The sequence below is a fragment of the Planococcus sp. TJ-301 genome (genome assembly GCF_058268475.1).
The window spans coordinates 1-56,855 of record NZ_JBZDOH010000004.1; the positions used below are offsets into that span (position 1 = coordinate 1).

Annotated in this window: 54 protein-coding genes, 17 tRNA genes and 1 rRNA gene (1 of these 72 running past the window's edge); 49 read left to right on the forward strand and 23 right to left on the reverse strand. The window is 48.0% G+C overall.

Annotated elements, in window-relative coordinates:
* The first annotated feature begins 217 nt into the window (after positions 1–217).
* The 21 genes from rrf to AC4EHJ_RS14760 all read left to right on the forward strand — a co-directional run bounded on the left by rrf (position 218) and on the right by AC4EHJ_RS14760 (position 6,704).
* Positions 218–333: ribosomal RNA gene (gene rrf, locus AC4EHJ_RS14660) — 5S ribosomal RNA — on the forward strand.
* Positions 334–346: 13 nt separating this feature from the next.
* Positions 347–421: transfer RNA gene (locus tag AC4EHJ_RS14665), tRNA-Asn, on the forward strand.
* Between the two features lie 7 nt (positions 422–428).
* Positions 429–518: transfer RNA gene (locus AC4EHJ_RS14670), tRNA-Ser, on the forward strand.
* 24 nt (positions 519–542) lie between these two features.
* Positions 543–617: transfer RNA gene (locus AC4EHJ_RS14675), tRNA-Glu, on the forward strand.
* Positions 618–630: 13 nt separating this feature from the next.
* Positions 631–706 (forward strand) — tRNA-Val (locus tag AC4EHJ_RS14680).
* Between the two features lie 110 nt (positions 707–816).
* Positions 817–893, forward strand: a tRNA-Met gene (locus AC4EHJ_RS14685).
* Between the two features lie 3 nt (positions 894–896).
* Positions 897–972: transfer RNA gene (locus tag AC4EHJ_RS14690), tRNA-Asp, on the forward strand.
* 19 nt (positions 973–991) lie between these two features.
* A tRNA-Phe gene (locus AC4EHJ_RS14695) sits at positions 992–1,067 on the forward strand.
* 18 nt (positions 1,068–1,085) lie between these two features.
* Positions 1,086–1,161 (forward strand) — tRNA-Thr (locus AC4EHJ_RS14700).
* A gap of 3 nt (positions 1,162–1,164) precedes the next feature.
* Positions 1,165–1,248, forward strand: a tRNA-Tyr gene (locus AC4EHJ_RS14705).
* 6 nt (positions 1,249–1,254) lie between these two features.
* Positions 1,255–1,328, forward strand: a tRNA-Trp gene (locus AC4EHJ_RS14710).
* A 22-nt stretch (positions 1,329–1,350) separates the two neighbouring features.
* Positions 1,351–1,426, forward strand: a tRNA-His gene (locus tag AC4EHJ_RS14715).
* 41 nt (positions 1,427–1,467) lie between these two features.
* Positions 1,468–1,543: transfer RNA gene (locus AC4EHJ_RS14720), tRNA-His, on the forward strand.
* 9 nt (positions 1,544–1,552) lie between these two features.
* Positions 1,553–1,624: transfer RNA gene (locus AC4EHJ_RS14725), tRNA-Gln, on the forward strand.
* 5 nt (positions 1,625–1,629) lie between these two features.
* A tRNA-Gly gene (locus AC4EHJ_RS14730) sits at positions 1,630–1,704 on the forward strand.
* 6 nt (positions 1,705–1,710) lie between these two features.
* Positions 1,711–1,784: transfer RNA gene (locus AC4EHJ_RS14735), tRNA-Cys, on the forward strand.
* Between the two features lie 10 nt (positions 1,785–1,794).
* A tRNA-Leu gene (locus AC4EHJ_RS14740) sits at positions 1,795–1,878 on the forward strand.
* A 238-nt stretch (positions 1,879–2,116) separates the two neighbouring features.
* Positions 2,117–2,198: transfer RNA gene (locus tag AC4EHJ_RS14745), tRNA-Leu, on the forward strand.
* 143 nt (positions 2,199–2,341) lie between these two features.
* On the forward strand, positions 2,342–2,719 hold the full coding sequence (locus AC4EHJ_RS14750; protein ID WP_490976369.1) for a VOC family protein: 378 nt from the start codon (positions 2,342–2,344) through the stop codon (positions 2,717–2,719).
* Between the two features lie 200 nt (positions 2,720–2,919).
* Positions 2,920–5,577, forward strand: coding sequence for a cation-transporting P-type ATPase (locus AC4EHJ_RS14755; RefSeq protein WP_490976370.1), 2,658 nt, complete (start codon positions 2,920–2,922; stop codon positions 5,575–5,577).
* Positions 5,578–5,648: 71 nt separating this feature from the next.
* Positions 5,649–6,704: a C45 family autoproteolytic acyltransferase/hydrolase gene (locus AC4EHJ_RS14760; RefSeq protein WP_490976371.1), complete on the forward strand. Its 1,056-nt coding sequence runs from the start codon at positions 5,649–5,651 to the stop codon at positions 6,702–6,704.
* A gap of 73 nt (positions 6,705–6,777) precedes the next feature.
* Here AC4EHJ_RS14760 and AC4EHJ_RS14765 read toward each other — a convergent pair whose 3' ends face one another.
* Both AC4EHJ_RS14765 and AC4EHJ_RS14770 read right to left on the reverse strand, forming a co-directional pair.
* A complete protein-coding gene (locus AC4EHJ_RS14765; RefSeq protein ID WP_490976372.1) occupies positions 6,778–7,824 on the reverse strand; it encodes a C45 family autoproteolytic acyltransferase/hydrolase in 1,047 nt (348 codons plus the stop codon).
* A 78-nt stretch (positions 7,825–7,902) separates the two neighbouring features.
* A complete protein-coding gene (locus AC4EHJ_RS14770) occupies positions 7,903–8,565 on the reverse strand; it encodes a B3/B4 domain-containing protein (RefSeq protein WP_490976373.1) in 663 nt (220 codons plus the stop codon).
* 67 nt (positions 8,566–8,632) lie between these two features.
* On the opposite strand from AC4EHJ_RS14770, the gene queG reads away from it, so the two are divergent.
* The 3 genes from queG to AC4EHJ_RS14785 all read left to right on the forward strand — a co-directional run bounded on the left by queG (position 8,633) and on the right by AC4EHJ_RS14785 (position 10,931).
* Complete coding sequence (gene queG / locus AC4EHJ_RS14775; protein WP_490976374.1) at positions 8,633–9,778, forward strand: tRNA epoxyqueuosine(34) reductase QueG; 1,146 nt, start codon at positions 8,633–8,635, stop codon at positions 9,776–9,778.
* A gap of 9 nt (positions 9,779–9,787) precedes the next feature.
* Positions 9,788–10,261 carry a tRNA (uridine(34)/cytosine(34)/5-carboxymethylaminomethyluridine(34)-2'-O)-methyltransferase TrmL gene (gene trmL / locus AC4EHJ_RS14780; protein WP_490976375.1) on the forward strand — a complete coding sequence of 158 codons (474 nt, stop codon included), beginning with the start codon at positions 9,788–9,790 and terminating at the stop codon, positions 10,259–10,261.
* Positions 10,262–10,604: 343 nt separating this feature from the next.
* A complete protein-coding gene (locus tag AC4EHJ_RS14785; RefSeq protein WP_490976376.1) occupies positions 10,605–10,931 on the forward strand; it encodes a hypothetical protein in 327 nt (108 codons plus the stop codon).
* Between the two features lie 74 nt (positions 10,932–11,005).
* Here the strand turns inward: AC4EHJ_RS14785 and AC4EHJ_RS14790 are convergent, their stop codons facing one another.
* Positions 11,006–11,482, reverse strand: a complete 477-nt coding sequence (locus tag AC4EHJ_RS14790) for a putative immunity protein (RefSeq protein WP_490976377.1) — start codon at positions 11,480–11,482, stop codon at positions 11,006–11,008.
* A 100-nt stretch (positions 11,483–11,582) separates the two neighbouring features.
* Entirely contained in the window at positions 11,583–12,884 is a 1,302-nt protein-coding gene (locus tag AC4EHJ_RS14795; protein ID WP_490976378.1) for an NCS2 family permease, read from the reverse strand.
* 149 nt (positions 12,885–13,033) lie between these two features.
* Between AC4EHJ_RS14795 and AC4EHJ_RS14800 the strand changes: the two genes are divergently transcribed.
* The gene (locus AC4EHJ_RS14800; protein ID WP_490976564.1) at positions 13,034–13,867 is read left to right on the forward strand and encodes an aldo/keto reductase; all 834 of its coding nucleotides are present in this window, start codon (positions 13,034–13,036) and stop codon (positions 13,865–13,867) included.
* Between the two features lie 33 nt (positions 13,868–13,900).
* Here AC4EHJ_RS14800 and AC4EHJ_RS14805 read toward each other — a convergent pair whose 3' ends face one another.
* From AC4EHJ_RS14805 to AC4EHJ_RS14815, 3 genes are read right to left on the reverse strand one after another with little or no spacing between them, the layout of a single operon-like run.
* Positions 13,901–14,746, reverse strand: a complete 846-nt coding sequence (locus AC4EHJ_RS14805) for an RluA family pseudouridine synthase (protein ID WP_490976379.1) — start codon at positions 14,744–14,746, stop codon at positions 13,901–13,903.
* 52 nt (positions 14,747–14,798) lie between these two features.
* The gene (locus AC4EHJ_RS14810) at positions 14,799–15,269 is read right to left on the reverse strand and encodes a thioredoxin family protein (RefSeq protein ID WP_490976380.1); all 471 of its coding nucleotides are present in this window, start codon (positions 15,267–15,269) and stop codon (positions 14,799–14,801) included.
* The gene (locus AC4EHJ_RS14815; RefSeq protein ID WP_490976381.1) at positions 15,266–15,697 is read right to left on the reverse strand and encodes a disulfide oxidoreductase; all 432 of its coding nucleotides are present in this window, start codon (positions 15,695–15,697) and stop codon (positions 15,266–15,268) included. The genes AC4EHJ_RS14810 and AC4EHJ_RS14815 overlap by 4 nt, the downstream gene beginning before the upstream one ends.
* Before the next feature lie 130 nt (positions 15,698–15,827).
* On the opposite strand from AC4EHJ_RS14815, the gene AC4EHJ_RS14820 reads away from it, so the two are divergent.
* From AC4EHJ_RS14820 to AC4EHJ_RS14835, 4 genes are all read left to right on the forward strand, one after another.
* On the forward strand, positions 15,828–17,372 hold the full coding sequence (locus AC4EHJ_RS14820) for a GNAT family N-acetyltransferase (protein WP_490976382.1): 1,545 nt from the start codon (positions 15,828–15,830) through the stop codon (positions 17,370–17,372).
* Between the two features lie 77 nt (positions 17,373–17,449).
* Positions 17,450–19,150 carry a phospho-sugar mutase gene (locus AC4EHJ_RS14825; RefSeq protein WP_490976383.1) on the forward strand — a complete coding sequence of 567 codons (1,701 nt, stop codon included), beginning with the start codon at positions 17,450–17,452 and terminating at the stop codon, positions 19,148–19,150.
* Positions 19,151–19,253: 103 nt separating this feature from the next.
* Positions 19,254–20,369, forward strand: coding sequence for a GAF domain-containing sensor histidine kinase (locus AC4EHJ_RS14830; protein ID WP_490976384.1), 1,116 nt, complete (start codon positions 19,254–19,256; stop codon positions 20,367–20,369).
* Between the two features lie 16 nt (positions 20,370–20,385).
* On the forward strand, positions 20,386–21,024 hold the full coding sequence (locus AC4EHJ_RS14835; protein ID WP_490976385.1) for a response regulator: 639 nt from the start codon (positions 20,386–20,388) through the stop codon (positions 21,022–21,024).
* A gap of 41 nt (positions 21,025–21,065) precedes the next feature.
* Here AC4EHJ_RS14835 and rsgA read toward each other — a convergent pair whose 3' ends face one another.
* Positions 21,066–22,121 carry a ribosome small subunit-dependent GTPase A gene (gene rsgA / locus AC4EHJ_RS14840; protein WP_490976386.1) on the reverse strand — a complete coding sequence of 352 codons (1,056 nt, stop codon included), beginning with the start codon at positions 22,119–22,121 and terminating at the stop codon, positions 21,066–21,068.
* 372 nt (positions 22,122–22,493) lie between these two features.
* Between rsgA and AC4EHJ_RS14845 the strand changes: the two genes are divergently transcribed.
* Positions 22,494–23,804: a DUF2254 domain-containing protein gene (locus tag AC4EHJ_RS14845; RefSeq protein ID WP_490976387.1), complete on the forward strand. Its 1,311-nt coding sequence runs from the start codon at positions 22,494–22,496 to the stop codon at positions 23,802–23,804.
* A 67-nt stretch (positions 23,805–23,871) separates the two neighbouring features.
* On the opposite strand, the gene AC4EHJ_RS14850 is transcribed toward AC4EHJ_RS14845, so the two are convergent.
* A complete protein-coding gene (locus AC4EHJ_RS14850; protein WP_490976388.1) occupies positions 23,872–24,756 on the reverse strand; it encodes a cation diffusion facilitator family transporter in 885 nt (294 codons plus the stop codon).
* 325 nt (positions 24,757–25,081) lie between these two features.
* Between AC4EHJ_RS14850 and chrA the strand changes: the two genes are divergently transcribed.
* Genes chrA through kynB form a run of 3 tightly spaced genes read left to right on the forward strand, consistent with a single transcriptional unit; the run spans position 25,082 to position 28,138 of the window.
* Positions 25,082–26,251 carry a chromate efflux transporter gene (chrA, locus tag AC4EHJ_RS14855; RefSeq protein ID WP_490976389.1) on the forward strand — a complete coding sequence of 390 codons (1,170 nt, stop codon included), beginning with the start codon at positions 25,082–25,084 and terminating at the stop codon, positions 26,249–26,251.
* A 12-nt stretch (positions 26,252–26,263) separates the two neighbouring features.
* On the forward strand, positions 26,264–27,517 hold the full coding sequence (kynU, locus tag AC4EHJ_RS14860) for a kynureninase (RefSeq protein WP_490976390.1): 1,254 nt from the start codon (positions 26,264–26,266) through the stop codon (positions 27,515–27,517).
* Positions 27,518–28,138 (forward strand): arylformamidase, encoded by a 621-nt coding sequence (kynB, locus tag AC4EHJ_RS14865; RefSeq protein ID WP_490976391.1) that lies wholly within the window; start codon positions 27,518–27,520, stop codon positions 28,136–28,138.
* A 32-nt stretch (positions 28,139–28,170) separates the two neighbouring features.
* Here kynB and AC4EHJ_RS14870 read toward each other — a convergent pair whose 3' ends face one another.
* Positions 28,171–28,605, reverse strand: a complete 435-nt coding sequence (locus AC4EHJ_RS14870; protein WP_490976392.1) for a phosphatase — start codon at positions 28,603–28,605, stop codon at positions 28,171–28,173.
* Positions 28,606–28,781: 176 nt separating this feature from the next.
* On the reverse strand, positions 28,782–29,318 hold the full coding sequence (locus tag AC4EHJ_RS14875) for a universal stress protein (protein WP_490976393.1): 537 nt from the start codon (positions 29,316–29,318) through the stop codon (positions 28,782–28,784).
* A gap of 581 nt (positions 29,319–29,899) precedes the next feature.
* On the opposite strand from AC4EHJ_RS14875, the gene AC4EHJ_RS14880 reads away from it, so the two are divergent.
* Both AC4EHJ_RS14880 and AC4EHJ_RS14885 read left to right on the forward strand, forming a co-directional pair.
* A complete protein-coding gene (locus AC4EHJ_RS14880; protein WP_490976394.1) occupies positions 29,900–31,636 on the forward strand; it encodes an ABC transporter ATP-binding protein in 1,737 nt (578 codons plus the stop codon).
* Between the two features lie 2 nt (positions 31,637–31,638).
* On the forward strand, positions 31,639–33,396 hold the full coding sequence (locus AC4EHJ_RS14885) for an ABC transporter ATP-binding protein (RefSeq protein ID WP_490976395.1): 1,758 nt from the start codon (positions 31,639–31,641) through the stop codon (positions 33,394–33,396).
* 108 nt (positions 33,397–33,504) lie between these two features.
* Here the strand turns inward: AC4EHJ_RS14885 and AC4EHJ_RS14890 are convergent, their stop codons facing one another.
* A complete protein-coding gene (locus AC4EHJ_RS14890; RefSeq protein ID WP_135500959.1) occupies positions 33,505–33,708 on the reverse strand; it encodes a YheE family protein in 204 nt (67 codons plus the stop codon).
* A gap of 73 nt (positions 33,709–33,781) precedes the next feature.
* Between AC4EHJ_RS14890 and AC4EHJ_RS14895 the strand changes: the two genes are divergently transcribed.
* From AC4EHJ_RS14895 to AC4EHJ_RS14905, 3 genes are all read left to right on the forward strand, one after another.
* A complete protein-coding gene (locus tag AC4EHJ_RS14895) occupies positions 33,782–34,936 on the forward strand; it encodes a DUF445 domain-containing protein (RefSeq protein ID WP_490976565.1) in 1,155 nt (384 codons plus the stop codon).
* A gap of 16 nt (positions 34,937–34,952) precedes the next feature.
* Complete coding sequence (locus AC4EHJ_RS14900) at positions 34,953–35,300, forward strand: YlbF family regulator (RefSeq protein ID WP_490976396.1); 348 nt, start codon at positions 34,953–34,955, stop codon at positions 35,298–35,300.
* Positions 35,301–35,419: 119 nt separating this feature from the next.
* On the forward strand, positions 35,420–36,199 hold the full coding sequence (locus tag AC4EHJ_RS14905) for an enoyl-CoA hydratase (protein WP_490976397.1): 780 nt from the start codon (positions 35,420–35,422) through the stop codon (positions 36,197–36,199).
* 79 nt (positions 36,200–36,278) lie between these two features.
* Here the strand turns inward: AC4EHJ_RS14905 and AC4EHJ_RS14910 are convergent, their stop codons facing one another.
* Complete coding sequence (locus AC4EHJ_RS14910; protein ID WP_490976398.1) at positions 36,279–36,464, reverse strand: YhzD family protein; 186 nt, start codon at positions 36,462–36,464, stop codon at positions 36,279–36,281.
* Positions 36,465–36,587: 123 nt separating this feature from the next.
* Between AC4EHJ_RS14910 and AC4EHJ_RS14915 the strand changes: the two genes are divergently transcribed.
* The 5 genes from AC4EHJ_RS14915 to yhaM all read left to right on the forward strand — a co-directional run bounded on the left by AC4EHJ_RS14915 (position 36,588) and on the right by yhaM (position 43,836).
* Positions 36,588–37,487, forward strand: a complete 900-nt coding sequence (locus tag AC4EHJ_RS14915; protein ID WP_490976399.1) for an ABC transporter ATP-binding protein — start codon at positions 36,588–36,590, stop codon at positions 37,485–37,487.
* Positions 37,480–38,730 (forward strand): ABC transporter permease, encoded by a 1,251-nt coding sequence (locus AC4EHJ_RS14920; RefSeq protein ID WP_490976400.1) that lies wholly within the window; start codon positions 37,480–37,482, stop codon positions 38,728–38,730. Before AC4EHJ_RS14915 ends, AC4EHJ_RS14920 begins: the two co-directional genes overlap by 8 nt.
* Positions 38,731–38,844: 114 nt before the next feature.
* On the forward strand, positions 38,845–40,062 hold the full coding sequence (locus tag AC4EHJ_RS14925) for a metallophosphoesterase family protein (protein WP_490976401.1): 1,218 nt from the start codon (positions 38,845–38,847) through the stop codon (positions 40,060–40,062).
* 4 nt (positions 40,063–40,066) lie between these two features.
* The gene (locus tag AC4EHJ_RS14930) at positions 40,067–42,898 is read left to right on the forward strand and encodes an ATP-binding protein (protein ID WP_490976402.1); all 2,832 of its coding nucleotides are present in this window, start codon (positions 40,067–40,069) and stop codon (positions 42,896–42,898) included.
* Complete coding sequence (yhaM, locus tag AC4EHJ_RS14935; RefSeq protein WP_490976403.1) at positions 42,895–43,836, forward strand: 3'-5' exoribonuclease YhaM; 942 nt, start codon at positions 42,895–42,897, stop codon at positions 43,834–43,836. The genes AC4EHJ_RS14930 and yhaM overlap by 4 nt, the downstream gene beginning before the upstream one ends.
* Positions 43,837–43,930: 94 nt before the next feature.
* Here yhaM and AC4EHJ_RS14940 read toward each other — a convergent pair whose 3' ends face one another.
* The 7 genes from AC4EHJ_RS14940 to AC4EHJ_RS14970 all read right to left on the reverse strand — a co-directional run bounded on the left by AC4EHJ_RS14940 (position 43,931) and on the right by AC4EHJ_RS14970 (position 48,126).
* A complete protein-coding gene (locus tag AC4EHJ_RS14940) occupies positions 43,931–44,824 on the reverse strand; it encodes a peptidylprolyl isomerase (RefSeq protein ID WP_490976404.1) in 894 nt (297 codons plus the stop codon).
* Between the two features lie 113 nt (positions 44,825–44,937).
* Positions 44,938–45,123: a hypothetical protein gene (locus tag AC4EHJ_RS14945; RefSeq protein WP_135500978.1), complete on the reverse strand. Its 186-nt coding sequence runs from the start codon at positions 45,121–45,123 to the stop codon at positions 44,938–44,940.
* A gap of 58 nt (positions 45,124–45,181) precedes the next feature.
* Entirely contained in the window at positions 45,182–45,727 is a 546-nt protein-coding gene (locus tag AC4EHJ_RS14950) for a DUF3267 domain-containing protein (RefSeq protein WP_490976405.1), read from the reverse strand.
* 92 nt (positions 45,728–45,819) lie between these two features.
* A complete protein-coding gene (locus AC4EHJ_RS14955) occupies positions 45,820–46,392 on the reverse strand; it encodes an HTH-type transcriptional regulator Hpr (protein WP_490976406.1) in 573 nt (190 codons plus the stop codon).
* 137 nt (positions 46,393–46,529) lie between these two features.
* Positions 46,530–46,931, reverse strand: coding sequence for a YtxH domain-containing protein (locus AC4EHJ_RS14960; RefSeq protein ID WP_490976407.1), 402 nt, complete (start codon positions 46,929–46,931; stop codon positions 46,530–46,532).
* Positions 46,932–47,057: 126 nt separating this feature from the next.
* A complete protein-coding gene (locus AC4EHJ_RS14965; protein ID WP_490976408.1) occupies positions 47,058–47,588 on the reverse strand; it encodes a tryptophan transporter in 531 nt (176 codons plus the stop codon).
* Positions 47,589–47,709: 121 nt separating this feature from the next.
* Positions 47,710–48,126, reverse strand: coding sequence for an HIT family protein (locus tag AC4EHJ_RS14970; protein WP_490976409.1), 417 nt, complete (start codon positions 48,124–48,126; stop codon positions 47,710–47,712).
* A 180-nt stretch (positions 48,127–48,306) separates the two neighbouring features.
* On the opposite strand from AC4EHJ_RS14970, the gene AC4EHJ_RS14975 reads away from it, so the two are divergent.
* Both AC4EHJ_RS14975 and AC4EHJ_RS14980 read left to right on the forward strand, forming a co-directional pair.
* On the forward strand, positions 48,307–49,056 hold the full coding sequence (locus tag AC4EHJ_RS14975; RefSeq protein WP_490976566.1) for an ABC transporter ATP-binding protein: 750 nt from the start codon (positions 48,307–48,309) through the stop codon (positions 49,054–49,056).
* The gene (locus tag AC4EHJ_RS14980) at positions 49,040–50,242 is read left to right on the forward strand and encodes an ABC transporter permease (RefSeq protein ID WP_490976410.1); all 1,203 of its coding nucleotides are present in this window, start codon (positions 49,040–49,042) and stop codon (positions 50,240–50,242) included. Before AC4EHJ_RS14975 ends, AC4EHJ_RS14980 begins: the two co-directional genes overlap by 17 nt.
* 35 nt (positions 50,243–50,277) lie before the next feature.
* On the opposite strand, the gene AC4EHJ_RS14985 is transcribed toward AC4EHJ_RS14980, so the two are convergent.
* The 3 genes from AC4EHJ_RS14985 to AC4EHJ_RS14995 all read right to left on the reverse strand — a co-directional run bounded on the left by AC4EHJ_RS14985 (position 50,278) and on the right by AC4EHJ_RS14995 (position 53,086).
* Positions 50,278–51,444: a M20 metallopeptidase family protein gene (locus tag AC4EHJ_RS14985; RefSeq protein WP_490976411.1), complete on the reverse strand. Its 1,167-nt coding sequence runs from the start codon at positions 51,442–51,444 to the stop codon at positions 50,278–50,280.
* Between the two features lie 76 nt (positions 51,445–51,520).
* On the reverse strand, positions 51,521–52,513 hold the full coding sequence (locus AC4EHJ_RS14990; RefSeq protein WP_490976412.1) for a sodium:calcium antiporter: 993 nt from the start codon (positions 52,511–52,513) through the stop codon (positions 51,521–51,523).
* 63 nt (positions 52,514–52,576) lie between these two features.
* Entirely contained in the window at positions 52,577–53,086 is a 510-nt protein-coding gene (locus tag AC4EHJ_RS14995) for an antibiotic biosynthesis monooxygenase family protein (RefSeq protein ID WP_490976413.1), read from the reverse strand.
* Positions 53,087–53,291: 205 nt separating this feature from the next.
* Here AC4EHJ_RS14995 and hemE point away from each other — a divergent pair, with 205 nt between their 5' ends.
* The 4 genes in view from hemE to AC4EHJ_RS15015 are tightly spaced (at most 36 nt apart) and all read left to right on the forward strand, a layout consistent with a single transcriptional unit that may run on beyond the window.
* Positions 53,292–54,338: a uroporphyrinogen decarboxylase gene (gene hemE, locus AC4EHJ_RS15000; protein ID WP_490976414.1), complete on the forward strand. Its 1,047-nt coding sequence runs from the start codon at positions 53,292–53,294 to the stop codon at positions 54,336–54,338.
* A 31-nt stretch (positions 54,339–54,369) separates the two neighbouring features.
* Complete coding sequence (hemH, locus tag AC4EHJ_RS15005) at positions 54,370–55,296, forward strand: ferrochelatase (protein ID WP_490976415.1); 927 nt, start codon at positions 54,370–54,372, stop codon at positions 55,294–55,296.
* 36 nt (positions 55,297–55,332) lie between these two features.
* Positions 55,333–56,772, forward strand: a complete 1,440-nt coding sequence (gene hemY, locus AC4EHJ_RS15010; RefSeq protein WP_490976416.1) for a protoporphyrinogen oxidase — start codon at positions 55,333–55,335, stop codon at positions 56,770–56,772.
* Positions 56,769–56,855, forward strand: partial view of a FixH family protein gene (locus AC4EHJ_RS15015; protein ID WP_490976417.1) — the beginning only. Its footprint extends 381 nt past the window's final position; the window shows 87 of its 468 coding nt (coding positions 1–87); the start codon lies at positions 56,769–56,771; the stop codon falls past the right edge of the window. Before hemY ends, AC4EHJ_RS15015 begins: the two co-directional genes overlap by 4 nt.

The window sequence follows — 56,855 nt, forward strand, 5'->3', positions numbered from 1 at the left end:
ACGATGAGGTAGATAGGTTCGGAGTGGAAGCGTGGCGACACGTGCAGCTGACGAATACTAATCGATCGAGGACTTAACCAAAACCGTGGGCACGGATTGCCCGTTTCGTTTCAATGTCGTGTATCCAGTTTTGAAAGAATAAGATAAAAGTTTTTTAAAAAGCTTGTAATACCGTGCAGTATTGGTATAATAAATCTTGTCTTTCAAAATAAATTAGTCTGGTAATGATGGCAAAGAGGCCACACCCGTTCCCATCCCGAACACGGCAGTTAAGCTCTTTTGCGCCAATGGTAGTTGGGGGTTTCCCCCTGTGAGAGTAGGACGTTGCCAGGCTGATTCATATTATTCCGAAGTAGCTCAGTGGTAGAGCACCGCACTGTTAATGCGATGGTCGTAGGTTCGAGTCCTACCTTCGGAGCCATTCTTTTGGAGAGCTGTCCGAGTGGCCGAAGGAGCATGATTGGAAATCATGTAGGCGGGCAACCGTCTCAAGGGTTCGAATCCCTTGCTCTCCGCCAGATATAAATCTCCAAATAAACAATGGCCCCTTGGTCAAGCGGTTAAGACACCGCCCTTTCACGGCGGTAACACGGGTTCGAATCCCGTAGGGGTCACCATTACATTTTCCCTGGAGGATTAGCTCAGCTGGGAGAGCATCTGCCTTACAAGCAGAGGGTCGGCGGTTCGATCCCGTCATCCTCCACCATTTTTCGGAAATACATAAGATAATCGTAAAGTAAGCTATGTTCTTATATAATAGAAGAAACTCGTTTTTCTTTCATTATGAATTTCCAAAAAGTACTACTATATTATTGTCGCGGGGTGGAGCAGTTCGGTAGCTCGTTGGGCTCATAACCCAAAGGTCGCAGGTTCAAATCCTGCCCCCGCAACCAAATGGTCCCGTGGTGTAGCGGTTAACATGCCTGCCTGTCACGCAGGAGATCGCCGGTTCGATCCCGGTCGGGACCGCCATTTTTATCTTAATACATGTGGGTCAGTAGCTCAGTCGGTAGAGCATTAGATTGAAGCTCTAAGTGTCGGCGGTTCGATTCCGTCCTGACCCACCATATTTTTAAAATCTCCATGCCGGAGTAGCTCAGTTGGTAGAGCAACTGACTTGTAATCAGTAGGTCGAGGGTTCGACTCCTTTCTCCGGCACCACTAGGTGGGGTAGCGAAGTGGCTAAACGCGGCGGACTGTAAATCCGCTCCTTCGGGTTCGGCAGTTCGAATCTGCCCCCCACCACCAGTTTTTAGGGGCATAGTTTAACGGTAGAACAGAGGTCTCCAAAACCTCCGATGTGGGTTCGATTCCTACTGCCCCTGCCATTTTTTTTAAAATTATATGATGGCGGTCGTGGCGAAGTGGTTAACGCACCGGATTGTGATTCCGGCACTCGGGGGTTCAATTCCCCTCGTCCGCCCCATGATTTTCTAGCAAAATTCAAATTTAATAAATAAAAGCGTGGCGGTCGTGGCGAAGTGGTTAACGCACCGGATTGTGATTCCGGCACTCGGGGGTTCAATTCCCCTCGTCCGCCCCATTTAGTTATTGGGGTATAGCCAAGCGGTAAGGCAACGGGTTTTGATCCCGTCATGCCCTGGTTCGAATCCAGGTACCCCAGCTTTTGCGGAAGTAGTTCAGTGGTAGAACGCCACCTTGCCAAGGTGGAGGTCGCGAGTTCGAACCTCGTCTTCCGCTCCAATTTTTGGCGGCATAGCCAAGTGGTAAGGCATGGGTCTGCAACACCCTTATCACCGGTTCGAGTCCGGTTGCCGCCTCCATAATTATTTTGCCGGCGTGGCGGAATTGGCAGACGCGCGGGACTCAAAATCCCGTTCCTTCACGGGAGTGTCGGTTCGACCCCGACCGCCGGTATCATGTAAAGGGCCTGCCTGCCCTTTAAAAAAGCTCCAGCTTTGTTTTCAAAGCTGGAGCTTTTTTCTTTTTGTAAATTTTCGCTTTGGTAGCTGCCTGGCCTTAAAGTAAAATCGATCGCGGTGCTTGTTAAAGGGTAGAGGGATTTGACGATAATAAAAGGAAGAAATTATTTTAAAAAAGTAGTGCAGAATTAATTTGAAGATGGTACAATAATAATTGTCCGATTCAAGGTCATGCCAGTGTGGCGGAATTGGCAGACGCGCACGACTCAAAATCGTGTTCCTTCTGGAGTGCCGGTTCGACCCCGGCCACTGGTATACTAAAAATCCCTTTTGTCATCAATCCCTGATGATGAAAGGGATTTTTTTCTATGCCAGCTTTTTTTGAGCAGGTATGGATGAGGTAAGCGGCGTATAGATAAAGAAACCAATTAATTTTGCATAAGGAGCTGACAGCGATCATGATCAATCGTCTCGACCATCTTGTATTGACTGTAAAGAACATTGAAGAAACCTGTGATTTCTATGGACGCGTTTTGGGAATGGACGTTAGGGAGTTTGGAGATGGGCGCAAGGCGCTGCATTTTGGCAGTCAGAAAATCAATTTGCATAAAGCAGGCAGTGAATTCGAGCCCAAGGCGCATTCACCTCTTCCAGGAAGTGCCGACTTGTGCTTTATTTGGGATGAGCCACTCGAAAAGCTGTCTAAGCATTTGAAGCTATGTGGCGTAGTTGTCGAAGAGGGCCCTGTAGCGAGAACCGGTGCATCGGGGCCTATTCAGTCGCTTTATATCAGAGATCCCGATGGCAATTTGATCGAGTTGTCGAATTATAGCTAAGTTACTGTGCCGTTCCGATTAGTGGACAGCGGACTATACGAGCAAAAGTCCATGATCTTCGTGGTCTTTTTTTATGCCCACAAAGCATTCCATTTGATAGCAAAATAACTGTAATTTTGCAACGTTAAAAGTTGTGGTATCTGAATAATCAATTTATTATTAAGGCAACATAAGCTGTGCGTGGGATAGGAGGAAGTCTGGTGAAAAAGCTGGCGTGGCATCATCTAGAGGCTGTGGATGTTTTGGCAGAGCTGGAAACGAACACTGAAGAAGGGCTAACAGATGCGGCAGCGGAAGAACGAAGGAAAGTTGCAGGCGCGAACGAACTGCCTGAACCGAAAAGGGAATCAAGGGTGATGCGGTTTTTAAAGCAATTTCATGATGTGCTGATTTATGTGCTGCTCGTGGCGGCGGCGATCACGACCGCGCTGGGACACACGATTGATACATTGGTCATCCTCATGGTCATCGTAATCAACGCAGCGATTGGCTATATCCAGCAGAGCAAAGCGGAAAAGGCACTCGACAGCATTCGCAAGATGTTATCGTTGAAGGCGACCGCAATCCGTGCATCAAAAAGGAAAGTCATCCCGTCAGCCAATCTGGTGCCAGGAGACATTGCCGTTTTAAAAGCGGGTGATAAGGTGCCGGCGGATATCCGGCTGCTTGAAGCGGCTAACCTGAAGGTCGAAGAATCTTCTTTGACGGGTGAATCTGAGGCTGTTGAAAAAACGGTGGACGCTTTGCCGCTCGAGATCGCTCTTGGAGACCGGATGAATATGGTGTTTGCCGGAACATCGGTGTCAGCTGGTTCAGGCGTTGGTGTTGTAGTAGAAACAGGCAGCAACACGGAGCTGGGGAAAATCAGTTCCTCGATTTCCAATGTCCAGAAGCTGCAGACGCCTTTGTTGAAGCAGACGGCACAATTCGGCAAATTGATATCGGCCATCATTGTCGGGAGCGCGGCGGCTATGTTTGGCATCGGTTATTTTTGGCATGATTATCCGGCCGGCGAATTGCTGCTTGCGGTCATCGGCCTGACGGTCGCAGCGATTCCTGAAGGGCTGCCTGCCGTTTTGTCGATTATTCTGGCGCTTGGTGTTCAGGAAATGGCGGCGAAAAAAGCAATCGTTCGGACCTTGCCTTCAGTTGAAACCTTGGGAGCGGTATCTGTGATATGTTCCGACAAAACCGGGACTTTGACTAAAAATGAAATGACCGTCACGTCGATTTTAGTGCCGGATGGAGAGTTTGAAGTGACAGGCACTGGCTATTCTCCCGAAGGCGAAATCTTGAGCGGAAGCCAAAAAGTGATATTGGCGGATTCTCCTGGGCTCAAGCAATTTTTGACATGCGCCAAAACAATTAACGAGTCCCATTTGTTCTGCAACGAGCATGGACACTGGGAGATCAGCGGGGATGCTACGGAAGGTTGCCTTGTAACAGTTGCCGAGAAAGCGGAAGATTCCATTGCGAAACTCGATTGCATGTCAAAAATTCCGTTCGATTCTTCATACAAGTATATGGCCGGGTTAGTAGAACTAGACGGTACAAGAACAATTTTGGTGAAAGGAGCTCCAGAACAGATTTTTAGAATGTCCGATAATGCCAGTGCGGTCGAGCTGGCCCGTTGGCAAGAAAAAATATTGCTCCATGCACGCCAAGGAGAAAGAATGATCGGCGCTGCTGCGAAAAAAGTGCCAACTAACACATCCAGCATTAACCATAGTGATTTGGAAGAAGGGTTCGAGATTTTAGGATTTGCTGGCATAATTGATCCACCGCGGGAAGAAGTAATCGAATCGATTCAGCAATGCAAAAATGCGGGCATTCAAGTGAAGATGATTACGGGAGACCACAAAGAAACGGCGCTTGCAATCAGTTCACAGATGGGCATCGGCACGGAAGGACTTGTCATTGAAGGGATTGAATTGGACCGGCTGAACGACGATGAACTGCTGGAGGCAGCTGTTAAATATGACGTGTTTGCGCGGACGAGCCCGAACAATAAATTGCAGCTGGTGCAGGCGCTGCAATCCCTTGGGCATATTTGTGCAATGACTGGAGATGGCGTTAATGATGCACCTGCTTTGAAACGGGCGGACATCGGTGTGGCAATGGGCATTAAAGGCACTGAGGTATCTAAAGAAGCTTCTGAAATGATCTTGGTTGATGACAATTTTAATACCATTGTCACAGCTGTCAAAGAAGGGCGGCGCGTTTATGATAATTTGAAGAAGACCATTTTGTTCATCCTGCCAACAAATGTAGCGGAAGGCTCAGTTATTTTCGTGAGCATCCTTCTTGGAACTGCGATGCCTTTAACACCTGTCCAAATCTTATGGATCAATATGATAACGGCTGTGACGATTTCCTTAGCGATTGCATTTGAGAAACTTGAACCGGGTGCCATGGAACGGCCGCCGAGAAATCCAAAGGCAAAGCTATTGAGCGGCTATTATGTTTTTCGCATCGCTTTTGTAGCCTTCATCATCTGCGGCGGCCTTTTGTATATGAATAGGGCATTGGCGGAAGCAGGCTTCGATCCGGCAATAGTGAATACGATGACCTTCCAAGCGTTGGTCATTTCCCAGTTATTTTATTTATTCAATTGCCGCAGTGAGAAAGGTTTTGTTTTCCAGAAAGGCTTTTTTTCGAATAAAGCCGCTTTTATCGTTTCCGGAATCCTGATTGCGGTGCAATTGGGGGTGACTTACTTGCCGGTAATGAACATCCTTCTGGGCACCGTGCCAATTGCTGCGCATCATTGGATGTGGCCAATTGGCATCGGCATCAGCGTTTTCGCTATTGTGGAAACGGAGAAATGGGTATGGCGTAAACTAAGCACCTCCCGGTAGGATAGGGGGACAGGGGTTGGTATAATAAACGCAATAAGCGATAAGGGACAGCTTATTGGAAGGAGAGCGTCATGCAAGAAATCCACAGCGAAATCATTCAATTCAGGGGAAGCCACTACGATTTCGGGCTATATCAAGGCGAGCGTTTGAAAGAATCGATCGTTCTCGACAACCGGCAGAAGCAGTGGAAAGCGAAACGTCCGCGTTTTGAAATCGATGTTGCGGAAGCAGAGCAAGCGCTCAGCCGCTTTGCGCCTGCCATCTGGGACGAGCTCGTTGGCCTGCGGGACAGTTTGGAGTTGCCGATGGAACAAGTGCTGCGCAATTTCGGCGGCTATCGGATCGATGCGCTGCCGTCTGGCTGTTCGATTGTCACAGGCCATGACTTCATGGTCCGCAATTATGATTTCCATCCACAAACCTACGAAGGGCGTTACAGCTTGTTCCAGCCTACGGATCATGGCTATGCATTTATCGGGCCAACGTCTCGCATAACGGGGCGCATGGACGGCATGAACGAGAAAGGCTTGGCGATGGGCTATAACTTCACACACCGTAAAAAGCCGGGAGACGGCTTTGTCTGTTATATGATTGGCCGCATCATCCTGGAGACGTGCGCAACCATCGAAGAAGCTGTTACTTTGGTGAAGGAAATCCCGCACCGGGGTTCTTTCAGCTACGTGGTGACGGACGTCAGTGGCAAGACATCAATTATCGAAGCAAGCCCACGGGGAGTCGATGTCAGAAGCGAAAACGCCTGCACCAACCATTTTGAAATCCAGGCGCATGAAAACCGCAATTATTTGAAGGATTCCTATGGACGTCTGGAAGCGATCCAGACCCAGCCGCATGAGACTGCTCAAGTGGACAATGCATTCCGCCTTTTCAATGGAACCGGCAATGGCGTATTCTCGGAGCTATACAAAAGCTGGGCTGGAACCATCCATACTTCGGCATATTTGCCGCAAAAAATGGAAGCCTGGTTCTCGCTCGGCGGCGACCAGCAGCCAGCTGTGTTTGATTTTAGAGAATGGTTGAAAGGGACATCACTGGAGAGGGATAAGATTCATGGCACCATCGATACAAAAATCGGCTTTGCGCATTTGGAAAAACAATTTGCGGAATGAAAAAGGCTGTCCCGAAAGTCAGGAATAATGACTTTCAGGACAGCCTTTTCTATTTTTAAAGGGATGGAGCAGATTACATCTCAGTCATGTGTGCAAAAGGCAGATGGGTGTCGACACGGCCTTTAACGCGTTTAGCATTCAAGCGTTCTCCTGCGAGCCATTGCTTAAAATCGAGCATTAGCGGCAAACGGTCCTGGCCGAGGGCAAAGCCGACTTTCAAGCTGGCGGGAAAATACGATGCGGTGTGCAACGTACCGGACGCTGTCGTGTATTTTTTTGAAAAAACGCCTTTGTCCGAATCGTTGAGCATGCGGAATGCACTGTATGGTTCGGCCATCGTTTCCTGCTGCGAAAGGATGATTTGTTCCCGGCGGCGCGAATCTTCGATCTGATAGCGGTTCTCTTCTGTAAGCAAGTCAAAATGGTTGGTAGATACAGCTGACTCCCGTGAAACGACCGAGCGTGGGGACGCTTCGACCACAATGGATTTTCCTTTGCGGTCCAGCAGCACATAGCTGAACGAGCGACGATGGGGAAGTTCCTCCAATAAACCGACTGCTTCATCAGCATCCGTACAATTTTCGAGGATTAAGCGGCCGATCATGTTGCAGATAAAGCCGTCACCGGAATTGCGCCGGTTGATGAAGTTATAGCCCATCGCCAAGCCTTTCTCATTGATGCCGTCAGTGCGGCCGGTAATTTGCATCGTCGGCCCGATTGTCGCGTAGCCGCCGTCGGATGGCTGATATAGCGCAAAACGGCCCTCGTAGCCTTGCGGCGAGCTATCATAATTGCGCACCATGAAATCTTCCCGGGTGAAGATAGAGCATCCGCTGCGCGTATATTCCAGGTAATATCCGCCGAATTCACGGATGGCGTCGTGGGCATTCCATTCGAGTGCGTCCGCTAAGCCGTTGATTTCTTCCCAAATGCGGGGGGCGAACGAACGGAGGATGCCAGTTGCTTCCTGTTCATTGATCATGAAGTTTTTATTGGATGGGGGCCATTGCTTGCGGCGGTTGGGCAATAGGAGTGAATCTTTTAATAGCTCGCCTTGATGCCGTCCATAATCGTAATGGCTGCCCCGGAATTGGATAATATCGCTGTGAATTTGTTTCACTTGATGATCCCTCTTTTATTATGAAGTAACCCGATTTTACTGCACAATAGTTCGAATTCAAAGGAATCTGCCTCGGACCTATAAAACGGAAACTTGAGCCTCGCCACCGTTGATGCCAGTGAACATATTCGCAGCGGCGTTCAACAGTTCAAGCGCTTGTCCACGTTCCATCGAGGGACGCAGGTAAAAGATGTGGAGTGCATTTTTGGTGTTTTCTGTGACGGCTGTCCGTGTGGAATCGACGTAGGGGCTGCCGAAAGCACCTGAGGCGTCTTTGGACACCAGGATATTGTCTAATGTGTTGGTACGGTTGTTCAGGCCCTCGAACTGATCCTCTTCAGTGCCGAGTGCGATTTCAACGTCGCCATTGATTTTATCCGCATCGTAGAGGCCGAGCGGAATTTCATATTGCAGCGATAAAAAGCTGTTCATGTCGACTGCTGAATGGATGGAAGACAGGTAATTCTGCTTTTTAATGCGGCGGAAAAGAGCTTCGGCGGAAGGGCGGTAGCGGCTTGGGCTGCTGCCTAACGCTTTCCAAACCAGCTGCCATTCGAGCAGTCCGGGAAAATGGGTGATGTCTTTGTCTTCCAAATCGAAATATAATTGCTCCTGGAAAAGCTGCAGGCGGCCTTTTAACATTTGAGGTGACTCCGAAACGGTGATATTGTTATAATGAATAGTTCCTATTTTAAAGTCGGGAAGGATTTCCTTAATGTGACGCTGGATGGTGATTTCCACAGCAATCTTCCTTTCAGGGGATGTATTAGGGATATCGTATCATAGATATAGAATGAGAGGTTACAGCATGAATCTCGAAGGATTTCAACAAGAGCTTGTTGCCTATGCCTCGGAGATTGGAATCGATAAAATCGGGTTTGCTTCGGCAGAGCCTTTTTATAATTTGCGCCATCAATTGGCTCGCCAGCAGCAATTGAATTACCAATCTGGCTTTGAAGAGCCTGACCTTGATAAACGGACACGTCCGGAGCTTTTATTGAACGAAGCGGTGAGCATCATTTCCATCGCGATCGCCTATCCTTCGAAAATGCAGGATGCGCCGCAAGGGACTCGGGGTGCAAGGCGCGGAATTTTTTCCCGTTCGTCGTGGGGCAAGGATTACCATGCCGCGCTCAGAGAGCGTTTGACATTGTTGGAAGCGTTCATCGCCGCACGTTTCCCTGAAGCCCGCATGCGGTCAATGGTGGATACAGGCGAATTGTCCGACCGCGCGGTTGCTGAACGCGCAGGTATCGGTTGGAGCGCAAAAAATACAGCCATCATCACGCCGGAGTTCGGTTCCTATGTGTATTTGGGCGAAATGATTACCAATATTCCGTTCCGCTCAAATGAACCGATGGAAGACCAATGCGGTGATTGCCGCCTGTGCATCGACGTCTGTCCGACCGGGGCAATAGTTGAGGGCGGCCAATTGAACGCCCAACGATGCATTTCTTTTTTGACGCAGACAAAAGGCTTTTTGCCGGATGAATTCAGAGGCGTCATCGGCAATCGGCTATACGGCTGCGATACGTGCCAAACCGTGTGCCCGAAAAACAAGCGGAAAGCGAATCTCATCCACGCGGAATTTACGCCGGATCCTGAAATCGCCAAACCGCTGCTCGAACCGCTGCTAACGATTTCAAATCGCGAATTCAAAGAGCGTTTCGGCTATGTATCCGGTTCATGGAGAGGCAAAAAGCCGATTCAACGCAACGCGATTCTCGCTTTGGCCCATTTCAAGGAAAAAAGCGCTGCACCGGTATTGATCAAGCTGCTGATGGAAGACGAACGTCCGGTCATCCGCGGCACAGCGGCTTGGGCACTCGGTAAAATCGGAGCGCAAGAAGGTTTCGAAGCGCTGCAAGCGGTGCTGGAGACTGAGCAAGATGAAGAAGTAAAAGATGAAATTCAAAAAGGACTGGCATTTTTTGCCGAAGAGATGAAAGGATAAGTGAAAGTTTTGGCTATACACATCGTTTTATACCAGCCGCTGATTCCAGCAAATACAGGAAACATTGCCCGTTCTTGTGCGGGAACCGGGGTGAAATTACATTTGATCCGTCCACTCGGATTTTCCACGGATGATAAGATGCTGAAGCGGGCAGGGCTCGATTATTGGGAACATGTCGATTTGGCGTATTATGATTCGCTACAGGAATTGTTTGACCGTTATTCCGGCGCTGCGTTTTACTACATTACAAAGTTCGGCACGAAGACTTATTCGTCTTTCGATTATTCGGATACGGAAAAAGACCATTTCTTCGTATTTGGCCAGGAAACAAAAGGCTTGCCGAAAGAACTGATTGAGCAGAATCCGGAAACGTGCCTGCGCATCCCGATGAATGACCATATCCGTTCGCTGAATTTGTCCAACACAGCGGCGATTTTGATGTACGAGGCATTGCGCCAGCAGAATTTCCCAGGACTGGAATAATTAAAAGTACAAAAAAAGCCGGCGCATATGCACCGGCTTTTTATATTATTCTTTTTCAGCAGTTCCTGGTTTGTCATCATAGCCTGCAGTTAAGATAGCGGCCAAAAATGCTACAGTAACACCTAGAATAAGGATTAAGTTCATAAATAACGACCTCCTTGTAATATGCATCTTTGTTTAGTATAGCGTATGTGGCAGGAAAATGAAATATAGGGCTGAATTGAAATGTGGAGAAGTTTTGTCTTTTCCATGCTGGATTTTTAGCTTTTTATTAAAAAATGAAACCTTTGGCTTGGCCAACCGTAGAATAGGAAAGAACAGTTCAGGAAAGGATGAAATAAAAATGAAAATGAAAATTTCCGTTGCGTTATTATGGATTACCGGCTTGGCTGAATTGCTATTGGCAATTCCGTTTATCGGGGGCACTTTTGTCATCAGCACCGGCTATGCGGCGCTTGGCGTAATGTTCCTGCTTCACGCAGTGACGTTATTTTTCTGCTTCCGTGAATACTCGTCGAAATCGGGTTCGATTTTAGGAATCATCACAAGCATTGTTGCTTGGATTCCATTAATCGGATGGGCAATGCATTTGCTGACTGCTGCAGTGTTGCTGGTAGCAGCGGGCATAACAAGCGCTAGAGTGAGACCAACTTCTGAGTACAAAGGATAACCCGGTTTTCAGATAATGGAGTACAAAAGATTATAAAGAAATGCCCAGAGCTGGTTTGAGCTCTGGGCATTTCTTTATAATTTGAATCCTTTTTCTTTCTGGCTCATTGTATGCAATACGAGATCGGCAAGTTCAGGCACCACTTGCTTCAGCTGGCTGATTTGCCATTCTCTTTCTTCGGTCAATGGTTTCCCCGCGAGTTTAAGGGCTTTAAGTGCATATAGCGGAGCCCCTAATGCATGGTCGGCCATATGAGCAGTAGCAACTGCATGGCCAATTGAACGGGCTACAGCTGTCATCACGGGATTGTCTGCTTCTCTAGCCGCTGCATGCGCAGCCACTGAAGCTTTCATAGCAGCACCCGTCGGGACTTTAGTATTTTCCCAATCTTTCGCAGTGTCCAAGGCATGGGCAAGGCGGGGCTCGATTTTTTCGCCAAGAAGAGGCAAAATGTGTTCCGAGCACATTCTGGCCCAGCGGATCAGCCGATGATGATTTTCGGGCGTAAGCGTTCCGCTTCGGTGGACTGCCACAAACCGTTTATCTCTCATATTACGTCTCCCCCGGATCATCAGAATTTGGCCGCTTTCTCCTTCACCCTATTCTAATCAGGATACCAAAAAAGAAGCAACCATTGGCTGCTTCTTTTTTTCAATGAGGTGCAATCAGGATCTGGATAGCGAACAGAACCGCAAAGATGTACAAAATTGGGTGTACGGATTTCCATTTCCCTTTAAAGATTTTCATTAAAGGGTAAGAGATAAAACCGAGTGCAATACCGGTTGCAATACTTGATGTGAGCGGCATTGCCAGTATGATCAAGAATGCCGGGAACGCTTCATCAAATTCTTCCCACTCAATATGTTTAACAGCACCAATCATTAAACTGCCGACGATAATCAGCGCGGGTGCAGTGATGGCAGCAACGCTTGATAAAGAAGAAACAAGCGGACCAAAGAAGGCAGCAATGATAAACAGGATGCCGACAGTCAGCGTCGTCAGTCCTGTTCGTCCGCCAGCAGCAACGCCGGCAGAAGATTCCACATAAGCGGAAGTCGGGCTTGTGCCGAACATAGCACCGGCAGTGGCAGCCACTGAATCTGCAAGCAGTGCTTGGCGCATGCGCGGCATGTCATTGTTTTTCATGAGGCCAGCCTGTTTCGCCACTCCAATCATGGTGCCCGTAGTATCGAATAACGTTACTAGCAGAAAGGAAAAGACGACGCCGTATAATCCGAATTCGATGACCAATTGGACCGCTTCAATTGGATTCCAGACGATGATTCCTTCTGGAAGTGACGGAAGCTGCATCAAACGGCTTTCGAATTTCAATTGGCCCGTAAAGAAAGCAATGATAGCTGTTACGATCATACCGAAGAAAATGCCGCCGTGAATGTTCAACGACATGAAGATGAGAGTAATCATAAGGCCAACCAAGGTCAACAGGACTGGAGCTGAAGTCAAATCACCGAGACCGACTAAATTTGCTTCATTTCCCACGATGATTCCGCTTAGGCGCATGCCGATAAAAGCGATGAAAAGCCCAATGCCGGCAGTAATGGCGTGTTTCAGGTTTTCGGGAATGGCTTGGATCAGAATTTTGCGCATTTTGGTCATCGACAACAGGACGAATATGATGCCTGCAACGAATACGGCCGAAAATGCTGTCACATAATCGATTGTGCCGCCTGAACCGAGCACCATCGAAGTGAAATATGCATTTAATCCCATGCCGGGTGCTATGGCAATTGGGTAATTGGCGAAAAGTGCCATCCATAGGGTTCCAATCGCTGCTGCAATAATGGTTGCCAAGAATACTTGATCAAACGGAACGCCCGCTGCACCCAAAATAACAGGATTGACAATGACGATATAAGCCATTGTTAAGAACGTTGTCATACCGGCAAGAACTTCTGTTTTAACGTCTGTGCCAAACTCTTTCAAATGAAACATTTAAATACTCCTTTCAAAATCCGAACAATTTAAACAACATTTCATATATTATTCGCTTTTATTGAGAAATGCAAGTGGTTTAGCCAAATTCTTTAAAGTCGAGTTTTTAGCCGATTATTTGTACAATGGATAAAGAGAGGATGATGAAAATGGTATTGGCGATCAATTCAACGAAAACCTTACATAATGGAGTAGAAATGCCGCGTTTCGGACTTGGCGTTTTCAAAATGACAGATAAAGAAGCAGCAGTGGAGGCCATACTTGCGGCCCTCAAAGCAGGGTATCCTGCAATTGATACAGCAAGCATCTATGACAACGAACAAGAAGTGGGGGAGGCCATCCGCTCATCGGACATCAAGCGCGAAGACATCTTCGTCACCTCGAAAGTCTGGAATACGGACCAAGGCTACGACAATACATTGCGTGCTTTCGAAGCATCGCTTAAGCGCTTGGACTTCGATTATTTGGACCTGTATTTGACGCATTGGGCCATGCCCGATACGTATGAAGAAACATACCGCGCCATTCAGCGGCTGTATGACGAGAAATTGGTGCGCTCGATCGGCGTTTCAAATCACCAGCAGCACCATTTGGAAAAACTATTGGCAACAGCGAACACGAAGCCGATGGTAAACCAGATCGAGCTTCACCCACAATTAACACAAGAACCGCTTCGCCAGTTCTGTACAGACAATGAAATTGCTGTGACTTCATGGTCGCCGCTGGCTCGCGGCCGCCTGCTCGGAGAACCGCTGCTCGGGAAAATTGGGGAGACCCACGGCAAGTCAATCGCACAAGTCATTATCCGTTGGCATTTGCAGCACGACTTGATCGTCATTCCGAAATCGGTTAAGCCCGAACGCATTCTGGAGAATGCAGACGTCTTCAATTTCGAGTTGTCTCCGGGGCAGATGGAGATGATTGACGGTTTGAACAAGGATTGGCGCACAGGCACCCATCCCGATGAAATCCATTTGCGATAAAAAAAGAAGTTCCCGCTGGGGAACTTCTTTTTTTTATCTGCTGTTGTCTTCAACGACGATTTTTTCGCCGGTGAACGGATGGATGAACGACATGCGGAACGCATGGAGATGGTAAGCGCCATCTTGCGTGGGCGGTCCGTCGTATAACTCGTCGCCGATAATCGGGTGGTTAATATGCGACAGGTGCGCCCGGATCTGATGGGTACGGCCAGTTTCGAGCGTCAGGTGAAGTAAGGTTTTGCCTTCCAAAGGTTTTAATACGCGGTAATGCGTCACAGCACTTTGTCCGGAAGGGGATACGCGCCGGCGCGTCGGATGATGGCGGTCGCGGCCAAGCGGAAAATCGATCGTGCCGGTCCGGTTCACGACTTTGCCTTTGACGACTGCTTCGTAATCGCGCACGAGCTGTTTTTGTTCGAGCATGCGGTCCATTACGTTTTTGGCGACCGGATGCTTCGCGACCATCAATAGGCCGGACGTTCCTTGATCCAAGCGATGGACGTGCTCGCCATAGGACCCGCCATTGCGGATGATATGGCCGAGCATGGCGTTGATGAATGTATCGGTCTGACCGACTTCATTCGGGTGGGTGGCCATTCCTTTTGGTTTTCTGGCAATGATGAAATGGTCATCTTCAAACAAAATCGGCAACTCGATATCGTGTTTCGGTTCATAAGGCGAAGAAGCAGGCGGCAATTCAAAATGCAGGACAGTGCCTTTTTCCAGTGGCTCTTTCCAAACCACTTCCTGATGCTTGGTGTTCGTTACGCTTTTGGCCATGCGCATCTCGTGGACCACTTTCTTGCCGAGTCCCCATTCCGTGCGCAGTAATTCTTCGACAGTCATGCCGTCTTCCTGTATTTCGTAAGTCCATTCCATGTCTTAACCTCCATATAAAAGGGCCATGCGCGCTGCACATGGCTCCTGTGTGTTATTTCAATACGACTTGATTGAAAAAATCTTCGATGATTTCTTTCGGCTGGGATCCGACCCAACGTGCAACTTCTTCACCGTTTTCGTAATGCACTAATGTTGGTGTCGCTTCGACGGCATAATCCTGCCAACCCTGTTCATACTCTAACAGATTGTACTGGAGGACGTCCACGTCCATATCTTCAGCAACAGGCATCAAAACAGGCGTAGTAACCTGGCAATGCTCGCATGTCGGGCTGAAGAAATAAACCGTAGTCGGCTCGCCGCTCTTGATTTTTTCGTCGACTTCGTCTGGAATCGCGATGTTCTGGTAGTTTTCATCAGATAATAAGTCGATGGTCGGCTGCTCCAGATCGTCCGTGTCGTATGGGTTGTCTGCTAGTTTATCGTTGTTCGAAATATTCGTCAGCACGATGATCAAGGCGAATATTGCCGCAACGACCCCGGCGATGATTAACATTTTTTTCATTTTCCTTGTTCCTCCTTCAATGACTTCAGCAAGTACATGCTCAGGGCTGCGATTAAAATGAACGCAGTGAGCGCTAAAAATGGGATGGTGATAAATCCGAGATAATTGATGTACTGGCCGGTACACGGCACTTGGCCACAAGACGGTGCGGCATCAGAAAGGAAATCCAATTTCTGCAAGCCGTAATGGTAAAGTGAAATAAAACCGCCAATGACGGAAAACGCCAGCGTGGTCGCTGCAATCCGAACGTTCTTTTGCGCATAGGCGACGCCGACGACGATAATGAGCGGATACATGAAAATCCGCTGCACCCAGCATAAAGTACAAGGTGCATAGCCGCGTATTTGGGAAAAATACAGCGATCCGGCAGTGGCAATCAGCGCTATGACCCACATGGCGAGCATGATATTTTCTTGGCGCTTGGACATAGAACAGTACCTCTTTTCAAAATTACTTCTATAAAAGTATAATTCTTAAACGCAAGCAAGTAAAATAATATCAACCTGTGCCGCTATCCTATATAATAAACTGTGATACTTTTGTGAAGGAGTGGCTGTAGTGCCCGAAGAATTCGATTTGTCCCATTTTGAGAAGAGCATGATCATACGTGAAATGACGTATGCAGATATAGATGCCATTATGGAAATGCAGCGCCTCAGTTTTCCTGGAATGGATCCATGGAAAGAAGAGCAGCTTCGCAGCCATCTCGGCGTTTTTCCGCAAGGACAGCTTGTCGCAGAACTTGACGGCGTAGTCATCGGTTCTTGCTCGAGTTTATTGATAAATTTTGACGAATACGACGACCGCCACACGTGGGACGACGTCACAGACGGCGGATACATCACGAACCATAATCCGGACGGCTACAATATGTACGGCATTGAAGTGATGGTGCACCCGGAATACCGCCGCATGCAAGTCGGCCAACGTTTATATGAAGCGCGCAAAGAACTGGCGCGGGAATTGAATTTGAAATCGATCATTCTGGGCGGCCGCATCCCGAATTTCCATAAGCACGCAGATGAAATGTCGCCGCGTGAATATGTCGATGCGGTTTCGCGCCATAAAATCTATGATCCTGTTTTGACGTTCCAGTTGATGAACGGTTTCCAGCTGATGCGGATCAATCCGAATTATTTGGAAGACGATCTTGCATCCGGAAAATACGCGACGCTCATGGAATGGAATAATGTCGATTACAAACCGGTATCGAAGCGTCATTTTAAAACAAGTCTTCCGGTCCGTATTTGTGTTGTGCAATATCTGATGCGTGCCATCGAATCGTTCGATGATTTGGCAAACCAAGTGGAATACTTTGTCGATGTCGCATCGGATGCACATTCTGATTTCGTCGTCTTCCCGGAAATTTTCACAACGCAATTGATGTCTTTCCTCAACGAACCGTCGCCAAGCCAGGCAGTTCGCAAATTGACGGAATACACGCCTCAATACATTGAATTGTTCACGGATCTTGCCGTCCGCTACAACATCAATATCATCGGCGGATCGCATTTCGTTAAAGAAGAAAACGACGAGATTTACAACATCGCTTACCTGTTCCGCCGTGATGGATCGATTGACAAACAATACAAAATCCATATCACACCGAACGAACGCAAATGGTGGGGCATTTCGGCCGGCGACTCGGTTCGCGTATTCGATACGGATTGCGGCAAAATCGCGATCCAGATCTGCTACGATATTGAGTTCCCGGAATTGGCGCGCATCGCGACAGACATGGGAGCGAATATCATCTTTTCCCCATTCTGTACAGAAGACCGCCAAGGCTATTTGCGCGTCCGTTATTGTGCACAAGCCCGCGCAGTCGAGAACCAAATCTATACAGTTATTTCCGGCACAGTCGGAAACTTGCCGCAAACGGAGAACATGGACATCCAGTACGCGCAATCGGGCATTTTCGCACCGTCCGATTTCGAATTCGCACGCGACGGCATTGTCGGCGAAACCAACGCGAACTTGGAAATGGTGCTGATCGGCGATGTCGATTTGGAAATTTTGCGCCGCCAACGCCAGAACGGTACAGTCAAGCAATTGAAGGACCGCCGCCACGACGTTTACCGCGTAGAATACAAAAAAGATTAAAGCATGTGCCGCTTCCCAAAAGGAAGCGGCTTTTTTTTTGATTTTTTGGTAAACTAAGTTTATTGGAGGGATGTCTTATGACTTGGCAGGAACGGCTAAAGCGCTGGTTGGATCACGACCAGCATGATGAAGGGACAATACAAGCTTTATCTTTACTGAAAGATGATGAAAAAATGGCAGAAGATGCATTTTACCAGGATCTGGCATTCGGCACAGGAGGGATGCGCGGCGAAATCGGCCCGGGAACCAACCGCATGAATGTCTACACGGTCCGCAAAGCATCGCAAGGAATCGCGGATTATATCAAAGACAGCGGTGAACAAGCAATGGCGTGCGGAATCGTGATCGCGTACGACAGCCGCCGCATGTCGCCGGAGTTCGCGCTCGAAGCAGCAAAAACTTTTGCAGCAAATGGCATCCACACCTATCTATACAGCGAACCGCGCACTACGCCACAATTGTCATTCAGCGTCCGGTACTTGAATGCATTTATGGGAGTGGTCATCACCGCCAGCCACAATCCGCCTGAATACAATGGCTATAAAGTTTACGGCGACGATGGGGCGCAACTTAACCTTGAAGACGCGGACCATGTCATTGATTTTGTCAGCAAGGTCGAAGACGAATTGACCATCGACAATTCAGTGTACGATGAAACATCGCTCGTCCATTTAGGGGAGCGTTTGGACGCGGCGTATATCGAACAAGCGTTGACGGTGCAGGAAGGGTCGGCTAATCCGATTGCTGCAGTATTTACACCGCTCCACGGCGCATCCGGATCAACAGTGAAGAAGTTGTTGGAAACGGCAGGCTACACGGATATCGCCTATGTTGCGGAACAAATGCAGCCGGACGGGGAATTCCCGACGGTCAAGTCACCAAATCCCGAAGAAGCCTCCGCCTTTGAACTGGCGATGCAATACGGCGAGAAGACCGGCGGCGAATTACTGATTGCCATCGATCCGGATGGCGACCGCGTCGGAATCGCAGTCCTTGCGAGCGGACATTACGAATTGCTGAACGGCAACCAGACGGGCGCAATCCTCATTGATTACCTATTGAGCCAGAAACAAGCAAAAGGCACCCTGCCTGAAAACGGCAAAATCTTTAAGACGATTGTGACATCTGAATTCGGCCGCGTGATCGCGGAGTCGTATGGCGTCGAATGTGAAGATGTGCTGACCGGCTTTAAATTTATTGGCGAAAAGCTGAAGCATAACGACGAACATCCGCAATTCGAATTCCTATTCGGCTATGAGGAAAGCTATGGCTATTTAATCCGTGACTTTGCGCGCGACAAAGACGCAGTCCAAACAACCTTATTGCTGGTGGAAGCTGCCGCCTATTACAAGACGTTGGGCAAAACTTTACATGATGTGTTGGTTGAACTTTATAATCGCCATGGCTGGTACCGTGAAGCGCTTGTGTCCGTCACCAAAAAAGGACTCGATGGCGCGCGGGAAATATCTGCGCTTCTCGAAGGGCTGCGTAAAAAGCATTTAAACCAAATCGCGGGCATACCAGTGGTGTCCATTGAGGATTATGAAACCCAGAACCGGATTTTCGTCGATTTGAATACGAATGAAAAAATTGTATTGCCCCAATCGAATGTCCTTAAGTATTTCTTGCAGGACGGCTCATGGGTTTGTGTCCGCCCAAGCGGGACGGAGCCGAAAGTGAAATATTATTTCGGCGTTGCTGCAGCAAGCGAACGTGACAGTGATGAAAAACTGGAACTGATCAAACAGTCTTTCCTAGACGAATTGGACAATAGATAATCGAAAGCTCCCTCTCGCAGGGGGCTTTTTCATTCGAAAGTACGAGGCGCGCTGGGAATGGAAAAGTGTATGGTAGAGAGAGAACAGTGATGAGGTGAAGCGGATGGAAGCTGGCCAGCATTCAAATGTGGCGCTATTGAAAGAAATTGCGGAATTGTTGAATGAAGAAACGGATATGGGACGAATGCTCGAAGGGGCGATTTGGAAGCTGTTGGACGGCTCGGTATTCGAGGCGGCATGGATTTTCTTCATTGATAAAAACGGCAAGCATCAGCTCGCAGCGCAGGCCAATCTGCCGCCGGCGCTGAAAGGGAACGATTGCCGCCACTTGAAAAAAGGTGGCTGCTGGTGCGTTAAACGCTACCACGACGGCAATTTGGAAAAAGCATCGAATATCATCGCTTGCCAGCGGATCGACAACGCTATTTCATCCCTTGCCGGAGACGCCGAAGGAATTACGCACCATGCTACGGTTGCGCTGCGATCGGGTAATGAAAAATTTGGGCTTTTGAATATCGCCGCTCCGGATACGGTGCGGTTTTCCAATGATGAATTGGCGCTGCTGGAATCCGTGGCGTTCCAGATCGGCTCCGCCATCAAACGGATCTTGCTGACAAAACAGGAACAGGAATTGGCATTGGTGCAGGAACGCAATCGGTTGGCGCGCGACTTGCATGATTCGGTCAATCAGCTGCTGTTTTCGGTGACGTTGACGGCCAGGGGCGGCAGTGTCATGTCAGAAGATCCGGAAGTGCAAGAAACGTTCCGCGATATCCAGCACCTGACACAAGAAGCGTTGAATGAAATGCGCGCGCTGATTTGGCAATTGCGGCCAAAAGGCTTGGAGAGCGGATTGCTCGAAGCGGTAAAAGGCTATGCCGAAATGCTCGGGCTGTTGACTGAACTGAAAGTGACAGGCGTCATCCAGCTGCCGTCGCGCACAGAAGAAACGCTGTTCCGCATCGCCCAGGAGGCGCTCAACAACATCCGCAAACATGCGGGCGTCCATAAAGTGCAGCTTTATATATCGGTGACTCCATCGGATGTGCTGCTGGTGATTAAAGATGAAGGCCACGGATTTGTCATTGATGAGCATCTCAACTTGCCATCGATCGGCATCCAGAGCATGCGTGACCGCGCAAAAGCGGAAGGCGGCAGCATCGAATGGTCAAGTGAAATTGGAAGAGGCACGGAAATTCTCATAAGGATTCCGTATTAATCGGGGAGTGGTTGAAGTGGTGAAAGTTTTGATCGCCGATGATCATCATGTGGTGAGGCGCGGATTATTATTTTTCTTGAAAACGCAAAAAGATATTGAAGTGGTCGGGGAAGCGGTCAATGGCCGGGAAGCAGTAGATATGGCAGACAGGTTGCGCCCGGACATCGTGTTGATGGATCTCGTCATGCCGGAGATGGACGGCATCCAGGCAACCCAAAAAATAAAAGAACAGCATCCGGAGATGATCGTCCTGATGCTGACGAGCTTTTCAGACCGTGACCATGTTGTTCCAGCCATGGAAGCAGGGGCTGCCGGATACCAATTGAAAGATATCGAACCGGATGAATTGGTCGAATCGATCCGGAGCTTGATGCGCGGCGAAAACACGCTGCACCCGAAAGCGACTACAGAGTTGTTGAAAGGGCCGACAGAACCGGCGCCGCATACGCTGAACCTCCTGACGCCGCGGGAAAATGAAGTACTGGCGGAGTTGACGAAGGGCAAGAGCAACCGGGAAATCGCATCGGCGTTATTTGTGACGGAAAAGACAGTGAAAACGCATATCTCCAATATTTTCAATAAGCTGGAGGTACAGGACCGGACGCAGGCTGCGCTCTACGCAGTCAAGCACGGGCTCACCGGACCCGGGAATTGAATAGAAAAAAGAAGCAAGCCGAAATGACGGCTTGCTTCTTTTTAGCGTTTTTTGACGGGGCGTTTGCGGCTGTCTTTCGTGATCTGTTTCCATTTGCCGCGCTCCGCTTTCTGGGCGGCCGCGTCGCTTTTGCGTTCGATATGCGCAAGTTCGCGTTTCAGCTTGATGTAGCTGCGGTAGCGGTCATGCTGCAATTCGCCGGTCCGTAATGCTTCCTGCACACGGCATCCGGGTTCATTGCCATGCTGGCAATCGCGGAACCGGCATTCGCCAGCGAGCTGCTCAACATCGGCAAAGCCGCTTTCAACGCCTTCTTCGTAATCGCCCAGTTGAAATTCCCTCATTCCGGGCGTGTCGATCAGCAAGCCGCCAAGCGGCAGCCGCACCAGCTCGCGGTGGGTAGTCGTGTGGCGCCCTTTACTGTCATCTTCACGGATATCCTGGACAGCCATCAATTCACTGCCGGATAGGGCGTTGATGAGCGATGATTTCCCTACGCCGGAAGAACCGAGCAATGCACCAGTATGGTTTGGCGACAGCAATTCCTGCAATTTGCTGATGCCTTCGCCGGTGACGCTCGATACTGCAATCGTAGGAATGCCGAACGCAACTGATTCCAATTCGCGCATATACGGCTCCAAGTCTTTGCATTGGTCTTTTTTAGTCAGTACGACGACCGGGTTCGCACCGGAATCCCACGCGGCGATCAAATAGCGTTCCAAGCGCCGGACGTTAAAATCATGGTTCAATGACATGACGAGAAATACGTAATCGACATTGACCGCGATCAATTGGATATCCGATGTCTCGCCTGCCGCTTTTCTGGAGAACTGGGATGAACGCGGGAGGACATTATGGATGATCCCTTTTTCCTCGCCAGGCATTTGTTCGACCATGACCCAATCGCCGACTGCCGGGAATTCGACGCGGTTGTGTTCATGCCGGTATTTGCCGGATAATGTGCTGAGCCATTCTCCGCGGTCTGTCACCACGCGATAGATATTCTTGTGTTCTAGAGTGATGCGCCCCGGAATTCCGGAAGGCCCTATTTTTTCTTGCCATGCTGTATTCCAACCGTATTGTTCGATTAAATTCAATGTAATTTCCTCCTATTATGCAAAATAAAAAACCATGGATGCGCGCAAATCGCAGTCCATGGTCCCCGGGCATAATGGAAGAAGCGTATCGTCAGCGATACACAGAGTGGGGTACTATAGACTGGATTTGCGTATTTACAATGATCATCGCCATAATACCTCACCTCTTTCTTCAAGTTACTCTAAAGATACTGTATCCTTAAAATCAGGTCAAGGACTTTTTATAAGAAAGTTTTATTAAATCAGATTATTAGAGAAAGCTGCTGCGACCACGTTGTGCAATGCAGCCGGCTTTGGTGCATCAAGCTTTGTTTGCGCTCATAATATGTAGGGGAAAAGCAGGACTAGACCATGATATGAAAGCGAGGAGAAATGATGAAGTCTACTACGTATTTATTCAAGGAAAAGTTTTGGCTGACGCCCGCGATCTTCAGTCTGTTTGCTGTCGCTTTATCTGTAGGCTTCTTTTACGTGGACTTACTGCTTGTCGAACGGTTCAAAGAATTTATCCCTTCCATCTTGCTGACCAAAGTCGATTTGGCAAAAACCATTATGGGAACCTTGGCAGGCGCGCTGTTGACGATGAGCACTTTTACATTTTCAACAATCCTAGTCGTTTTGACGATGTATTCCGCACAGTTTTCACCAAGGGCATTGAAAAACTTCGTTCACGATTCGGTGACGTGGCGGGTGCTGGGCATTTTCCTAGGCGGCTTTATCTACAACACCTTGTCCTTATTGTTTATGAGAGATGACTTGTATACACATGATGTATTATCGACGTTTGTCGGAATTGTCATCGCCTTTTTCTGCCTTAGTACGTTCGCATACTTCATTCATTATATTGCCACTACGGTACAGGTCAGCAAATTGATTGGGGAGCTTATCGAAGATGCGGAAGATGTGATTTCCTATTACGAGGATTTCGAAGAGAAATGCGTTGTTTCTGAAATTTCCCCGGCATGGAATCCAGTAGGGGTCATTGAAACCCTAAACGCTGAAACGAGCGGCTATCTGCAATTCCTGTCTTTTGAAAAATTGCTTGGGCATGCGGACAAGAACGGGTTTACAGTCGACGTACTTGTGTGCATCGGCGATTACATTTATGAAGGAAAACCGCTCATGAACATCTATCGAAAAGAAGGGCAAGACTATGATGTCAGCGGATATTATTCCATCGGCGGAGAACGGTCGGCTGAACAGGATTTGCCTTACGCACTACAGAAGCTGGTGGAAATTGCATTGCGCGCAATCTCTCCCGGCATCAATGATCCGAATACCGCGAATGACATTATCGTCCGCATCGGCAGGCTGCTTGGAAAAATCGCCCATCTCCCTCAAGGGGACGTGGTTTTGGCAAATAAAGAAGGACAGAATATCGTGAAATGCACGCTTCCGGAATTCTCCGGAGTGTTATACAAAGTTTATTATCAAATGTCCTTTTATGGAAAAGAAGATATCTCCGTTTTGCATTCCATGTCCGACTCTTTGAAAATTATCGCTGAGCTAGCCCCGTCCGAGCATCACCAAGCGATTTGGGGCATTCAGGCATATATTCTGGAATCGCTCGAAGGGCAGCCATTAAAGTCGATGGATAGGGACTTTCTTCAAAAAAAAATCGATGAATTGGCAGTGGCCACCAACCAGCGTTCGGTCCGGATTGATGCTTTGACAGGAGAATAATTACACAAAGCTTGTATTTTGAAACCCAAAAAGGACAGCGAAAAAATTTCTTTTCGCTGTCCTTTTTTTATTCATCTTCATCTTCTTCGTAAACCGGCTCGATGTGAACAAGGATTACGCAATGGGGCTTTACTTTATGGATTTTTCTTTCGATTTCTTCTGTAATCCAATGGCTTTGAACGACGTTCAGCGATGGGTTTACCGCAATTGTTAAATCAATGAACATGACATTGCCGTGGTTGCGCCCTTTGAAATCGCGAAGTTCACGGACGCCCGGCACTTTTCTTACAAGCACGGACATTGTTTCCACTTCATCTTCGTTAAAGCCGTCCGTCAACGTCCATACAGCTTCTTTGAAAATATCCACAGCCGTCTTGATGATAATCAAGCCGACGATAAAAGCGGTGATGACGTCGAGTATCGGGGCGCCGAAAACCGCGCCGATAATTCCGATGCCGGCCCCGATGCTGACGAGGGCATCTGACCGGTTATCGTATGCGGCTGCCTGGACCGCGGAGCTTTTGATTTCCTTGCTCAATTTGATGTTATAGCGGTAGACAAAATACATGACAATGGCACTGAAGAAAGCGACACCCGCGGTAAAGAGGGAGGGAGTGGCTTCAACGGGAACGAAAAAGTTTTGAACTGCGCCCATCAGCACTTGCAGGCCGATGACCGCCATGATGAACGATGCCAGTAAAGAAGCAATCGTCTCCGCCCGGAGATGTCCGTAATGATGGTTTTCGTCGGGCGGCTTTTGGGAAATGCGCAGCCCGATCAGCACAGCAACTGAAGCGATAATATCCGTCAAGTTGTTCAGGCCGTCCGCCTTCAAAGCTTCAGACGAACCAGCGTAGCCGAAGCCAAGTTTGATGGTGCTGAGGAAAACGTAAGCCCCGATGCTGATCCAGGCGCCTTTTTCCCCTTTGCGTAAATTTGTATAGAGTTCCATAAAGTTTCCTGCCTCCAAGTCTCCTGAACAAAGTGAAACGACCCTCGAATGAGAGCCGTTTCAATAGAACATATGATATACAGTCCATCCAGGGCGAAAAGCCGGGAGAACTTTTATAAGTGCTGTGAAATTATATTTTTAGCTCCATTAGTATAGCAGGAAATTGGCCTTAGCGCCAATCGATAAATAGTATTGAAATTCATTTAACCAAAGAGTGCATGACAACATATAAGCAATCAGTTATGCTTTAATTGCAGCAATAAAAATACAGGCCACACTGGAATTCATTCTTTTGAGTATGGCCGGCGCATCAAAGGAGACGGTTATGGCTAAAAAGCATTATATGGAAATTTTGAAAGCATCAACAAAATTAGGGCTTACGGCATTCGGCGGTCCTACTGCCCATCTTGGGTATTTTCGGGAAGAATATGTCGTTAAACGGAAATGGCTCGATGACAAGGCGTATGCTGATCTTGTGGCGTTATGCCAATTCCTTCCCGGACCTGCGAGTTCACAAGTCGGCATTTCAGTAGGGATGCTGAGAGGTGGAATGTTCGGTGGGTTCTTGTCGTGGTTCGGCTTCACGATGCCATCTGTCCTCTTGTTGGTGCTGTTCGCGATGCTCGTGTCCAACGCGTCATTCGACAGCGGGTGGATCCACGGCTTGAAAATTGTCGCAGTCGCAGTCGTTGCACATGCATTGATGGGAATGGGGAAATCATTGGCCCCCGACTTGCCGAGAATCGCGCTTGCAGTCGCTTCGGCTTCGGCCATCCTGCTCGTGCCCACTGCATGGGCCCAAATAGCGGTCATCGTTTTGGCAGGCATTTTCGGCTTTTGGATGTACCGCAAAGAAAAAGCGCCGGAACCAGTGAAGCTCGCACTCACTTTCGGGAAAAAAACGGGGATAGCCGCTTGGACGATATTCGTCGCTTTGCTGGTGGGACTTCCGCTGCTGCGGCCGTTCATTGAATCTGCACTGTACGCGATTTTTGATATTTATTACCGTGTTGGATCTATTGTTTTCGGAGGCGGCCATGTCGTTCTGCCAATGCTTGAGCGGGAAGTGGTCCCTGACTGGATGGGGCCGGGTGTCTTTATCTCGGGATACGGGGCGGCACAGGCTGTTCCTGGCCCGCTGTTCACATTGGCAGGCTACCTCGGTCAGATCATGTCCGGTGGATGGGGAGCGGTTATTGCCGTCATTGCTATGTTTTTACCGTCGTTCCTGCTTGTTATCGGAACGCTGCCATTTTGGAGTATCATCCGCACGAAGTCAGGTGTTCAGGCCGCTTTAAAAGGAGTGAACGCGGGTGTTGTAGGCATTCTGCTTGCCGCCTTGTATGATCCGGTCTTCACATCGGGAATTCGTGGACCGGTCGATTTTGCCATTGCGATTACAGCGTTTGCAATGTTAGTCTATTTTAAACTGGCACCGTGGATTGTTGTGTTAGTCACGGCGATTCTTGGCGCTATGTCTTATGCATTTTTATAAGGGGGAAAAATCATGTCGGCTGCAAAACAGTGGGATGAAATGGATTCGCTGGCGCGTTTCAAAAAAGAATTTTACCAGACAGAAAACCAAATATACATGGACGGCAATTCACTCGGATTGATGTCGAAACGTGCAGAAGCTAAATTGCTGGAGGTCGCGGAAAGCTGGAAAATTCACGGCATCGATGGCTGGACGGAAGGAAATGACCCATGGTTTACGATGGCGGAAAACCTGAGTGCCCGCATCGCTTCTTTGGTTGGCGCAAAGCCGCATGAAGTGATGGTGACGGGATCGATTACATCGAATATCCACCAGATGCTGTCCACCATTTTTCAGCCGAGCAGAAACCGCTTCGCGATTGTAGTGGACGAATTGAATTTTCCGTCGGATATTTACGCGGTGGAAAGCCATCTGCGCCTGCGCGGGCTAGATCCGGAAACATGCATGAAAAAAGTGCGGAGCCGCGACGGTTACACATTGGAGTTGCAGGACATTATTGATGAATTGACTGATGAAGTGGCGATTATTATGCTGCCATCGGTCCTTTACCGCAGCGGGCAATTGCTGCCGATCCGGGAAATTACGGAAGCCGCGCATGAAAAAGGAATTTTAGTGGGATTTGATTTGGCCCACTCCATCGGGGCTTTGCCTCATGAACTGCATGACTGCGGTGTCGATTTTGCAGTATGGTGCCATTATAAATATATGAATTCAGGTCCGGGCGGCACAGGCGGATTGTACATCCATGAACGCCACCACCAGTTGCTTCCAGGCAACGCCGGCTGGTTCGGTTCGGATAAGGCAAAGCAATTCGATATGGACCATTCATTTTCGAAAGCGGAAGGGGCCGGTGCCTATCAGATCGGGACGCCGAATATTTTCAGCATGGCGCCTTTGCTTGGCAGCATCGAAATTTTCGAAGAAGCCGGCATTGGAGCGGTGCGGGAAAAATCGCTTGCTTTGACTGGGTTGCTTCGTGATTTGATTGCCCAAGAAATTCCGTCGCTGAAAGATGTGACGCCTGTTGAAGACGCTGGACGCGGCGGCCATATAGCATTGGCGCATGAAGAGGCGGCACGCATCTGCAAGGCTTTGAAAGAAGCTGGCGTTGTTCCTGATTTCCGTGCGCCGAACATTATCCGACTGGCGCCGGTAGCACTTTACACGTCTTACAGCGATGTTGAAAAAGTGGTGGGGCGTTTGAAGGCCATCATGGACAATGAAGTCTATAAAAACTTCAGCAACGACAGAAACGTGGTGGCGTAAATGGCAAAAAAGATTTTTGATATTTCCATGGCATTGAATGCGCAGACGCCGGAATGGCCAGGAGACGTGCCATTCAATTTCCGCCTATCAGTAACACAAGAACAAAGCGGCTCGGTGAATATCGGTGAATTGTCAACGAGCACGCATATGGGCACGCACATTGATGCCCCTTTCCACTATGATGAGAATGGATTGAAAGTGAATGAATTGCCGCTGGATATCTATTTGACGAAAGCCCAGGTGGTGAATGTAGCGGAATTTCAGAATGTATCGGCGGAAAATCTTCCGGAAATAGAAGAAGGGGTGGAAGCTGTGCTGCTGCATACAGCGGCATGGCAGGACCGGACAACATTCCCAAGTTCTTGGCCGAAGTTCGACACATCAATTGCGGAATGGATGGCCGGCAAAGGGATTCGCCTCCTTGGCGTCGATGTTCCTTCGGTGGACCCGCAGACCAGCAAAGATTTGCCGATGCACCAGGCTATGAACCGCAATGAGCGCTTTATTCTGGAGGGCATCGTATTGGACGGCGTTCCTGCAGGTGTTTATCAGTTGGCAGCTTTACCGCTAAAAATTACAGGAGCGGATGGAAGCCCGGTCCGCGCAGTTTTATACACATAAAAAAACCCGTCTCTTTTTAAAAGAGGCGGGTTTTACATATAATTAGAACGGAAATAAGGTTCTAAATTTTTTATATTAATGGCGATTTCATCGCAGATTTCCTGGTAGAGAGCCCATTGTTCATGTTCATCGGAAGTGCGCAGTTCGGGATTGCGGATGTCCCATATAAGCAGCTTTTGAGCAGGAAGATCCGACGGAATATCGGCACTTTCCATATCACCATCGTGCAAGGCGATGATCAAATCAGCTTCGCTTACTTCTTTCGGATTGTAAGAACGCGGTCGGACTTCTGGTATGTCCAACATAACTTCTTTCATCACTTGAAACGGCGTTTCATTGAATTGTGGCTGGCCCCACGCAGCGCTCCGGATGTCCCAGTCAGGAAGTTCCAGGCGATTCGCCCAAATTTCAGCCATGAGACCGAGGTGCTGGTGCGAGTCCAGAAAATATACGGTATGTTTTGACATAGCTGCTTCCCTTCTTCCTTTGCATTACAGTATTTTAATTCTTAGTAATGTTTACCCAACTGAAATGGCGTTAAACTGATAAATTTATGACGATTTCGTGGATGAAATATTATTATTCCCATAAAAAAACCGCGAAGTAAGAGGAAGTGCCTACCTCTGGATTCACGGAGTAATAATTATTTGATAACTAAAACAGAGCACGGCGAATCTTTCAACAAACGTTTGCTGACTGATCCGACGAAAAATTTTTGCAGCCCAGATTTCCCACTGTTTCCAACAACCAATAGATCGACATTTTGTTCATCGATATAGGCGGGAATCATTTTGCTGGCACTGCCTTCAAGTGCCAAAACATTCGCTTTCACACCTTTTGCATCAAGTTGCTGCTGGATAGAACTGTGCATATACTTAGAATATTCCGTAGCCGAGTCTTCGAAATCATCAGGGCGTTTCAAATCGCTCGGCGCACGATAATCATTTTCGCCGATTTCGGGCGGCATGTATTGAGCATATGTGCTATCCACGTTGGCCGAAACGACTCTTGGGGAAACATCGCCGATCCGAGTCGCCCTGAAATTGTCATGGTATTCTTCGTTGACGTAAATGACATTTAACTTGGCATCGGGCATCGCTTCCAGAAGTTTAAGCGCTTGTTCGAGTGCCATTTTGCTTCCTTCTGAACCATCGTAAGCTACAGCAATATTGTGAAACATCAATACCATCTCCGTTCAAATATAATTTATTAGTACTAAATTACCCTCCAAGCGCTCGATGAAACATTCCACTTTGACAAAATATAGTATTTATTCGAAAAACGTTGACAATTCAAAAATGGCAGTGGTACTCTTGAATTACCAAATCAAAGGAAAAGGAGGTTACGGCAATGAAAAAGTCAATTCGCGTGTTTCCAGCCAATTTCATATTGTTGCCAGGCCTCCTTGTAATCAGTCTTTGAATTTATTTCGTGACTAGAATTAGTTAAGGCGGGTCTGCGGACTTGCCTTTTTTTCGTGCACGCGCACCTTGAAAATGGGTGCGCGTTTTTTTATGCACAAGTACTGGGAAATTTTTGAATTTTTCACGAGTGGTTTGGTCAGCCTTTGGCTGTTCAAATAAATAACGCAGTTTTGCCATTCCAGGCGGATAGTGAAAATCCGTTATCGGGACACTGGTAAATCAAACAAAACGAGAAGGGGAGAATGAAGATGAGAAAGCTTCAAAAACGGAAAATCATGATCAAGGAATCGCTTGAAGGCGACTAGCGAAAGACAGAAAACGAAAGTGGGAATAAAAGATGTTCAGTGTTTTATGGAAATTAAGATGGTTTTTTAAAGAGAATTGGATTCGCTACAGCATTGCCGTAGGGCTGCTGATGGTCGCAAACGTGCTGGAAATCATTCCGCCATGGCTTATCGGGCTGGCTATCGACGCCATCGCGCAAGAAGAAATGACTTCGCTTTTGCTGTGGCAGTATGTAGGGGTATTGGCGGCATCGATGGTGCTTGCTTATATAACGAATTTTGTCTGGCAATACCAGTTGTTTGGAGGGGCTTATGTCATTGAGCGTCAACTCCGCTCGAGCCTGATGGGCCATTTCATGAAGATGACCCCGACGTTCTATGAAAAAAATCGGACGGGCGACTTAATGGCGCGGGCAACGAATGATTTGCGCGCAATCTCGGAAACCGCCGGCTTCGGCATTTTGACGCTTGTCGACTCAACGCTTTATATGGCCACCATCATTGTCGCGATGGGAATGCTCGTATCGTGGGAATTGACGTTCATGGCGTTGATCCCGCTGCCGATCCTGGCCATCATCGTGCAAGTGCTGGGCAAGAAAATCCATGCCCGCTACACGGCTGCACAAGATGCGTTCGGCGATATGAATGACAGCGTACTTGAGTCAATCGGCGGAGTGCGGGTCATCCGAGCATATGTGCAAGAACGGAAATCCGAAAAAGGGTTTTCCGACATGACAAATGATGTCTACGAAAAATACATGGCCGTTGAACGGATTGATGCATTATTCGCTCCGGTTACGAAGGTACTGACGACGATCAGCTTTATGATCGGTCTGGGCTATGGGGCATTCCTTGTTGCGGAAGGAACGATGACATTAGGCGACCTGGTCGCGTTCAATGTATATTTGGGTATGATCGTCTGGCCAATGTTCGCTATCGGTGAAATGATCAACATTCTGCAGCGCGGCAATGCTTCGCTTGACCGGGTTGATGAAACACTCAGCCATAAAGAGGATGTCGCCGAAGCGCTGCATCCGAAAACGCTGGAGTCGCCAAGCCGAATAAGTTTCCGGGAATTCAGCTTTACGTATCCGCAGTCGAGCTCCATCAACTTGCAAGGCATCAATTTGTCGTTGAACAGCGGGCAAACGCTGGGCATCGTCGGCAAGACGGGCAGCGGGAAAACGACGTTCGTCAAACAATTGCTGCGTGAATACCCTGCGGGCGAAGGGGCAGTCCTTATGGACGGCATCGACCTGGCGGAGCTGCCGAAAGACCAGCTGCGCAGCTGGATTGGCTATGTCCCACAGGACCATGTGCTATTTTCCCGTTCGGTGCGCGACAATATCCTGTTCGGCAAGAGAGATGCCACAGATGAAGACATCCAAGAAGCGATTCGCGTCGCACATTTCGAGTCGGATCTGGCGAAACTGCCAAACGGTTTGGAAACGATGGTTGGTGAAAAAGGCGTCGCGTTGTCTGGCGGCCAGAAACAGCGGATTTCGATTGCGCGGGCATTGATCAAAAAGCCGGAAATTCTCATTCTAGACGATTCCCTTTCTGCAGTCGATGCGAAGACGGAAGCGAAAATCATAGAAAATATTCAGAACGAACGTTCCGGCAAAACCACAATCATCACGACGCACAGGCTTTCTGCTGTGCAGCATGCCGATTGGATTGTGGTGCTTGATGAAGGAAAAATCATTGAAGAAGGAACTCATGAGGATCTGCTGAAAGCAGGCGGTTGGTTCCACGAACAACACCTTCGCCAGCAGATTGAGGAGGTGTAATCATGGGGACAGGAAAAAGATTAGTCCATTACGCCCTAGATTTTAAAGGGATGTTGATTTGGGGGCTTGTGCTCCTGGCGATTGCGGTTGCGGCGGACCTTGCTGCTCCGCTTATCGCCAAAGAAATAATCGATGAACATATCGCGCCTATGCAAGGAGGTGCTGTGAATTTCGAACCGATTGCATATTTATTGGTGATTTTCCTTGCATTCGGAATTGTGGCGGCAATATTCCGCTACCTCCAATTCATCTTTCTGCAAAAAGGAGCGAACAGCATCATCAAAAAAATGCGCAATGACGTTTATGGCCATGTCCAGACATTGCCGATCCGTTATTTCGACAATTTGCCAGCCGGCAAAGTTGTGTCGCGCATCACGAATGATACAGAAGCGATCCGGGAATTATTCTTTACCGTATTCTCGCAATTTGCGACGAGTTTTATGTATATGATGGGAATCTACGCGGCATTGTTCTACCTCGATTGGAAGCTTGCAGCTATCATGCTCGTGCTCATTCCGATGCTTTACGGCTGGATGCTCATTTACCGCAAATACGCGGCTCGTTACAATCATGTCGTCCGTGAAAAATTGAGTGATATGAATGCCATGATCAATGAGTCGATTCAAGGGATGACGATCATCCAGGCTTTCCGAAATGAAAAAAATATGGAAGCGGAATTCGAAGAAATGAATAATAAGCATTATCAGTTCCAGCAAAAACTGCTGGTGCTTGAGGCAGCCGCTTCGCATAATATGGTGGGCGTCTTGCGCGCATTGATATTCATTTTGTTCATCGCTTATTTCGGAAGCGGTTCAATTACTGGGGAAGGCGTCGTGACAGTCGGTGTCCTTTACGCGTTCATCGATTATATCATCCGCTTATTCAATCCGATCAGCGGCATCGTCAACCAGTTTTCGCGCTTGGAACAAGCACTTGTTGCGGCTGAGCGGGTTTTCCGCCTGCTTGACTTGGAAGGCGAGCCCGTCAGCGATGCAAAGGTTGCACGATACAGAGGCAACGTACGCTTTGAGGATGTCTGGTTCGCTTATGACGCTGAAGAATATGTGCTGAAAAACATTGATTTTGAAGCGAAACAAGGGGAGACTGTTGCACTTGTCGGCCATACGGGTTCCGGCAAAAGCTCTATCATGAACTTGCTGCTGCGGTTCTACGATGTGTCCAAAGGAAGGATTACGATCGACGGCATCAATATCAACGATATGACGCGCCAGTCGGTCCGCCAACATATGGGCATCGTGCTTCAGGATCCGTACTTGTTCACAGGGACGATCGAGACGAACGTGTCGCTTGGTGACGAACGGATCACGCGCAAAATGGTGGAAGACGCACTCGACGCGGTTGGAGGCGAACGCGTGCTGAAGCATTTGCCAAATGGTATTGACGAGCGGGTTGTCGAAAAAGGCAGCACCTTGTCATCTGGACAGCGCCAATTGGTGTCGTTCGCCCGGGCCTTAGCATTCGATCCGGCGATCCTGATTTTGGATGAAGCGACTTCAAACATTGATACGGAAACAGAAGAAATCATCCAACACGCGATGAATGTATTGAAAAAAGGCCGTACGACGTTCATCATCGCCCATCGGCTGTCGACGATTAAAAACGCCGACCGCATCCTGGTCCTCGACCACGGTGAAATCGCCGAAATGGGTTCCCATGAGGAATTGATGAAACTTGGCGGTCAGTACCACCAGATGTATAAAATTCAATCGGGAATGTCTCCTGCCCAGCAAGTCGGGTAGAAGGGGCATTTCCCTTTTTTTGTTGAATTGCTATTGCTGTTAAAAAACGGTGGTGTTACCTATAATGAAAAAGCGGGAAGAAAAAAACGCCGGAACTTTTCCGGCGTTTCAATCGTATACATGGAAGAGCATCAGTTCATGGATCATCGTCTTCACGGACTCCTCGTCCTGCGGCGGATCCGTCAGCCAAGCGATTTTTCCATCAGGATGGTATTCGCCCGCGATGCGTTCACTTTTATAGAAGAAGGAAATGTTCCAGCCAGGAAGCTGGGCATTTTCGAACATTGGTTTGAATTTAAAATGCTGAAGCATAGATATCCCCCTTTGCGTCTCTTCTATAGTATAAAGGGATGGAATCGGATTGACAAAGAAGAAAAAGAAAAGAGTGAAGAGATTGAACATAATACTTACGCTGGTCTTCATGGCAATCATCGGGGCTTTGATTGGCGGTGTCACCAACTTTATCGCCATCAAAATGCTTTTCCGCCCGTATAAAGCGATTTACATCGGCACATGGCGTGTGCCGCTGACGCCGGGATTAATCCCGAAACGGCGTGATGAATTATCCACTCAATTAGGGCGTACGATCGTCGATCACCTGTTGACGCCGGAAACTTTCAAAAAACGGTTTTTAAATGAAGAAATGCAGATTCGAACAGAGGGATGGATCCAACGGCAGCTTAAAACCCACGTTTTCCAATCTTCGCGTTCATTTAAAGATTGGCTGGAAGTCGCAAATCAGCAAGACATCGATATAAAGATCGAGTCGAAACTGGATGAATTGGTGGACCGCCAGGCGGAATCGGTCCGCACGTATATCGAAGGAAAAACGATTCGAGAGCTGATGCCTGAAAATTGGAAAGCGGAAGCCGATGTGAAAATTATCCACGGCGTCAAATACGGCATCGACCGGGCAACCGATTATTTTGTGTCGTTCCAAGGCCGTCAGACCATCAAAACGTTCTTTGAAGAATTTCTGGCATCCCGTGGGCGCTTTGGCAATATGCTGCAATCGCTGCTCGGTGAATCGAGGCCGATTGTCGATCGCATCCAGCCCGAGATCGTCAAATTCCTTAACTCTCCAAAAACCTTTGAACTGGTGACTTCGCTGGCTCACGGGGAATGGGAGAAGCTGCAGGATAAAAAAGCCGATGACCTGCTGAAAGAATTCGATTTCAACCCGACACTCGATTCGGTAAAGCAATATGTACGCGAAACAGCCAATATCAATGGGCGTCTAGATGCGACGCTTGCACAGACTTGGCCAACCGGGTTAGAATGGACAGGGAAACACCTCACACCGCTTGTTGCTGAATTTATTTTTCAGCAAGGGGAAGTGAGATTGGAAGAAGCCTTGCGCAAAATCAACATCGAAAGCATGGTGAAAGAGCAAGTCGATTCATTTGAACTCATTCGGCTGGAAGAGCTTGTACTCGGCATTTCCCGGCGCGAGTTGAAAATGATAACGGTTCTGGGTGCATTCCTTGGTGGACTGATCGGTTTGGTCCAAGGGCTTGTGGCCATAGGGCTGAATATTTAAACAGAGGAGAATGATGATGACAGTCAACATCTATGACGATATCAACAAATTGGAAAGCACTTTCCGCAGCACAGAGGAATACGAAAAATTGAAACAAGCGGTTGAAGCCGTATCTTCAGACAGCGACTCCAACGAATTGTTCAAGAGCTTCCGCGACTTGCAGATCACGCTTCAGCAAAAGCAGGCTCAAGGTGAAGAAATTACAGAGCAGGAAATGATGGATGCACAAGCTACAGCAGTTGCGGCACAGGAAAACCCGAAAATCTTGGCAATGCTTGAAGCAGAAATGGGCCTTAGCCAGATCATCGACGAAGTTAACCGCGTTTTGATCAAACCAGTTCAATCTCTATACGAATCCATGTAATTCCTTCCAAGTGGCGGCAATTTCCATTAACTTCGCCCCCAAAAAAGGGATTTCACAAGAAGACACCGAATACGTAAAGATGAATCACAATTCATTTTTGCGAAAGGGTGTCTTTTTGTATGTTTGAAACAATAGAAATAACGAAACAAGGCCGTACCGGCTATTTAAAGCTGAACCGTCCACAAGCAATGAACGCGATGAACGGAACGATGATGAACGAACTTGCAGAATGCTTTGAATCCCTTCATCACGACTCTACGCTCCAAGTGTTGGTGATCCATGGCGAGGGCAAGGCATTTTCAGCCGGCGGAGATATCAAGGAAATGATGGATCCGGAAAATCCGATGGACATCGACAGCGTCATGGTGGACGTTAGCCGATTGGCGAAAGCGCTTTATACACTGCCGCAAATTACCGTTGCCGCTATCCATGGCGCTTCAGCCGGCCTTGCCTTTAGCATCGCCTTAGCATGCGATCACATCATCGCTGAAGAAAACAGCAAATTGGCAATGAACTTTATCGGCATTGGGCTGGTACCGGACGGCGGCGGGCATTTCTTCATGAAAGAGCGTGTCGGTTCACCAAAAGCTCAGCAAATGATCTGGGCTGGCCAAATCCTGAAAGCGCATGATGCGCTGGCAAAAGGTATCATCGATGAAGTGACCGCTGAAGGCCGCTCAATGGAATACGCAAAAGCTTATGTTGAGCAAACGCTGGCTTCGCCCGTTAAAGCGAAACTGGCAACAAAGCATATCCTGCACCAATTGAAAGTCGGGGAATTAGAAAAAGTACTCCAGCTAGAAGCAGCTGCCCAGTCGGCGATGCGCAAGAGCACCGACCATCTCGAAGGCATCCAAGCATTTGTTGAAAAACGGAAACCTGAGTTCCAAGGGAAATAAGCGAAATGAAAAGAATATAGAAAACTTCTCAACAAACGACAAAAGGTGCAACTGGGAATCCCCGTTGCACCTTTTGGACTTAAGAATGGAACAATAATAATTTGCCGGCTGGAGAAGCAAGGCGATGCGTTTTTTCTAGAAGTGATTTTTCTTCCAGAAGCGCTTGGCCTTTTTCTTTTGCCTGGCTGTCATTTTCAGCAGTGAAAGTTTCTTCAGTGATCAATTCCCCGTTTTTTTCGTAGGCAGTCAATTTATAAGTTCGCATGCATGGACAACTCCTTCTGAATGGTTGTTCATTTTTCAGTATATCGGTTTTGCCGGAAAATGTCCCTGATTTTGAAACATTTCAACGATAGCTTCGTATAGAAAAGAAAAGGGGGAATGGGCGATGGCGTTAAAAGTGGAAAATGCCACAAAGAAATTCGGGGATTTTACAGCAGTGGACAATTTATCGCTGCAAGTTGAAAGAGGCCAGATGTACGGATTTCTGGGCGCGAACGGCGCAGGGAAGACGACCACTTTCCGAATGATTTTAGGGCTACTTAACCAGACACACGGAACGGTGACTTGGAACGGCAAGCCGATTACATACGCGAATAGTCCTGAAATCGGCTATTTGCCTGAAGAACGGGGGCTGTATCCGAAAATGCGGGTGGAAGAACAGCTTGTCTATTTAGCCCAGCTGCGCAAGATGCCCGCTGCGGACGCAAAACGCGAAGTACATAAATGGCTTGAGCGCTTTGAAGTGCCGCATTACGCATCAAAAAAAGTGGAAGAGCTGTCAAAAGGCAATCAGCAAAAAATTCAATTGATAGCTTCGTTGATACATAGGCCATCGCTGCTGATACTGGATGAACCTTTTTCCGGCTTGGATCCGGTCAATGTCGGCATGTTGAAGTCGGCGATTCTGGATTTCCAACAGCAAGGGGCGACAATCGTATTTTCCAGCCACCGCATGGACCATGTTGAGGAATTATGCGATGACATGAGCATACTCGACCGCGGAAAAGTTATTCTTAGCGGATCGATCCGCGATGCTAAACGTTCATTCGGCAAGCATAACGTCCGCATCAAAATGGATCAGGATTTAACCGGCTTGAAGGAAATTGCTGGGGTAGAGGCATTCACCAAGACGCACGACGGGGCAGTATTCAGAATCGGCGACGAAGCGATAGCGCAAACGCTGCTTGCCGCTTCAATGAAGCTGGGAAACCTGCGCCATTTTGCCATCGAGGAACCGACCTTGGAAGAAATTTTCGTTGCGAAAGTAGGGAAAGCAAATGCATAGTTTCTGGATTATCTTCAAGCAGGCTTTTCTGACAAAGGCGAGAACGAAATCGTTCATTGCCACGACAGTAATTGTCGCCGCTTCGTTTTTCCTGTTGGCGAATTTATCGAACATCATCGGCCTTTTGGATGGCAGCAGCGAAGAAGCAGATGTGCTCTATGTTTTAGATGAATCGGGGCAGTTAACGCCTCTGCTGCAGGAGCAATTGGCCGCTGTCAACAGTCCCGTCCAGGCAATGCCGACCGAGATGTCGGAGCCGGAATTGAGGGAAGGCATCTTGGAAGGAACAATTGAAGCGTATATCGAACTCTCGCAAGCGCAAGGGTTGACCGCTCGCTATGTGACCGAATCGGCTAACGGCATGGGCAGCAGTGCGGATGTGGAACAAGCTGTGCAATCGATGCAGATGGTATTGGCTGCTGACAAAATCGGCCTTAGCCAGAGTGAAGTCGGTCAATTATTTTCGCCGGCACCGTTTGAGCGTGAAGCAGTGGCCGTCTCTTCAAAGTCTGAAGAAGAGTTAAACCAAGCACGGGGGCTCGTGTATGTTCTGATTCTGCTCATTTATGTTGCCGTCATCTATTACCCGAACATGATAGCAATGGAAGTGGCGAATGAAAAATCGTCGCGTGTCATGGAAATCCTGATTTCGAGCGTCTCACCGGTAAAGCATATGTTTGCGAAAATCGCGGGGATTGGCATGCTCGGAATATTGCAGATGCTCATTTTCGGGACAGCCGGCTTTTTTGCCATCAAATCCGCCGGCACCGATCTAGCAGGCGGTATTTCCGGAGTATTCGGCTTTTCGGACCTTAAAGTCAGCACATTCTTGTTCGCATTCCTGTTTTTCCTGCTTGGATACTTTCTGTACGCAGTGCTTGCGGCATTGCTCGGATCGATGGTCAGCCGGACGGAAGATGTGCAGCAATTGATGCTGCCGATGATGTTTTTGGTCATTATCGCTTCTTTCATCGCCTTTTCAGGCATCGCGATGCCTGAAGCGACATATGTCACGGTGGCGTCTTATATCCCATTTTTTGCACCGCTTGTCATGTTCCTGCGGGTCGGCATGCTTGATATCCCGTTATGGGAGCCACTGTTGTCAATCGCCATAATGCTTGTGACAATTGGCATATTGGGCACAATCGGCGCGCGTGTCTACAGAGGCGGCGTTCTCATGTACGGCCCGTCGCAATCGTTGAAAGACATCCGCAAAGCGATTCGTTTAGGGGACAATAAATAACTTTGCGCAGTCCGTGCGCCGACCACCAGCCGATCTTTTCGGCTGGTGGTTTTTTTTTATTCGCCAACATGGTAAAATAAGAACAAATATTCGGTTTTCGAAGGAGCTTGATTTATGAAAGGGATTCGTTTCATCCACGCGGCAGATCTGCATCTTGGCAGCCCGTTCACCGGGTTAAAAGGGCTGCAGAAAGAACAATGGCAAAAGCTCAAAGACAGTACGCTAGAGGCGTTTGATCGGCTGATTTCTTATGCACTCGAGCAGCAGCCGGATTTCGTCCTGATTGCGGGTGATATCTATGACGGGGAAGACCGGAGCCTGCGGGCGCAGCACCGTTTCCAGCAAGGCATGGAAGGGCTTGGCAAAGCCGGAATTCCTGTCATCCTGTGCCATGGCAACCACGATCATTTGAGCGGCAGCTGGACGCGTTTCGAACTGCCGGATAATGTCCATTCGTTCGGTGCGGAAGTGTCGCAAATCAAATTGGATATCCGCGGCATTGAAGTCGCTGTTACAGGATTCAGCTATGGTGAACGCCACATTAGAGAGTCAATGGTAAAGGCGTATCCTGCTGCAAGTGGAGAGGATGGGTTTCATATCGGCATGCTTCATGGCAGCTTGGAAGGCGAGAAAGCACATGCCGTCTATGCCCCGTTTACGAAACAGCAGCTCCTTGAGAAAAATTACGATTACTGGGCGCTCGGCCATATCCATCTGCGCCAGCAGCTCCATGACGAACCCCCGATCGTCTATCCAGGAAACATTCAGGGACGGCACCGAGGAGAAGCTGGAGCAAAAGGCTTTTACGATGTCGAGCTGTCGAAAACTTCCGCACAGCTGACATTTGTCCAATCGTCGGTTCTGCAATTTGACGAACTCACAGTGGACTGCAGCGGTGTGATGCACATGAACGAGCTGTTGGATGTCTGTGCTAGCGGTGCCCAGGATTTCGCGGAACGCTTCGGGCCGAGTGCGGTGAAATTGAAATTCATCAACTTGGATGCGGAAGCGCGGGAGCTGGTTCTTGGCATTCCGGAAGAAGAGCTGCTCGAAGCCGTGCGGGAATCGCTGGAAACAATGGATGCATTTATGCTGGTGCAAGGGGTATGGGCTGAAAAAGAAAGTGGGGATGCAGAACTGTCGCCGCTTGCGGAAGAAATAATTTCCATGATGGATTCCTGGCAATTGCAGGACTGGAAGGAAGTACTGAAGGATTTATACCGCCATCCAAAAGGCAGCCGTTATTTGGAGCCGCTTGGAGAAACAGCAGCCCTTGATATCAAGGCAGCCGCCGCCGAAAAAATTCGCCGCGGCATCGGAATCGGAGGGTGAAGGGATGAAAATCGAAAAATTGATCATCTACGGCTTCGGCAAACACCAGGACCGCGAAATCATCTTGGACCCCGAACTGTCAATCATATACGGCACGAACGAAGCGGGTAAAACCACCATCCAACAATTCATTATCCAGACCTTATTCGGCTATCCATCTAAAAATCAGAACCTGCGGCGCTATGAACCGAAAAATGGCGGGAAATATGGCGGACAATTGCATATAGCGGATCCAGATTTCGGGCGGGTGATTATTGAACGCGTGAAAGGGAAAGCAGCGGGGGACGTAACGCTCTATTTCGAAGATGGCAGCCGCGGTTCGGAAACTGAACTGAAAATGATTTTGCGGGATTACGACAGAACTTCGTTCGAGTCGGTATTCTCGTTTTCCATACATGAGTTGCAAGGGCTTGAAAATATGAACGAAGAAGAATTGAGCCGGACTTTGCTGGCATCCGGAACGACTGGCATGGACGCCATCGCTCGGATGGAGAGCCGCCTGGAAAAAGAAATGGCGGTTGTCTTCAAAAAAAGCGGTCGCAACCCTGAAATCAACTTGAAGGTCGATGAACTCAAAGCGCTTGATAATGAACTGAAAGAGTATCGCCGGCGGATCGAATTATATGAACCTTATGTTGCACGGGTTCGGGAAATCGATCGACAGCTAGATGAGATGAGTGATGAAGAAGCCCAACTTGATGGAGCTTTGAAATCCACTGAACGCTGGCTGCAGGCTATGCCGCTTCTGGAAAAGCGCCAAGCGCTGGAGCTGGAGGCAAGCACATTGTCGGCATCGGTTTTTCCGCCGGATGGCCGCCGTCGAATGGACAGGCTGTCAGACAGGCTGTCGGAAGCAGCAGTTAAAATCGGCTCATTGGAACAACAGTACACCCGTGGTTTGGATCAGCCCGAAACGCAGAAACGAATCGAAGAATTGGAAGGGCTTTTGGCAAAGGAATCCGGATGGCATCGTCTGAGTTCGGAACTTGCCAACAAACAGCAGGAAATAGCCAAAATTGCAGATGAACAAAGCCGCTTGCTTTTACTGGCGGGCGTGGATTTGGAGCAGGCTTTGCAAGCGGATGTTTCGCTTAACAATGAAGAGCGGCTCTTGTCCTTTGTTGAACAAGCTGATCGGGAAGAAGAAGAACAGCGGTTCAACAGCCGGAAAGTAGCGGAAGAGAAAATGAAGCTGGAAGAAGCGGCGAAAGAATTAAAATTCTTTCTGTCCAGCGAACCTTCTGAAGAAGAGCGCAAGAAAGCGGAAGAGTGGTTGGCGGCTGGGCCGAAATTGGCAGAAGCAAAAGCGGCCCGGCAGCTTAAAGGATCCAGCAATCCACAGAATCTCATGTATGTAATAATTGGACTTGGGCTTTTAGGTGCATTGATCGGAATTTTTCAAGAGAATTATCCATTATCCGCTATTTCCATACTGGCGGCTGTTGCAGGGGCTTGGATGGCCTTTAAAGGCAGGAGGACCGAAACACTTCCAGCGGATTATCAACAGGTTCTAGCGGCTTATGGCGGCAGGGAGGCTGAGTTTAATTCGTTAATCGATAAATTAGCGCAATACGACAGGAAATTGGACAGCTTACTGGATAATTTGGAGGCAGCGAAGCGCAAAATTGCTACTTTGGCCCAATCACCTCAAGGACAATCAGCAAAAGAGGGGTATCAGGAGTTTCTGCAGGAGATGGGCATCAATCCTGAGACTGGAAGAAAAACAGTCTTAGAATTGTTTGGCGCGTTGCGTGAAATACAAGCGCTGCAAACAGCTTCGGAACGGCTTAGCAGCGACATTAGAAAACATACGGCCGAAGCTGAAGATTGGCTTGCTGAAGCATCTGCTGCCTGCGGCAGAGTCTTAGCGCCGGATGGCCTGTATGAAGCAGTTCGCACGGAATTTTCCACACGCAAAGACCATAATGACAGCGTGGCGAAATCGCTGGCGCAAAATAGAGGGCTGCAGATAGAGCTGAAACAAGCCAAATCTCTCGCTTTACAAATTGAGCAGGAGCAAAGTCTCCTGCTGAGAGAGGCCGGCGCTTTAAACTTGGAGCAATTCTACGGCCTGTGCGACGATTGGGAACGCCTTCAGGAAATTGGCAAGCAGCAGGCTTTTCTGGCAGCACAATTGGCAAGCCTTGGTGATTTCAGTGAGATGAATGGCAACAGCACAGCAGATGGCCGCATTGAAAGCTTAGAAGTTAGGCTTGCAGCACTGAAAAAAGAGCGCCATGCATTGCTGGCCGAAAAAGCAGATAAGCTGCAGTCGGCCAAAACGCTGTTGTCAGACGGTGAGTATGAGGACAAACTTCAGCAATTCGAAGAAAAGAAAGTGGAGCTGGCCGAGCTTGCGAAACGCTGGTCAGTAGACAAAGCGATAACCGCCGCAATCCGGCGGACAATGGACGAATTGAAGGATAAAAAACTGCCTGCGGTCATCGGAGCAGCACAAGCCTATTTCAGAAAACTGACTGGCAATGCCTACAGCAGCCTGGAAATGAATCCAGATGGTTTTTTTGAAGCGGTCAGGGAAGACGGTATGCGTTTTCATGTGGCTGAGCTAAGCCAGGCGACAAAAGAGCAGGCATATGTCTCTTTGCGCTTGTCGTTGGCCGTTTCTATGCGCGAAAGCCATGCCTTTCCTGTGATCATGGACGATCCGTTTGTTCATTTTGATCGCCGGCGGCTTCAGCACATGATAAACTTAATAACGGAGTTGCAGCTAAACCATCAATTCATTTATTTTACTTGCCACGAGACGATGAAAGAAAGTTGGCCGAATGCGTCGATCATTGAGGTGGCTGATATTGAAAGGAGTGTCCATTCATGACAAAAGGAATTACACAACGTGCTGTCGGAGAGACAATCGATGAATTTTTACTGATCAAACAATCGGTGAAAGGAGTCACCACTACCGGCAATCCGTTTATGTCGCTCGTCCTGCAGGATAAGAGCGGTGATATAGAAGCAAAGCTTTGGGACACAAAAGACGAACATGAGAAGGTGTTCGCTGCGGAGACGATTGTCCGTGTAGGTGGAGAAATCCATAATTACCGCGGCAAAAATCAATTGCGCATCAAAAGCATCCGGCCTGCAAAGCCTGAAGAGAACCAGTCGATTGCGGATCTTATGCCGTCATCGTCAAAAACAACGGAAGAGCTATTAGAGGAAGTGATGCAGTATCTTTTCAAAATGGAGAATCCGCATATTCAGCGGATCACCCGCCATATCTTGAAGAAATACCAGCAGCAATTCCTGACATTCCCGGCTGCAACTCGGAATCACCACGATTACGTGTCAGGGCTGGCGGATCATGTCGTTTCAATGCTGAAGCTGGGGGAGTCCCTTGTGGGAATCTATCCAAGCTTAAATAAGGATTTGCTGTATTCTGGCATCATCCTCCACGACATCGGAAAAGTCTTCGAATTGTCAGGACCGATTGCAACAACGTATACCCTAAAAGGCAATCTGCTTGGCCACATTTCGATCATGGTGACGGAAATCGAGAAAGCTGCTGAAGAGCTTGATATTGACAGTGAAGAAGTTTTGCTGCTGCAGCATATGGTATTGTCGCATCACGGCAAAGAAGAATGGGGAAGCCCCAAAAAACCGATGATCAAAGAAGCGGAAATGCTCCATTATATCGATAACATTGATGCGAAGATGATGATGCTTGACCGCGCCCTTGAAAAAACGAAGCAGGGTGAATTCACCGAGCGGCTGTTTCCACTGGATAATCGTTCTTTCTACAAGCCGACCATCGACTAGGAGAGAGCAATTCATTTAAATAATCGCATACAAAAAAGACGGCGCTTAAATTCAAAATGAATTTAAGCGCCGCCTTTTTTAATAGCTGTTTCAATTATTGAGCTGGTTGAGCTGGTTGAGCTTCCGCATTGATGATTTCGTCCAAAGCGGATTTCAGGTCTTCATCTTTAATCTCAACTTTTGCGTCTTCAAGCATTTTGCCAATTTTTGGCACTAAAGCGGCTTGGTCGGCTTTTGCAGTTGCCAACTCAGTGCGGATTTGCTCTTTTTGGTCTTCCAGTGCTGGCTGGTCTTTGACTTCACGTTTTTCTGTCACTTGGATGATGTGGAAGCCGTGCTGTGATTGAACCGGTTCGCTGATTTCATCTACTTCCAATGCATAGGCAGCTTCTTCGAATTCTGGCACCATCGCGCCTGTGCCGAACCAATCCAATGATCCGCCATTTGCTGCAGAGCCAGTGTCCGTTGAATATTCTTCAGCAAGTGCAGCGAAATCTCCGCCGCCGTCCAATTCAGCTTTGACTTTACTTGCTGTTTCTTCATCAGCAACCAGGATGTGGCGTGCATTCAATTCTGTTGCTTGGCGGTCGTATTGCTGTTGAATTTCTTCATCAGTAACTTCAACGCCGTCAGTCAACGCTTTTTCCTGAAGCAGGTTCAAGCGTAAAACTTTTTTATAGCTTTCTTCTGTCTGATTGTTTTGTGTCAGGAATTGCTCGAAGTTTTCGCCCATCTCTTCTTTAGACGATTCGAATTCTGCGTCAACTTCTTCGTCGGTCACTTCGTATTTTTCGGAGAGGACTTTTTCGATCATCAAGATCTGGATTGCCTGTTCGCCGACAGAAGTTTTCATCTCTTCATACAATTCTTCTTTTGAAATGTCACCAACTTCAGATTCAACGATTGTTTCACTGTCAGAACCGTCGCTGCAAGCTGTCAAAGCAAGCACTGATGCCGCTAGGGACAAGGTTAAAAAGGATTTTTTCATAATAGATTCGCTCCCAACTTTCTATCTAGATGCAGTAGTTACTATAACATAAACGTTTAAAAAATCAAAAAGTTTCCTGAAAAAAAAGTCTATATGCCCGAGGGCAAATAGACTCATGGAGTAAATTCTACGCCTACATACAAAGATACAAGCAAAATTGTAACCAATATATTAATGGTCCGGAAAATCTTCTGGTGATTTTCTTCCGGAATTTCTCTTGAAGTGACGAGTGCCAATGTCATTCGGTTGATCTGGAACAAATAAAGCACAGAGAACATAACTACAAAAGCGATAATCATGAATTTCCTCCCCTCGACTTAGCTTCTAGTATATCAAAGACGGGCGAAAAATACATGATTAGGCTACCGCTTCGGGTACAAGAATCTCAAAACCGTTATCAGTTTCTTCTATCAGCGCATCTTTTGGTGAGTGCGCTAAGTTGCGGATGTATATCAAATCAGTGAGGCATAAGCCACAATGATAAGCCAAAAGCATCGCAAAATAATGGCTGTAAGCTGGCATCATAATACTTAATGCGATAATCGCTGTATTGATGGCAAGGAATGGTGCAAGCAAGGTCAAGATGAATCGGATCTTTGCAACCGGCTCGATGATATGGAGTGAAATCATCGGAACAACCTTAAGCTGTTTTTTGATGATGACACGGATGCTTCTCCGGCAGCCGATAAGCGGCAGAAAATGGAACAGCTTATGGAGCGGATAGATTGCAAGTATTGCGCCTATAAATAACAAAAAGTTTTTATCGGACAAAGGATTGGTATACAGGATATTCAGCACAATATAGAAAGTCATAAAGACACCAAGAGCGATAAGTGCTGACATCAGATAAAGCCGATCCAGGCCGTATTGTTTTTTAACGTTAATGGATTTCCAGCAATGCATGGATGCATCTCCTAAAATGTGTTTTGTCTTGTGAGTCGATACATACAATACAACGATTCTGGAGGAAATGCAATAGTATCGGACATTAAATTTTAGAGAGCGTTTTCAGTTTTTTCTTTCGACTCGATAACGTGATTTTCTTCACTGAATTTGCTTTCGATGTTCTTGAAAGACGCTTCGAAGATTTCCATAAAGTCGTTTCCGTAGATATTGCGGATAATGGCCATGACGTCCATGAATTCAGGGAATTTGCCGTATAATTCTCTAAGCGGCAGGGAGCCGTCAATTACGGTATGTGGAGTGTCATGGTATTTCTCGATCATTTCTTGCATCAAATCTGAGCCTTTGTCGGTTAATTCCACATATGTATTGCGCTTATCCGTATCTCGCTTTGAAAAAGACAGCAATCCGCGTTCTTCCAGCTTTTTTGAAAAATTGAAAGCGGTGGAGACATGCATAACGCCAAATTTGGCGACATCGGAAATAGATGCGCCTTTTAAGTGGTACGAAATCCAAAGAATATGGTTTTCGTTAATATTCAAATCATAAGGTTTGATCCACAGCTGCCAGTCTTTTTCGACAGCCTTCCACAAAGCTTTTGACAATTGGCCAATCCGCTGGCTGAACATCATGGCTTCTTTCAAAGTGTAATCTCTTTCACTCATTTAAGCACCAACCTTTCCTGTGAAAATGTTTTCTCTTATTATAGCAATAAAACAAACAGGAATGAAGTGTGAATAATAAAAAAATTCAGGAAAACGTAAAATAAATAAGAAAAAAGGACTGCCTATTGGCAGTCCTTTTATTTATTGTCCGAATCGTCATCCGAATCTGCATGACTATCCTTCTTATCTTTGCTGATGGAATTTTGCAATGCCTCTATAGCGTTTTGGATTGCCAATATTTCAAGCTGCAAATGCTCTTTGGCCGGGCCTGTGCTTTCTTTCCACGTTTCCAGTGAAGCCTTCAGGCCATCAGTCGCCTCCGGTACAGCGGTTTTGCTTTGTTCTTTCAAATGATTGACCGATTCTTTTAAGTTATTCACTTTTTCTTTTACATCAGTCAATTTTTCTTTCCAATCGGAAGAGCTTGTCTTCATGGAACTTCTAAGTTCTTGCCCCGATTGTGGTGTTGAAAATAATGTCGCTGCTGCTCCAGCAGCAAGGCCGGTTGCCAGCCCTAAAAAAAATGTCGATGCTTTCATAGATAAAGCGCCCCTTTCATCCTATAAAGTTCTTTTCCTTTATTTCACTTAATTAAAACATAATAATGAATAGCTATTCAACGAAAAAAAGCTTTTCGATGGTTTTGCCATCGAAAAGCTTTAAAATCATGCTGATTGCGTCACCGCTGTTTCAAACTTGGAACGTTTCACAAGCGTGATGATGATCGGGTAGATGAAAGCGAAAGCTATACCGTTCATCAACGCAGCAGGCAAAACAACAGTCAGGAACAACGGGCCGAATGGAATTTCCACGCCGATGATAAAAATCGCGGCGGATAGGAAGATTGCACCCGATAATATTGTGCCCATCGCCGATAGGGCAACAGCAGCAGGAAGTTTCACCATAAATTTCTTTAAAATCAGAACGGCTGCAAGAAACACAAATGCCGTTATGAACTTATCAATGATATTCGGGAAGAAGCCTCCCGGAAAAGTGGAAAACAGGCCAGATATAACGCCCGTAGTCACGGCCAATAAAAATACATTTTTAGACTGTGGGAACAATAGGATTCCGATAAACATCATCGTCAGCATAAAATCAGGCTTCATACCGCCGTTAAACCCTGGGATTATTAGATACAATGCTGCACCTACACTGACCAATAAGGCCATTAACACTAAATTCTTCGTATTCAATTCTCATCTCTCCTCAGCTCAAAGCTATTTTTGCTTTTCCCGGACATGCCCTCATGGCTGCCGGCGAAAAAACATATACTGATTCTATCCTGTCCAAATCATTAAATCAAGCATGCGGCATTTATTTTACCGTTACTTGTCCAGCTAGCTCCTGCAGGCGTTCTGTTGTAAACTCTTTTTCCTTGGTCATCCATTTCGCTCCGAAACCATCACTGTTGCCGTATCTGGGGATGAAATGCAAATGGAAATGTCCAACGCTCTGGCCGGCTTTTGCGCCGTTATTGTTCAATAGATTCATGCCTTCAGGCTCAAATGCTTCATTGAGCGCAGCTGCGATTTTTGGAGCAGCGCTGAAGAGATTCGCCGCTTCATCGGCTGACAAGTCATAAACGAATTCCCTGTGTGTTTTCGGCACCAGCAGAGTATGGCCTTTCGACAGCGGCATTACATCCATGAAGGCATAGCAATGCTCATCTTCGTAAATCTTGATGCTGGGAATATCGCCAGCAATGATCTTGCAGAAAATACAATTTGTCATCGTCATCTTCCTTTCCATTTTTTCCAGTTTATCATATTTTGATTTTTGGAAAAGCTAGGATAAGAATCAAAAGTGGATTTCTTGAAGCACACCAAAAAAATACGCTGCTGCGGCTCGACCCGGGAAAAGAAATCCCGCCGCGGTTTTGATACAATGGATGGAGAGAAAGAGGTGTTGAAAGTGGCCATTTTAGAAGTACAGTCACTGACAGGGGGATATACGCGAAAACCTGTTTTGCAAGACGTGACATTTTCAATTGAAAAAGGGGAGCTGATCGGCTTAATCGGGCTGAATGGCGCCGGCAAGAGTACAACGATCAAGCACATTATCGGGCTCATGCAGCCGCAATCCGGTGAAATCCGGTTGAATGGCAAGACGTTCGAAGAAGATATGGATGCGTACCGCTCGGCATTTTCTTATATTCCGGAAACGCCTATATTATATGAAGAATTGACGCTGCGCGAACATCTGGAATTGACAGCAATGGCTTATAATATTGAACCATCCGCATTTGAAAAACGCTCGGCGGAATTATTGAAGGAATTTCGGATGGAGAAACGTCTGAAGTGGTTCCCTTCGCAATTCTCCAAAGGGATGCGCCAAAAAGTCATGATCATGAGCGCATTTTTGGTGAAGCCATCGCTTTACATCATCGATGAACCGTTCGTCGGGCTTGATCCGCTCGGCATCAAATCACTGCTGGAGCAGATGGAGTCGCAAAAGAAAAAAGGGGCATCGGTACTGATGTCGACCCATATCCTATCGACAGCGGAACGCTATTGCGACCGCATCATCCTGCTGCATAACGGCCGCGTCCGGGCGATGGGCACGATGGATGACTTGCGCCGAACGTTCGGTATGCCGGATGCTTCACTGGATGATTTATACATCGCGATGACTGAGGATGCTGCAAATGAAGAACTTGCATGAAGTGTGGTCGAAGCGCCTCCAGAAATATACAATAGAAGTCCAGAATTACATGAAATACATTGTTACAGGGCATATCGCGGTGGTGATGCTGTTCGCAATCGGTGCCGCCGGCTATGCTTATAGCGAATGGGTGCGTGCCATTCCGGAAGGATTTCCGGGGGCATGGCTGATGGCTTTCGTATTCGCCGTGCTGCTGGCTTACAGCCCGCCGTCGACGTTGCTGAAAGAAGCGGATATGGTGTATTTTCTGCCACTTGAAAGCAAATTGGACAGTTATTTGAAACCGGCTTTGAAATGGTCATTCCTGTCGCAGATTTATCTGCCCATCATAGCCTTTATCGTTTCGCTGCCGATGGTCAATGCGCTTTACGGTTTGCCGTCGGCGCTGCTCATCGGCTTGCCGATCATGCTTCTTCTATTGAAATGGTGGAGCATCAATACGGAGTTTTTGCTGCGCAAAGCAAATGCAGGCCGTAACGCCTGGCTGGACAGGCTGGTCCGTTTCGTCCTGGTCCTGTTTTTCGTCTATTTCTACGTTATCGGTCAAATGCTCATTGCCATCTTTTTGTTGTTCGGCATCATTATATACGGTCGCTGGGCAAAGCAACAGGCAAGTGGCAAGCCGTTTCCTTACGAGCATTTTATCGCGCTTGAAGAAAACCGGATGCTGCGCTTTTATCAGTTTGCCAACCTTTTCACTGATGTGCCGCATTTGAAAGGCAAGATCAAAGAGCGGCGCTGGCTGGACTGGCTTTACAGCTTCATCAAACCGGGACCGGAAAATGCCCATTATTATTTGGTGTGGCGGACGTTCATCCGCTCAGATGAATTGTTTTACCTGTGGGTCCGGCTGACCGCCATTTCAATGGCGGGGGCTTGGCTGATTCCATTTCCGGTTGCCGCTGGTATTTTTTCAGCCGCGCTAGCATTCGCTTCAGCCATCCAGATTTGGCAAGGCTTAAACCAAACCCATTATTTCCGGATGGATAACCTGTTCCCGCTAAGCAAGTTCAGCCGCGGACAGGCGGTCCGGAAACTTGTATTTAGAGTGCAGGCGCTGCAGGCGATTTTGGTCGCTGCCACAACAGCGGCGTCCGGTCAAACGCTCTTCGCTGCTATCATGCTGGCAATTGTCGCCGGAGTTTCTGCCGTGACTTTGCTGTCGATGAAAAATAAAAAAAGATAAAAGAATCCCCGCATCAGCTAGATGCGGGGATTTTATTATGGCTGATAGTTGATTGCTGCTGCGGCCAATGTTTTCGCCGCAATGAGCATCGCTTCTTCTTTAAAATCGAATTTCGGGTGGTGGTGAGGAAACGCTTCGCCATCAGGCATTGCACCAGTGAAGAAAAACGTGCCAGGCACTTTTTGCAGGTAATAGGCGAAATCTTCGCCGCCCATTTGCGCTGGGGCGTCATAAACTTCGGTGACACCAGGCACAGTGGCCGCCACATCTTTCAAGTACATCGTTTCTTCAAGGTGGTTGACGACAGCCGGATAGCCTCGCATGAAATTGAATTCAGCGGTGCTGTCTGTTGCGATGCTGGTGCCTTCAACCACGCGCTGCATTTCACGCTCCATCAGCAGGCGGTTTTCTTCAGTGAAAGTCCGCACCGTACCTGACAATTCCGCATGGTCGGCAATGATGTTATACGGGTTTTGCGCAACGAATGAAGTAACAGACAGAACAGCGGATTCGAGCGGATCAACGCGCCGCGCAACCAGTTGCTGCAAGTTCGTGACCAGCTGCGAGCCGATGACGACGGCGTCTTTCGTTTCATGGGGATTTGCGCCGTGTCCGCCGCTTCCTTGGATTTTGATCTTGAAAGCGTCCGCTGCTGCCATGAATGGCCCGACACGGTAATCGATTCTGCCGAACGGTGAAGTCGACCATAAATGTATACCAAAAATGACGTCGACGCCGTCCAATACGCCGGCTTCAATCATCGCCTGGGCTCCGCCCGGGGCCAATTCCTCTGCGTGCTGATGAATCAGTACATAAGTACCGCTCAGTTCACGGCGCATCATATGGAGGATTTTTCCCAAAACAAGCAGGGTGGCGGTATGGCCATCATGGCCGCAAGCGTGCATGACGCCAGATACTGTCGATTTATAGGAAACATTTTTCTGGTCGTCGATTGGCAATGCGTCAAAATCTGCACGCAAAGCCACTACTTTTCCAGGGCGTTCACCGTGAATCGTTGCTACAACGCCGTTTCCGCCGACGCCGTGTTTTACATCAACACCAAGCTGTTCGTAATAATGGCGGATATAATGGGCTGTTTTCGTTTCTTTGAAAGAAGGTTCCGGATGCATGTGAAGATGCCTGCGGATGTCCACCATTTCCTCGTAGGCTGTGTCCAATTCTGCATAAATCTTTTCTAACATTCAATTAGCTCCCTTCATTTGTCAAAATAATGATAATTAAATGATAGCATAAAAAAAGAGCCGAATGGCTCTTTTGTCAATAAGTGAAGTTCAGGTAAGACGCGATGAAGTAAATGATGATGATTGCCAATGAAGGCAGGGCATAAACCAGTGACGATATCGTCTTCTTTTGGAGCAGTGAAATTAACACAAGGATGCTCATGAAAAAGACTCCGACAGCAATGATCATATGCGAGCCTGAAACAGCTGATATGATTGGGCCGGCGGCATAAACCGGATCTGACAATGCTAGAATGATCATGTTGAAGATATTGCTTCCCAAAATTGCACCGACCGCCATATTGACGTTGCCGAGCCGCAATGCCACGAAAACAGCAATGGCTTCAGGAAGGGACGTAGTGGCGGCAATCAGGAAACTGCCGATAAAACTTGAACCAATGCCCGTGATGATAGCAATTTGATCTCCGAGAATGGACAATGCCGTACCGGCGCCCAAAATGATGAGCGCAGCGACGATAAACCTGAAGATGGCCGCTTTTGCAGAAAGATCAGCAGTAGGATTCGCTGGCTGGGTACCCGGAAGCTCAATAATGGCTGATGGTTCAGCTTTTGGCAACTTGTTAATGATGACCATGCCCGCGATGTAGCTGATGCCGATAATCAAGGCGTCAATGCCGATTCCGAAAACGGAAGCGTCAATCCGCAGCCAAAGCGCTGCTATGACAAGTGTCGTCAGGAAGAGTCCTAAAATGGCGGTATAAAAATGCTCGCGTTCCGCTATCGCTAGCATGCGTCTGCGGCGCAGCAGAAAATCGAAAACTGCCAAGATGAACAAATTGAACAAATTCGAACCGATCATATTGCCGACTGCGATGTCAGCATTGCCGATGGCGGCTGCTGAAAAACTCGTGGAAACTTCAGGCAGCGATGTCGCCCCGGCAAGCAGCAGCGTGCCGACCATCATGCCGCCCATTGCGGTCTTGTCGCTGATGACGTCCGCGTATTGCGATAATTTAATCGCCGCAAACACAGTCACTGCAGCGGCCAAAATAAAGTAAATAAAAACCACTGTAATGCTCCTCCAATCGAAACGCTTAGCCTCTATATAAAAGGCTAAGCGTTTAACATCTAGTTATTCTTCTTCTGGTTTAGCTTTATAGGTAGTGACATAAGAAGCGCCGGAGAAAATATTCGGACGTTTTTCAGCCGGTGCGCCTTCCGGTTTCGCATGTGCTTTCGAGAAAGCCTGTGATTCTTTCCACTTTTCAAAGAAGGCTGGGGATTCCCATTCGGTCAATACGACGTACGTATCTGAATCGAGCGGGCGCAGTACGCGGAAAGCAACATAGCCTGGTTCGTTTTCAATTGCACCGGCGCGGTTTTTGAAACGGTGTTCAAAAATCGGCCGTCCTTCATCAGTCACCGGAATGTTATTGAAAACAAAAAAGCCTTTTTCCTGGAATGTTCCCGTGCCATCAACCACTTCATAGCGGCGCGGTGTTTGGAAAATCGACTTGCCTTCCGTCTCATGCAGAAGCAATGTCGTGTTTTCCCCTTGCATCAACACCATTGTTTCATCGGCATGCTTTTCACGCATCTTTTTCATAAAGTCATAAGTGCCTGTCGTCATGAATAAATTCATCTGAATTCCTCCTTTAACTTATCTCTATATTATACAGCGTTCCCTCAACAAAATGCTGTGAAACCAAAATGGCAATCCGGTGAAAGCATAAGCGTCTAATTTATGACATTTGCATAAGTAATCTATACAATAGTATACGGAGCGTCTATAGTATAAACGGATATAGGATACAAAGGACGAAAAGAACCGAAGGGATGAAAATTACATGACACAATTTAACGATACGTTTTTGAAGGCGGCGCGCGGCGAAAAAACCGATCATGTGCCAGTCTGGTACATGCGCCAAGCAGGGCGTTCGCAGCCGGAATACCGGAAAATCAAAGAAAAATACTCGTTGGAGCAGATCACGCAACAACCGGAATTATGCGCATATGTCACCAAACTTCCGGTTGATCAATACAATGTGGACGCGGCTGTTTTGTACAAAGATATCGTGACGCCGCTGCCGGCAATCGGCGTAGACGTTGAAATCAAATCGGGCATCGGCCCGGTGGTCGACAACCCGATTCGCACGATGGCGGACATCGAACGCTTGGGCGAAATCAATCCGGAGCAAGATGTGCCATATGTTCTTGAAACGATCCGCATTCTGACGCAAGAGCAATTGAATGTGCCGTTGATTGGATTTTCAGGCGCGCCTTTCACGCTTGCGAGCTATATGATCGAAGGCGGCCCGTCCCGCAGCTACAATAAGACGAAAGCGATGATGGTGTCCCAGCCGCAAATGTGGTTCGCGCTGATGGACAAACTGGCGGATACAATCATCCCTTATGTGAAAGCGCAAATCAAAGCAGGCGCGAAAGCGATCCAGATTTTCGATTCATGGGTTGGCGCATTGAATGTGGAAGATTACCGGATTTTCATCAAACCGGTCATGGACCGTCTTTTTGCGGAGCTTCGTACAGAAGGGGTCCCGTTGATCATCTTCGGCGTCGGCGCGAGCCATCTCGCGAAAGAATGGCATGATCTGCCGGTCGATGTTGTTGGATTGGACTGGCGCCTGCCAATTACAGAAGCTCGGGAAATGGGTCTGACAAAAACCTTACAAGGCAACTTTGATCCATCTTATTTGCTGGCGGATTGGTCAGTTATCGAAAAACGCGTAAAAGCGATTTTGGATATGGGCATGCAGCAAGACGGCTATATTTTCAATTTAGGCCATGGCGTGTTTCCGGAAGTGCAGCCTGATACATTAAAAAGATTGACTTCACTGGTACACGAATACAGTGCTGCCCACAAAGCAGGAAAGTAAAGGATCACAAATTTCTTATGGGGTGATAACGATGAAAAAGACAATGGGATTATTGGTGATGGCATATGGAACGCCATACGAAGAAAGCGATATTGAACGCTATTACACGCATATCCGCCGCGGCCGCAAGCCGAGCGAAGAAAGTTTGGAAGATTTAAAAGACCGCTATAAAGCGATTGGCGGCCTCTCGCCTTTGGCGAAAATCACGCAGGACCAGGCGGATGCGCTTTGCGCACGGTTGAATGAAACTCAAGATGACATCGAATTTAAGATGTACCTCGGCTTGAAGCATATCGAACCGTTTGTCGAAGACGGCGTCGAAGCGATGCACCGTGATGGCATCAAAGAAGCAATTTCAATTGTTTTGGCTCCGCATTTCTCGACATTCTCCGTGAAGTCATACAATGGCCGCGCGGCAGAAGCCGCTGAAAAAGCCGGCATCCAATTGACGTCTGTTGAAAGTTGGTATAAAGAATCGAAATTCATCCAATACTGGAGCGAAAAAGTGAGCGCGGCGTTTGCAGAGATGTCCGAAGAAGAACGCGCTAAATCATGCCTGATCGTTTCTGCGCATTCATTGCCGGAGAAAATCATTGCGAATGGCGACCCTTACCCGGACCAGTTGAAAGAAACGGCCGATTTGATCGCCCAAGCTGCTGGCGTTGAACGTTACGAAATCGGCTGGCAAAGTGCCGGACAGACTCCGGAGCCATGGATTGGGCCAGACGTCCAGGATTTGACACGCGAATTATATGATGTCAAAGGATATCGCTCGTTCGTTTACACGCCGGTAGGTTTTGTTGCCGATCACTTGGAAGTGTTATTCGATAACGATTACGAATGTAAAGTCGTGTGCGACGAACTCGGAGCGGCATACAGACGCCCGGAAATGCCAAACGTACAACCATTGTTCATCGATGCAATGGCCGACACGGTTATGAAAAAATTGGCTGAGTAATCAGCACTGATAGAAATGATGGGAAGGGGGGAGAATGTGGCCGAAGGAGCGCGTAAAGTAGCAGTTGTAGGCGGAGGGATTGCAGGTCTGTCGGCAGCGTACTATTTGCAAAAACAAGCAAGAGCTGAAGGGGTTTTACTGGATATTACTTTAATAGAAGCTGCGCACCGATTGGGCGGCAAAATCCAGACGCTTCGCAAAGATGGTTTTGTGATTGAGCGCGGACCGGACTCGTTCCTCTCCCGAAAAGAGAACATGATGGAGTTGGCTGAAGAATTGGGCATCAGCGGACAATTGATGGAAAGTTCATCCGGGCGTGGATGCGTTATGGTGGAAGACCGCCTGCATCCGATTCCAGATGGCTCAGTGATGGGGGTGCCGACCGAAATCGGTCCTTTCCTTGTGTCTGACCTTTATTCCTGGAGCGGCAAAATCCGCGCGGCAGGTGATTTGCTGTTGCCCAAATCGGACACATCAAAAGACCAGCCGCTTGGCCGGTTTGTCCGCAGGCGCTTCGGCAACGAAGTGGTGGACAACTTGATCGAACCGCTGTTCACTGCCATTTATGGAGGTGATATCGATAAGCTGAGCCTGCACGCAACTTTTCCGGCTCTCAGTGATATCGATCAGCGATACGGCAGCGTCATCCGCGGCATGAAAAAAAGCGGAGATTTCAATGCGGACGAGTTCAGCGCCAATGGGCTTGGCTCGTCGCAGAACTTCAAGCAAGGCATGGGCACGATCGTGGACGCGCTTGAAAGCCGTTTGGAAGATTGCACCGTTTTGAAAGGTGTTAAAGTGGAGAAACTTGAAAAGCAGAACGGGCAGACACTCTTGTCCTTGAATAACGATTCAGCCATTGGGGTGGACGAAGTGATTCTGGCGTTGCCGCACACGCGCATTTTTCCGCTGTTCGAGCAATATGGCTTGTTGAAGCCGCTGAAAGAAATGCCGGCGGCTTCAGTTGCCACGGTGTCAATGGCGTTTTCTGCCGAGCCTCTAAACTGCCTTACTGAAAATGCCGCGGGCTTTGTGGTCGCGCGAAACAGCGATATAGCGATCACATCCTGCGCTGCGTCGCACTTGAAATGGCCCGGCCATGCGCCGGAAGGGAAAATGCTGTTCAAGGCCTTCATCGGTAAAGTCGGCGATGAAACAGTCGTCGATCTTTCAGACAGTGAAATCGAGAAAACGGTATTGGCCGATTTGCGGAAATCGCTGAATCTGAAAGGCGACCCTGAATTTACTGTGGTATCGCGCTGGAAAGAAGCGCTTCCCCAATTTCTTGTTGGGCATCATGAACGCATTGAACAAGCGAAGCAAGAACTGAACACCGCTTTTCCGTCTATTCAGATGATCGGCAGTTCGTTTGAAGGCTTCAGGCTTCCCGGCTGCATTGAACAAGGCAAACTGGCGGCGCAGCAAGTAATCGCCCGCTGCCCGTCAAAGCATTTTAAAGCGGAGGAAGCAATATGAAAAAACTGATTATGATTATTTTGCTCTCGGCGCTGCTTGCAGCGTGCGGAGCGGGTGATGCCAATTCTGGCGACAATGATTTT

Coding starts and splice junctions, on each gene's coding strand:
- AC4EHJ_RS14750 (WP_490976369.1), top strand. CDS start 2,342: ATGATCAATCGTCTCGACCATCTTGTATTGACTGTAAAGAACATTGAA.
- AC4EHJ_RS14760 (WP_490976371.1), top strand. CDS start 5,649: ATGCAAGAAATCCACAGCGAAATCATTCAATTCAGGGGAAGCCACTAC.
- queG (WP_490976374.1), top strand. CDS start 8,633: ATGAATCTCGAAGGATTTCAACAAGAGCTTGTTGCCTATGCCTCGGAG.
- AC4EHJ_RS14785 (WP_490976376.1), top strand. CDS start 10,605: ATGAAAATGAAAATTTCCGTTGCGTTATTATGGATTACCGGCTTGGCT.
- AC4EHJ_RS14790 (WP_490976377.1), bottom strand. CDS start 11,482: ATGAGAGATAAACGGTTTGTGGCAGTCCACCGAAGCGGAACGCTTACG.
- AC4EHJ_RS14795 (WP_490976378.1), bottom strand. CDS start 12,884: ATGTTTCATTTGAAAGAGTTTGGCACAGACGTTAAAACAGAAGTTCTT.
- AC4EHJ_RS14800 (WP_490976564.1), top strand. CDS start 13,034: ATGGTATTGGCGATCAATTCAACGAAAACCTTACATAATGGAGTAGAA.
- AC4EHJ_RS14805 (WP_490976379.1), bottom strand. CDS start 14,746: ATGGAATGGACTTACGAAATACAGGAAGACGGCATGACTGTCGAAGAA.
- AC4EHJ_RS14810 (WP_490976380.1), bottom strand. CDS start 15,269: ATGAAAAAAATGTTAATCATCGCCGGGGTCGTTGCGGCAATATTCGCC.
- AC4EHJ_RS14815 (WP_490976381.1), bottom strand. CDS start 15,697: ATGTCCAAGCGCCAAGAAAATATCATGCTCGCCATGTGGGTCATAGCG.
- AC4EHJ_RS14825 (WP_490976383.1), top strand. CDS start 17,450: ATGACTTGGCAGGAACGGCTAAAGCGCTGGTTGGATCACGACCAGCAT.
- AC4EHJ_RS14830 (WP_490976384.1), top strand. CDS start 19,254: ATGGAAGCTGGCCAGCATTCAAATGTGGCGCTATTGAAAGAAATTGCG.
- AC4EHJ_RS14845 (WP_490976387.1), top strand. CDS start 22,494: ATGATGAAGTCTACTACGTATTTATTCAAGGAAAAGTTTTGGCTGACG.
- AC4EHJ_RS14850 (WP_490976388.1), bottom strand. CDS start 24,756: ATGGAACTCTATACAAATTTACGCAAAGGGGAAAAAGGCGCCTGGATC.
- chrA (WP_490976389.1), top strand. CDS start 25,082: ATGGCTAAAAAGCATTATATGGAAATTTTGAAAGCATCAACAAAATTA.
- kynU (WP_490976390.1), top strand. CDS start 26,264: ATGTCGGCTGCAAAACAGTGGGATGAAATGGATTCGCTGGCGCGTTTC.
- kynB (WP_490976391.1), top strand. CDS start 27,518: ATGGCAAAAAAGATTTTTGATATTTCCATGGCATTGAATGCGCAGACG.
- AC4EHJ_RS14870 (WP_490976392.1), bottom strand. CDS start 28,605: ATGTCAAAACATACCGTATATTTTCTGGACTCGCACCAGCACCTCGGT.
- AC4EHJ_RS14875 (WP_490976393.1), bottom strand. CDS start 29,318: ATGTTTCACAATATTGCTGTAGCTTACGATGGTTCAGAAGGAAGCAAA.
- AC4EHJ_RS14880 (WP_490976394.1), top strand. CDS start 29,900: ATGTTCAGTGTTTTATGGAAATTAAGATGGTTTTTTAAAGAGAATTGG.
- AC4EHJ_RS14885 (WP_490976395.1), top strand. CDS start 31,639: ATGGGGACAGGAAAAAGATTAGTCCATTACGCCCTAGATTTTAAAGGG.
- AC4EHJ_RS14890 (WP_135500959.1), bottom strand. CDS start 33,708: ATGCTTCAGCATTTTAAATTCAAACCAATGTTCGAAAATGCCCAGCTT.
- AC4EHJ_RS14900 (WP_490976396.1), top strand. CDS start 34,953: ATGACAGTCAACATCTATGACGATATCAACAAATTGGAAAGCACTTTC.
- AC4EHJ_RS14905 (WP_490976397.1), top strand. CDS start 35,420: ATGTTTGAAACAATAGAAATAACGAAACAAGGCCGTACCGGCTATTTA.
- AC4EHJ_RS14910 (WP_490976398.1), bottom strand. CDS start 36,464: ATGCGAACTTATAAATTGACTGCCTACGAAAAAAACGGGGAATTGATC.
- AC4EHJ_RS14915 (WP_490976399.1), top strand. CDS start 36,588: ATGGCGTTAAAAGTGGAAAATGCCACAAAGAAATTCGGGGATTTTACA.
- AC4EHJ_RS14920 (WP_490976400.1), top strand. CDS start 37,480: ATGCATAGTTTCTGGATTATCTTCAAGCAGGCTTTTCTGACAAAGGCG.
- AC4EHJ_RS14925 (WP_490976401.1), top strand. CDS start 38,845: ATGAAAGGGATTCGTTTCATCCACGCGGCAGATCTGCATCTTGGCAGC.
- AC4EHJ_RS14930 (WP_490976402.1), top strand. CDS start 40,067: ATGAAAATCGAAAAATTGATCATCTACGGCTTCGGCAAACACCAGGAC.
- yhaM (WP_490976403.1), top strand. CDS start 42,895: ATGACAAAAGGAATTACACAACGTGCTGTCGGAGAGACAATCGATGAA.
- AC4EHJ_RS14940 (WP_490976404.1), bottom strand. CDS start 44,824: ATGAAAAAATCCTTTTTAACCTTGTCCCTAGCGGCATCAGTGCTTGCT.
- AC4EHJ_RS14945 (WP_135500978.1), bottom strand. CDS start 45,123: ATGATTATCGCTTTTGTAGTTATGTTCTCTGTGCTTTATTTGTTCCAG.
- AC4EHJ_RS14950 (WP_490976405.1), bottom strand. CDS start 45,727: ATGCATTGCTGGAAATCCATTAACGTTAAAAAACAATACGGCCTGGAT.
- AC4EHJ_RS14955 (WP_490976406.1), bottom strand. CDS start 46,392: ATGAGTGAAAGAGATTACACTTTGAAAGAAGCCATGATGTTCAGCCAG.
- AC4EHJ_RS14960 (WP_490976407.1), bottom strand. CDS start 46,931: ATGAAAGCATCGACATTTTTTTTAGGGCTGGCAACCGGCCTTGCTGCT.
- AC4EHJ_RS14970 (WP_490976409.1), bottom strand. CDS start 48,126: ATGACAAATTGTATTTTCTGCAAGATCATTGCTGGCGATATTCCCAGC.
- AC4EHJ_RS14980 (WP_490976410.1), top strand. CDS start 49,040: ATGAAGAACTTGCATGAAGTGTGGTCGAAGCGCCTCCAGAAATATACA.
- AC4EHJ_RS14985 (WP_490976411.1), bottom strand. CDS start 51,444: ATGTTAGAAAAGATTTATGCAGAATTGGACACAGCCTACGAGGAAATG.
- AC4EHJ_RS14995 (WP_490976413.1), bottom strand. CDS start 53,086: ATGAATTTATTCATGACGACAGGCACTTATGACTTTATGAAAAAGATG.
- hemE (WP_490976414.1), top strand. CDS start 53,292: ATGACACAATTTAACGATACGTTTTTGAAGGCGGCGCGCGGCGAAAAA.
- hemH (WP_490976415.1), top strand. CDS start 54,370: ATGAAAAAGACAATGGGATTATTGGTGATGGCATATGGAACGCCATAC.